Raw genomic sequence first — 56,158 nt, forward strand, 5'->3', positions numbered from 1 at the left:
GTCAAAGCCGAGCATTACTAATTGCCCGAACACTTTCTTTAGAAAGTTCATAATTTCAACTGTATGTACAGTCTGAATGGTGCTGAAAGTTGTAATTCAACATTCAACAATCAACATTACTTATACGTTTGCTTGTGTGCAAATACGTCATAACCCATTATCAGGTGGTTATTGCGGTGAGGTCCCACCTCTTCCCATTCCGAACAGAGAAGTTAAGCTCACTTGCGCCGATGGTACTGCAATGCAATGCGGCCGCGTAGGTAGCCGCCTCCTTTTATCAAGAGCCTCAGATTTCGAAAGATTTCTGAGGCTTTTTTGTTTTTCCCACAGATTTCACAGATGCTTACAGATTTTAGACCTGTTCGGTCTGGAATTTCGCAGATTTTTATTATCTTTGCAGCATGAATAGGAAAAGAATTAAAAAGAAGTTTGCTAATTTTGGTCAGCGTATGCTACGGATGCCTCGTACCCGAGGATTCGGAGTACAGTCACCTACAGCCTATTCTTTCCTGCGCAAGGTGGTTAACGAAAAGGAATTTCTCAGAAATTATCGCCAGACTCATGCTGGAATCTCCTCCTATCCCCTAGATGCACCCCGACAGAAACGTCTCCTCTTCCGAATCAGAACTGTTTATCCTAATGTAGTAGAACTCTCTGCTTCTTCCCTGCTAAAGGGAGAGGATTTTCAGCAGTTTCTCTGGAATGTGTCTGATGATACGGTTTTAGTAGTTACAGACATCAATCTCGATGCAGAATATAAAAAAGTATGGTTGCGTCTCGTAGCTGATAATTGTACCGTTTTGACCTTTGATTTGGTTGATTGTGGTATAGTTTTCTTCGATAAAACCAAATTTAAGCAGAATTTTAATGTAAATTATTGATTTATGCGCAAATTTGTGCCATAAATATTTGGAATTTAAAATAAAAGTATTACTTTTGCAGCCAAAATAATAGAAACGTTAAATTATAGAGCTATGTATTGGACACTTGAATTGGCTTCAAAGCTTGAAGATGCACCATGGCCTGCAACAAAAGAAGAGTTGATTGACTATGCAACTCGCTCTGGTGCGCCTCTAGAAGTTCTAGAGAATTTGCAGGAGATAGAAGACGAAGGCGATGTTTACGAAAGCATCGAAGACATCTGGCCTGATTATCCTTCAAAGGATGACTTCTTGTGGAATGATGACGAGTACTAATCTCGATGATAGGGCTGCTCTCTTATAAGAGGGTAGCCTTTTTCATCTTTTGTTTCTTGCTTATATATAATAATGTGTAAGAAATTCCGTTATCTTATTGTGTTGAAAAGATTTATCATTATATGGATTCTGCTAGTGGGGGTGCTCGAAGTGAGGGCACAGTATGATCCTTCCTATAGTCATTACTTTGACATGGAACCATCGTTCAATCCTGCTGCTGTGGGTAAGCAGTCGAAACTCAATGTTACGGCGGCCTACGCACTTGATATGGCTGGATTCGAACATAACCCCCGTACCTTTCAGGTGGCGGCTGACATGCCTTTCTTCCTGTTCAATCACAGGCATGGAGTAGGCTTATCGTTACAGAATGACCAGATAGGTCTTTTTACCCATCAGCTCCTGGCTTTACAGTATGCTTTGCAGAATAAACTCCTGGGTGGAACGCTGAGCGTGGGTGTACAAGGAGGTATGCTGAGTGAGAAGTTTGATGGTAGCAAGGTGGATTTGGGAGAAAGTGGTGACCCAGCCTTTTCTACTTCAGACGTAAATGGAAGCGGAATGGATTTGAGTCTGGGTCTGTATTATCAGCATAAGGCTTGGTATGTTGGACTTTCTGCCCAGCATCTTACATCGCCTACGATAAATCTAGGTGAGACCAATGAATTGAAAATAGATGCCACATATTATTTGACAGGTGGATACAATATTCGATTGAGAAATCCGTTCTTAACAATAAAGCCGTCTGTTCTTGTAACAACAGATGGTACCACATGGCGAGGCGACCTGACAGGAAGGTTAGTTTACCAATATGAGAAACGGATGTTGTATGGTGGAGTAACCTACAGTCCGGACAGATCGGTAACCGTGCTGGTAGGCGGTAGTTTCCATGGGGTAGTGCTTGGTTACAGTTACGAGGCATACACCTCCAAACTCAGTGCCGGAAATGGCAGTCATGAACTCTTTGTAGGGTATCAGACCGATATCAACCTGACCAAGAAAGGCAGAAACCGCCATCAGAGCGTCAGAATATTATAATGTAAATAGAAATAAAGAACATAGTAGAATCATAAAACAATGAAGAAAAGTATATTGCTCCTTAGTGCATTCGCTATATTGCTCACCTTGAGCGGCTGCTTCGGTGCCAAGCAAGCTTCTGTTGCAGGCAGAGGTGGCGAGGTGGTTGGCGTGAGCGGTAGAAGCTTTGTAGAGCCAGCCCCTTATGGTATGGTAAAGATAAACCGTGGCTTCCTGAAAATGGGAATGGAGACCCAAGACTCACTCTGGGGAATGAAAACACCACGCAAGGATGTGTCGGTGGATGGATTCTGGATGGATGATACCGAAATCACCAATTCAGAATATAAGCAGTTTGTGGCTTATGTGCGTGATTCTATCCTTCGTACACGTCTGGCTGATCCTGCTTATGGAGGCGACGAGACTTACATGATTACTGAAGATAAGAATGGCGATCCGGTTACGCCTCATGTAAACTGGAAGAAAGCGCTTCCTAAGAAACCTAATGAGGATGAGCAGAGAGCTTTTGAAAGTTTGTATGAAACCAACCCGGTTACAGGAGAAAAACTCATCGACTGGCGTCAGCTCAACTATAAATACGAAATCTATGATTATACAGCTGCGGCTCAGCGTAAGTTCCGCCTGAATCCACAGGAACGTACCCTTAACACCGATGTGAAGATAAATCTGGACGAGGTGGTGATGATTTCGAAAGATACCGCTTATTACGATGATGAGGGTAGAGTGGTGCGTGAGACTATCAACCGTCCGCTTTCAGGACCATGGGATTTCCTGAATACCTATATCGTGAATGTTTATCCTGACACTACCTGTTGGGTAAACGACTTCAGAAATGCAGAGAATGAAACCTATCTGAGAAGTTATTTCAGCAATCCTGCGTATAATGACTATCCGGTAGTAGGTGTTACCTGGGAACAGGCAAATGCCTTCTGCGCCTGGAGAACAGACTATCTTTTGAAGGGCTTAGGTCCTGAAGCAAGATTTGTGCAGCGTTACCGTCTGCCAACCGAGGCAGAATGGGAATATGCTGCAAGAGGCAAGAACCAGAATGAATTTCCTTGGGACAATGTGGATGTGAAGAACGGGGATGGTTGTTTTTACGCCAATTTCAAACCAGACAGGGGCAACTATACCAAAGACGGCAACCTGATAACCAGCAAGGTGGCTATCTATTCGCCAAATTCTAATGGACTTTACGATATGGCTGGTAATGTGGCAGAGTGGACAAGTACCGTTTATACAGAGGCGGGTGTTGACGCAATGAGCGATTTTAACCCAACTTTACAGTATAATGCTGCCATAGAAGATCCTTACCGTTTGAAGAAGAAGAGTGTAAGAGGTGGTTCCTGGAAAGACCCTGAGTCGTTTATCCGTTCGGCATGGCGCACTTTCGAGTACCAGAATCAGCCTCGCTCATACATCGGATTCCGTTGTGTGAGAAGTCTTGCTACTACGGCAAGCGGAAAACAGAAACCATTGAAGAATAAGAATAGGAGATAAATAATATGAGCTATTATAGCAAATTCAATATCGTATACCGCTTGCAGAAGTGGATGGATAGTGTGCCGGGTCAGACATTCCTTAACTATGCTTACAGTTGGGGTGCCTCTATTGTAATCGCTGGTACCCTCTTTAAGTTGACCCATCTTCCTGGTGCCAATTTCATGCTTTTCTTAGGTATGGGAACCGAGATTTTCGTGTTCTTCCTTTCTGCTTTCGACCGTCCTTTCGACAAGACTGCCGAAGGTAGAGACTTGCCTACCCATGCTACAGAGGAGTATCTGGAAGGAAAGGTGTCGGCAGAAGAAATGATGACTGCCAAGAATCGTTCTGAAACCATTCAACCTCAGGTTGCTTCTCCTGTCTCTCCTGTAATGACTGCTGCGCCAGAACTGACTCCACTTAATCCTGAGGTGGTGGAAGTTCAGAACAGCTACGTAGAACAGTTGAAGAGCCTGGTAGAAACCTTGAGTAAGGTAAACGAACAGAGTAGCCGACTGACTCGTGACAGCGAGGAGATGGAGAATCTGAACCGTACCTTGACAGGTATCAGCAGGGTATACGAGATGCAGCTGAAAAGTGCCAGCCAGCAGATTGGTACCATTGACCAGATCAATGAGCAGACCAAGATGATGGCAAAGCAGATAGAACAGTTGAACAAGATTTATACCCGTATGATTGATGCCATGACCATCAATATGCGTGTGGCGGCTCCTCATGTAACAAGTGAAGAGTAAAGACGAAGAAAATAAATAGAATCAAGCAAATTTATATCCATGGCAATCAAGAAAAGACCGGTTTCGCCTCGCCAGAAGATGATTAACCTGATGTATGTCATCCTGATGGCTATGTTGGCGCTGAATACTCCTACAGATGAGGAATTCGGTGTCAAAGGCAAGTCTATTGTCGAGAAAATCAAGAAAAGTCTTGCCGATGATGGGAAGAAATCGGATGAGGAGAAGAAAAATATAGATCTGGTAGAACTGAATGTGAATGAACTCGATGCATTCGTTATTCCAGAGAAAACAACCCTCTATGCCGGTGAACGTTTCAATTCGCATGTGGTGATGGCTGCAATAGACAGTACACAGCGCCCGGAAATCTATGTGAATGGTAGTAGGCTGAATGCCGAGAATGGCAGATACAGTTTTGTGGCAGGTGGCGTAGGTGAGCATCAGTTTGGCGGTTACATTCTGATGAGAGGCAAGAATGGCGAGATGATGCGACGCAATTTCGTTCAGAAATACACCGTATTGCCTGTTCCTAATACAGCTACCGTTGCTGCCGACCTGATGAATGTGCTCTATGCAGGCTATGCCAATCCTATCAGCATCAGCGTTCCTGGTGTTCCAGCAAATGCTATCTCTGCTTCCATGACAGGCGGTTCTTTCGTAGCTAAGGGCAATGGTCATTTCGTGGCTACACCTTCAGCGGTGGGTAAGGATGTTACCATCCATGTGACAGCCCGCGATAAGGGACAGGTGAGAAGTCTGCCTCCATTCGTATTCCATGTAAGAAAACTTCCTGACCCAACAGCTTATATTGCAATGGGTACAGATAGATTTAGAGGTGGTGCTCTATCGAAAGGTGCTCTGATGGGTGCTCCAGGCATTCATGCAGCCATAGATGACGGACTCCTTGATATTCCGTTTAAGGTGCTGGGCTTCGAAACCGTATTCTTCGATAATATGGGAAATGCCATACCTTTGGCTTCGGCGGGTTCCAATTTCTCAGAACGACAGCGCGAAGAGTTCAGAAAACTGTCAAGAAACCGACGCTTCTATATCTCGCATATCAAGGCTGTAGGTCCTGATGGAATTACCCGAAATCTGCCGGCAGCAATGGAAGTTATCGTCAGGTAAGTGAAGAGTTCAACGGCTTTACTTATCATAAAGTTCAAAGTTCAATGTTCAAAGTTCAATGTAATGAAAAAGATATTATTCATATTCATGCTTTTGGGAATGGTGCAGAGCATCATGGCACAGCCAGCGGCTCGCAGAAAGCAGGCTCAGCAAAAGGCACAACAGTCGAATGCTGATAATATGACCTTGCGTGCCAAACTTTATTTCCCTACAGCCATCCCGATGGATGAGGACGTGGTTTGGAGAAGAGACATCTATCGTGAACTCAATCTCACAGATGATGCCAATGCAGCCTTGTATTATCCTGTAGAGCCAACAGATGGTAAGATGAATCTCTTTACCTATATCTTTAAACTGATGTTTACGGGTAGAGTGCCTGTTTATCAGTATCGTATGGATGGTAATGAAGATTTTTCTGCCGCCAACCGTCTTACTCCGAAAGCATTCGTAGATAATTATCATATCTACTACGAGAAGACTGATAATGGAAAGGTGCATATTGATGACAGCGATATTCCATCAGCTGAAGTGAAGGCATACTATGTGAAGGAGACTTCTTATTATGACCAGAAAACAGCTTCTTTCCATACCAAGGTATTGGCTTTGTGCCCTATCATGACCCGTAATGATGATTTTGGAGATGTAGGAAACAAGTATCCGCTCTTCTGGGTGAAGTATGATGATCTGGCTCCTTTCCTGGCTAAGCAGCAGCTGATGACCAGTAATGTGAACAATGCTGCTGTGATGAGTGCAGAAGATTATTTTACCAAGAATCTGTATCACGGTAAAATCTACAAGACCAATAATATGCAGGGCAATACCCTGGCACAATACTGTCCTTCGGATACAGCCATGGCGAAGGAACAGAAACGTATAGAAACTGAGTTGGAAGCCTTTGAGAAGAATATCTGGGGTAATCAGGCTCGGAAGGATTCTCTTGACAGTATTGCCAAGGCAGAAAAGAATATGGATGCCAAGACTCTGAAGAAAAGCCGTAACAGAAGAAATGGTTCTGCATCTAAACCAGCTAAGACTTCTACTGTTAAAAAACGCAGATCAGGAGGAAGCAATGTTTCTTCTGGTGGCTCAGCTAGGGTAACGGTTCGTAGAGAGCGTCATTAATTTATATAAGAATTAAAGTAAATATAGAATGAAGAAAGTTTTATCAGTATTAATGGTTGTAGCAGCCATGATGTTTGCTACAAATGCTAATGCCCAGATTAAGTTTGGTTTGAAGGGCGGTTTGGATGTTACTAACATGTCTTTGAGTAACGATGTATTCGATGCATCTAACAAGACAGGTTTCTTTGTTGGTCCAATGGTAAAGGTTACTATCCCTATTGTTGGTTTGAGTTTTGATGCTGCTGCCTTGTACGATCAGAAGGAAGCTAAGGTATCTGTAAATGATGCAGAGACAACGATGACTCAGAAATCTCTTAATATCCCAGTAAACGTACGTTATGGTTTCGGTTTGAGCAGCTTGGCTAATGTTTTCGTTTTCGCTGGTCCACAGTGGGGTATCAACGTTGGTGACAAGAACTTCAAGTGGAATGATTCCAGCTGCTATTCTCTGAAGAAAACAAACTTCAGTGTAAACGTAGGTCTGGGTGTTACCCTGCTGAGCCATCTCCAGCTTTCTGCAAACTATAACATCGCTTGCGGTAAGACTGCAGATGTTACCTGGGAGGAAACAAGCGAAAAGATTGTGAATGGTAACAGTAAGAATAACAGTTGGCAGATTGCTTTAGGTTATTGGTTCTAATCTTGTAAAAGAACAGGACAGATTATGGGTGAGAACATCGTATGGTCTCGCCTAGTACATCTTAAAATATATAAAAGCAGGTATCCGATGATGGGTATCTGCTTTTTTTTTGCTAACTTTGCAAGTCGAAAGTCTGAATGGTGGATATTTCAAGGTTAAAGAATATTAGATATGAAGTATGTAGATGTGATATTACCCCTTCCGCTCGACGGAACCTTTACTTATTCTGTCCCTGATGGGATGGAAGGGAAAGTTGTGCCTGGGGTACGCTTACTGGTTCCTCTTGGTAAAAGTAAGAAATATATCGCAATGGCTATCCGGCTGCATGATGATAAGCCTGCATTCTCCTGCAAACCTGTCGAGGCGGTACTTGACAATACGCCTTCGCTGTTGCCTCAGCAGATGAGATTGTGGCAATGGATTGGCTATTATTATATGGCTCCGTTAGGCGATGTCTATAATGCTGCTATGCCTGGTGGACTGAAGTCTACAGAGAAATTCAAGCCCAAGATGGAACTCTATGTAGAACTTGCCAGTACGTACCGTAGTGAGCAGGCACTTCATGTAGCACTCAACCTGGTGCAGAGAGCCTTGAAGCAAGCCAAAACATTAACCACCTTTCTGAGTCTCTCGCATTGGGACAGTCTTGATGGAGATACGCCTAGAGAAGGCATAAAAAAAGTGACCAAGGAAGAACTGATGAACGAGAGCCATTGTACGGCTGCTGTTGTCAAGGCGCTTATCGACAGGGGAATTCTCTTTACTTATGAATTGGAAATAGGACGATTGAATACGAATGGAGAATCTCATCTTGACTTGATTAAACCTCTCTCCTTGGCTCAGCAAGATGCCTATAATGGAATCCTGATGCAAATGATGAAAAAGGATGTTGTATTGCTTCATGGTGTGACATCCAGCGGAAAGACGGAAATCTACATTCATCTTATCAGAAAAGCCATAGAGGAGCATAAGCAGGTGCTCTATCTTCTGCCGGAAATCGCTCTGACCGTACAAATCATGGAGCGCCTTCATAGAGTTTTCGGTGACCGGCTGGGCATCTACCATTCTAAATATAGTGATGCTGAGCGTGTAGAAATCTGGCAGAAACAACTCTCTGATCATCCCTATGATGTAATTCTGGGTGCAAGAAGTGCCGTCTTCCTGCCTTTTAAGAATTTGGGACTCGTCATCATAGACGAAGAGCACGAGACTTCCTTTAAACAACAGGATCCCGCTCCGCGCTACCATGCCAGAAGTGCTGCCATAGTGCTTGCCAAGATGTATGGGGCAAAGACTTTATTGGGTACGGCTACGCCTTCGATGGAGAGTTATTATAATGCGCAGCAAGGCAAGTATGGCCTGGTAGAACTGAAAACAAGATACAAAGGTATTCAGTTGCCGGAAATTCAGGTGGTAGATGTAAAAGACTTACGCCGCCGTAAGATGATGAGCGGTCCTTTCTCTCCACAGCTTTTGGCTGCAGTAAGAGAGGCTTTGAAGAATGGGCAACAGGCAATCCTCTTTCAGAATCGTCGTGGTTTTGCGCCGATGGTTGAATGTAAGGTATGTGGTTGGGTGCCGAAATGTAAGAACTGTGATGTCTCGCTTACGTTACACAAAAGCATTAACTTGCTGACTTGCCATTATTGTGGTTACACTTATCCGGTTCCTACGGAATGTCCTAACTGTGGCAGTACGGAAATCATGGGACGTGGTTTTGGTACCGAGAAGATAGAAGACCAGATAGCGGAAATCTTTCCGGAAGCCAAGATTGCCAGAATGGATTTGGATACAACACGTACACGAAATGCCTACGAACGTCTTATCGCAGACTTCTCTGAAGGCAGAACGAATCTTCTCATAGGCACGCAAATGGTTTCTAAGGGTCTCGATTTCGATAAGGTGAGTGTAGTAGGCATCCTGAATGCTGATTCAATGCTCAACTATCCCGATTTCCGCGCCTACGAGCATGCTTTCATGATGATGGCACAGGTGAGTGGTAGAGCTGGAAGAAAAGGTAAGCGTGGCTTGGTGATTCTACAGACCAAGAATCCTACCTTGCCTGTCATCGGACAGGTGGTGCATAATGATTATGCAGGCTTGTATCAGGGTATTCTGGAGGAGAGAAGAACTTTTCATTATCCACCTTTCTTCCACCTTATTAATGTGTATGTAAAACATAAATATGATAAGGTATGCGAACAGGCTAGCCATGAGCTCAGCAAAACGCTGAGAAGCTGGTTTGGCGAGCGTGTGTTGGGACCCGATAAACCTGCTGTGGCAAGGGTTAAGACGATGAACATTCGAAAGATTGTTATCAAACTGGAAAATGGTATTGACCAGCAGAAGGTAAGAGAATATCTGAAGTTTGCTCAACAGCAGATGGGAAAGGATCCGAGATATGGAGCTCTGCAGATTTATTATGATGTAGACCCGTTGTAGTCTCCTGCCCATCCTTTTCTCTGGCAGAATGGAAGAAAATAAGATTGGTAAATAAAATGAAAAAGGCTATCCGTTACTTGTTGCAAGAACGGGTAGCCTTTTAATTATGATATTTGTAGTTATGTTTAGAAGTTGATGTCAAGACCTACTGCGAATACGTTGTTGTTACGTGTGTAGTCTGAACTGTAGTTGATGCTCTTTTCAGCAGAAAGCTGAACCTTCTCAGAGGTCTTCTTGTGCTGATAGAAGGTGTGGAAGTAAGCCACGTTCAAGTCCATCTTCTTATTGATGTGATAAACACCACCGACTGCTACAGAGTTTGAACTGACAACGAATGATTTGTCGTCCATGTATTCATCGCTCAAGCCATAGTTGGTATTCTGCCAACCTGTACTCAAGGTAATCTTCTTGTTGACATCCACTTCAACACCTGCGTTGTACTCCAAGGTACCACGCTTTAACTTCTCCTGTCGGTTGTTGTAAGATGTAGCGTGCTTGTCATCGAACCAGTGGAAACCAACGTTTACTCTAACTGCATCAACAGGGCTATAGCCAACACCGAGTGCCAGATAAGCAGGAATATCACCCGCAATCTTCTTGCCATCTTCATATTCGCCGATAGCTTTTTCGAGCTTGGTGTCGAACTCGGTCTTCAACTGTCCCATGGCTCCCTGAATATCTGGGTTGCCGATGATGGCATTTGCAGCAGCCTCTGGTACACCACCTGCAATGTAGGCGTTGCGGAGGTTGTCTGGCAGGTTACCGATACTAGGTACCTGGTTTACTGACTTGTTCTTCAGGCGGATACGAGTCTTAAACTCATATTTGGCAGCGAAGTTCCACTTGCCAGTCTTGAAATCCACACCAATAATAGGAGTGAAGCCCACACCGCTCTGGTCACAGCTCAACTCAATGTTGGCAGCTGTTTCCTTGGTTGGGTCGAGCACCTTATAGAGAGGCATGTTGCCTACCTTGATATCTTCTACATATCCGTAGTAGTTAGTAGATGCATAGACACCTCGTACGCCTGCGAATGCGCTGAAGTTGTCGCTGAACTTATAGGCTGCACCCAGAGAGAGACCATAGTAGTACTGGCGGCCGTGCATATAGCTGTTGTAGCTATACTTGCCTTCTTTACCGAAATTCTTATCGCTAGTAAAAACAGCTGGTACGCCATACTTTGCTGCAACCTTATCCACAGCACCTGCCAAATCGCAAGCAGCCATTGCTGTCTCTGCTACGATCTTCTCGAAAGAGCCCAGACCATTATCGAAGGTACACTTGCCGCCGCCACCTGTGAGGGCGAAGCTAGCCTGGAGTGACCATCTACCTTTATTATAAGCATACTGGAATGAAGGGATGACAGGCGCAAAAGCCTCACCCTTGAAAGTACGAGGAGTAATAGGATTGTTCACATTGTTTGTGAACAATGCATAATCATTTTCAATGCTACGTGTCTGGTATGCCAACTGCCAGTTGATGGCGAGATGGTGACCTTCACCCATGAATACAACTCCGGCTGGATTATAATAAACACCGTCGATACCAATTGAAGCCTCACGGCTCATCATTCTGTTGAATGCTACATGTTGATTGGTGTTGGTGAGCAAACCGCCTGCAAAAGATGGGGTTGCACAAGCCATCGCAATGGCTAAACTAACTAATTTTAGTTTCTTCATCTTAATAATATTAAATAAAAACGTCCGCAAAGGTAATTATAATGTTCTATTTCGCTATTGGTTTTATTAAATATTTAAAGCATATTAACGCAAAAAGCCCTTTCTCTTGCACAGATTTTAAAAACTGTGCAAGAAAAAGGGCTATTATTGGTTATGTTTCACCTTTTTGTATATCAGTTTTTACGCTTTACGGCATAAGAACTTCACGAAGTGTATCTTTACTCTTGTTCTTTAGACTCCTGACTCGTCTTTTTGCCGGCATTCTGTCTTACGTTCAAGTGAGGATACGAAATACGGGTATGGTAAATAGCCTTGAGTCGTTCGATGAGTACCTGTTTAGCGAGAGCGATGTCTCGGAACGTGATAGGGCACTCCTTGAAGAAACCATCTGCCACCTGTCCGTCGATGAGTTTATTGACGAGGTTACTGATGCTTTCTTCTGTATATTCGTTCAGAGAGCGCGAAGCCGCTTCAACCGTATCTGCCATCATCAGGATGGCCTGTTCGCGGGTAAATGGGTTCGGACCAGGATATTGGAACTGCGACTTGTCAATCACCTCTGTAGGGTGAGCATTACAGTAATTAATATAGAAATACTTGGTGATGCCCGTTCCGTGATGAGTAGTGATGAAATCCTTTATGATGCCTGGCAGACCAACCTTCTCTGCCATCTTCAGACCTTCTGAAACATGGCTTATGATAATCTGTGCACTCTCAAGGTCGCTTAACTGGTCGTGAGGATTAACGCCCGCCTGATTCTCTGTGAAGAAAACAGGGTTAGTCATCTTACCGATATCATGATAGAGTGCTCCGGTACGTACCAGGAGACTGTTGGCTCTGATGCGGTTGGCAATCTCTGCTGCCAGGTTACCTACGGTGATAGAATGCTGGAAGGTGCCTGGAGCAATCTCACTCAGGTTCCGAAGTAATCCCTTGTTGGTATTTGACAACTCGAAAAGTGTAACATTAGATGTAAATCCAAACATCTTTTCTATAATGTACATGAGCGGATAAGAGAGTAGCAGGAAGATGCCGTTTACGGTAAAGTAGGTATACATGCTGGCATCTACGTTGAACACCTGGTTGTCCTGCATCAGCTGAAGGGCAAGATATACTACACTGCTGGCTATAGTTACCAACAGGGCTGTGATGAATATCTGCGAGCGCTTGCTGAGTTCACGCAAACTGTAAATAGCAACAAGACCAGCTACCAGCTGTACGATGATAAACTCGTACTGGTACTTTACCGCTGCTGCACAAATGAGAATCATCGTAACATGGCTGATAAAGGCTGTACGCGAGTCCATAAACACACGTACGAAGATAGGCGCCATGGCAAATGGGATGATATAGACACTGAAGAAATTGTGTTTCATCATGAGTGACACAAAGATAGGGAACAGCGTAATCATCGCATAAAGCATGGTAATGCTGCGCGGCTTATCAAAATAGTCTTTTCTGAAAAGTGAGAGATAAGAGGTAAACAGCATGACAAGAATGAAGATAAACAGTACCTGTCCGATGATAGTGGTTGTCAGCTCTTCCTGGGTAGAACTGCGGCGCTTCATCTCCTTATCGAATGAATTGAGCACCCGATAGGTGTTGTTCGTAATCACTTCACCACGATCCACAATCTTCTGACCGCTCATCACCATTCCGCTTGCCAGTGGAATGCTGCTCATCATGTCGGCTTTCTCTGCCTCGCTTCTTCCCTTATCGTATATGACGTTGGCTTCAACATAATTATTGAGGTTGCAACGGGATAAAAGCTGACGCTGGGTTGCCAGTTTCTCATCGTAGAAGATGCGTTCGTAAGCGGCAATAGTAGAGTAGAACGAACCGATAGGTACGCTCTTCACATTCTTTCCGTTGATAATTCGTATCATACTGGTAGAATCTTTGTAGATACGATTATATTCCGTGGTAGCGATGATGCCGGTCAGATAAAGGCGCTGAAGCTGGTGGGCTATGAGTCCCACATATTCTTTTGGCAAACCTGGTACACCTTGGCTGAAGTCGTGCAGGAAACGGCTCACCTGTTCGCTGCCGATGGATTCATTGACAGAATAATAAGGTTGGAATTGCTTCATCAGCGAATCCTGTTCACGCTTGATGGCTTCATCGGTCTTATAGATCGGAAAGTCAAATTTTGCGATGACGGAACCATACATCCATGGCTTTCCAACATCGTACCGGAACATCCTTCCTTCGTTGCGAGGAAGGAACCGAACAATGATAGCAACGGTAATTAATATCAAAACCGTTTTTGTGGCGAAATTGCGCCAATAGTTCTCTTCTGGGTTGTTAAATATGCTCATTTTCCTACTTTTTTCTTACTTATTTCGTTTTACAGTGCGAAAATACGAAAAAAAACGGCTAAAATCGCAAAAAAAGATGTAAATTTGCAGAAAAATTTGAAAATAGCTATAAAAAGACATGGCAGATAGAAAAGTAAGGGTGCGTTTTGCCCCTAGTCCAACGGGTGCATTGCACATTGGCGGTGTTCGTACCGCTCTGTATAATTATTTGTTTGCTCGCCAACATGGAGGTGAGCTGGTGTTCCGTATTGAGGATACAGATTCTCATCGTTTCGTGCCTGGAGCCGAAGAATATATCCTGGAATCTTTCAAGTGGCTGGGTATCCAGTTTGACGAGGGTGTAAGTTTCGGTGGAGAGCATGGACCTTATCGCCAGAGTGAACGTCGTGATATCTATAAGCAGTATGTTCAGCAGCTCTTGGATAATGATAAGGCGTATATTGCTTTTGATACTCCTGAGGAGTTGGAAGCGAAACGTGCCGAAATCCAGAATTTCCAGTATGATGCTCATACTCGTATGCAGATGCGCAACTCTCTGACTCTTTCTAAGGAAGAGGTTGATAAACTGATTGCTGACGGAAAGCAGTATACTGTACGTTTCAAGATTGAACCGGGACAGGAAATTCACGTGAACGATATGATTCGTGGTGACGTGAAGGTAATGAGTGATATCCTGGATGATAAGGTACTTTATAAAAGTGCTGATGAATTGCCAACTTATCACCTGGCAAATATCGTAGACGACCACCTGATGGAAATCTCTCATGTAATCCGTGGTGAGGAGTGGTTGCCTAGTGCGCCTTTGCACGTACTTCTTTATAAGGCTTTCGGTTGGGAAGATACCATGCCTCGTTTTGCGCATCTTCCTTTGCTTCTTAAGCCTGAAGGTAAAGGTAAGCTGAGTAAGCGTGATGGCGACCGCCTCGGTTTCCCTGTATTCCCGCTGGAATGGCATGATCCTAAGACTGGCGAGGTTTCTTCCGGTTATCGTGAGAGTGGCTACTTCCCAGAGGCTGTAGTCAACTTCCTGGCGCTCCTCGGCTGGAATCCTGGTACAGAACAGGAAATCTTCTCTCTTGATGAACTGGTGAAGGCATTTGATATTTCACGTTGCTCTAAGGCTGGTGCCAAGTTCGACTTCAAGAAGGGTATCTGGTTCAACCACGAATACATTCTGATGAAGAGCGATGATGAAATAGCTAACCTCTTTGCCCCTATTGTTGCCAACAATGGTGTAGAGGAAACTCTGGACCGCGTAAAGCAGGTGGTACACATGATGAAGGATCGTGTGAACTTTGTCTATGAACTGTGGCCATTGTGTTCTTTCTTCTTCATTGCTCCTACAGAGTATGATGCTAAGACAGCCAAGAAGCGATGGAAGGAATATTCTGCACAGCAGATGACAGAACTTGCAGATGTGCTTGAAGGTATTGAGGATTTCTCTATCGAAGGTCAGGAACCTGTCGTGATGAAATGGGTAGAGGATAAGGGCTACAAACTCGGTGATGTGATGAACGCATTCCGTCTGACTCTCGTAGGTGAGGGTAAGGGCCCAGGAATGTTCGATATCTCAGCCTTCCTTGGCAAGGAGGAAACTCTGCGCCGTCTTCGCAAGGCAATCGAAGTTTTGGGTTAATTCACAATAATTTCTCTCTGAATGGCTTTCTGCAGCATATTGCTGAAGGCTATTCAGAGAGTTCACGTATTTATAGATAGTAACCAATATAAAGAAATATCATGATCTATAATATCGTAATATATTTCGTCCTTTGGGGCATAGCCATTGCAAGTCTGTTTAATGAAAAGGTGCGCAAGATGTGGCGTGGTGAGCGTGAGGCTTTCAAAATATTGAAGCAGAAGGTGGATCCTAACGCTAAGTACATTTGGTTTCATGCTGCATCGCTCGGTGAGTTTGAACAGGGACGACCTTTGATGGAACGTATCCGCAAGGACTATCCTCAGTATAAGATTTTGCTTACCTTCTATTCTCCTTCAGGTTATGAGGTGCGCAAGAACTATGAGGGAGCTGACATCATCTGTTATATGCCGGTGGATACTAGGTTGAACGCCATCCGTTTCCTTAGACTGGTACGTCCTGTGATGGCTTTCTTCATCAAGTATGAGTTCTGGTCTAATTTCCTTCATATCCTGAAGCATCGCAACATTCCTACTTATAGCGTGAGCAGTATCTTCCGCGAGGATCAGGTATTCTTCAAATGGTATGGCAGAAACTATGCTGGAGTGCTGAAGTGCTTTACCCGTTTCTTCGTACAGAACGAAGAGAGTAAGCGATTGCTCGAAGGTATCGGCATCACGGCTGTGGATGTGGTAGGAGATACCCGTTTCGACCGTGTTCTCCAGATAAAGGAGGCTGCCAAGCAATTGCCGATTTGCGAGGCTTTCAGAACAGGAGTAGCTTCATCTCAGTCTGCGGATGTACCTCATCATGATTTCAAGGTATTTGTTGCCGGTAGCTCTTGGCCACCAGATGAGAATATCTTTATACCTTTCTTTAATGAGCATAAGGATTGGCGCCTGCTGATTGCTCCTCATGTCATCGCTGAAGAGCATCTGAAGTTGATTCTTTCTCTGATAAAGGGCAAGAAGGTGGTGCGCTATACGCAAACTACTCCTGAAGAAGCTGCGGAGGCTGATGTCTTGATTATCGATTGTTTCGGATTGTTGAGCAGTATGTACAACTATGGTGATGTGGCTTATATCGGTGGTGGCTTTGGTGTTGGCATTCATAACACCTTGGAGGCTGCCGTATGGAATATGCCGGTTATCTTTGGTCCGAACAATAAAAAGTTTCAGGAGGCTCAGGGCTTGCTGAAATCGGGTGGAGGTTTTGAAATCAATACCTATGAGGATTTCTCAGGTTTGATGAGTTCTCTGATGAATGATGAGACCTTCCTGAAACAGGCTGGCGATATGGCTGGTGCCTTCGTGGCTCATTTGGCTGGCGCTACTGATAAGGTCTTGGCAAGTGTTAAGTTGTAATAGCTTCATTATATACATATACAAGAAAAGGTCTCATGAATGTTTTTCTTCATGAGACCTTTTCTTGTATATGTATGTGCCGTAAACCAGGCATCCTGCCTTTATTTGATAATGCGGTAGTAATCCTCTTTTCTTGGTTTTACGGTATGAGGATGCGCAGAAGCATAACCCAAGGCTAAGGCTCCTACTCCCATCAAACCTTCTGGAAGATTCCAGTCCTTCATCAGCTTCTTGCCTTCTTCTGATGCAAACATGCCGTCTTCACGGTTAATCCAGCAAGATGCAAGGCCGATAGAGTGGGCAGCAAGCATCATATTGCCTAAGATAAGGCTGCCATCTTTCACACCGTTAACGTTGCTTTCTGGTGCCAGAACGATAACGATGGTTGGCGCTCCATAGTAAGGATCGCTTTCTACACCCATGATTTCTGCGTTCATCTTGCGAAGCTGGGCGCAAATCTCAGGATTCTGAACGGCAATGATGAAAGGCTCCTGGGTCCCATGACCTGTTGCTGCCCATGTGCCGGCTTCCAATACCGTCTTCAACTCTTCGTCGGTAATCTGATCTGCCTTGAAGCGACGAATACTTCTTCTCTCCTTAATGGCTTTCAAAACTTCATTTTCCATCTTATCTTGTTTTAAACATTTTATTTAGAAATCTTTTCTCTTTCTTCGCTCTTTTATGCAGGGCATCCGCTTAAATCCTCTTCATCCATATACTGGCTGAGAACCCGAGCAATGCGGATCAGACCCTGCATCAGGGTTTTGCGAGGACAGGCGATGTTGAGGCGCAGGTAGCCCTGGCCAGCCTTTCTGCCATACATCGTACCACTGTTGACGAATACCTTGCCATCGTTCATCAGCTTTTCATAAGCCTCGTCGCTTGACAGTTCGAATGGCAGGATATCGAGCCATACCAGGTAGGTGCCTTCAAGGCGGGTAACGCGAACTTGTGGCAATTCGGTATTGAAGAATTCCTTTACTGCCTGATAGTTCTCGTAGAGATATTGGTTCAATTCATCCAACCATTCTTCTCCCTCATTGTAAGCTGCCTGTAGGGCGATGACGCCGAATGGGTTTACGTCACAAACCTCGTTGATGTTGATGGCACGGTTGATGCGACGGCGCAATGTTGCATCCGGACAGATAATGTTGGCTATCTGAAGTCCTGCAATATTGAATGACTTTGATGGAGAATTCAATACTACGCAGTTGTCACGGCAAGCTTCGCTGATGCTGGCAAATGGAGTATACTGATAGCCTGGCATGATGAGCTCGCAATGAATTTCATCTGCGATGACCTTTACCCCGTGCTTGAGACAGATGTCGTTCATTCGCTCAAGTTCCTCTTTCTTCCATACTCTTCCGGCTGGATTGTGAGGATTGCAGAGAATGAAGGCGGTAGTCTTCTCATCGGCACATTTACGCTCGAAGTCTTCGAAATCTATCTCATAAGTGCAGTTGCCCACACGTTTCAGTTCGTTTTCTACTACTTCGCAGCCGCTGTTTGTAATGCAGGAGAAGAAGCAGTTGTAGACAGGTGTCTGTACCAATACCTTTTCGCCAGGCATGCAGATGGCTTTCAGACAGCAGGAAATGGCTGGTACAACGCCTGAAGTATAGAGAATCCAGTCTTTCTCTATCTTCCACTGGTGGCGGCGGGAGAACCAGCTGATGATTGCCTCGTAATAAGAATCAGGTACGAGGGTATAGCCGAAGATGCCATGAGCTACGCGTTTCTGCAGGGCTTCGATGATGCAGGGAGCTGTCTGGAAATCCATATCTGCTACCCACATCGGAATAACGCCGTCTTCCTTCACCAAATCCCATTTGTATGAGTTGGTTCCACGACGTTCGATGATTTCATCAAAATTGTATTTCATATTTGTTTTCTATCTATGTTGTTTCTTCTATCTATATAGGATAAATCTCTTATTTATATAGGATGATTCTCTTTTTCTCCTAATTGAAATCTTCGTTCATAGACTTTGAATCTCCGTTCAAAGACATTGAACGTACATTCAAAGCTTTTGAACGGCCGTTCAATGTCTATGAACGGAGATTTCAGTTAAGTGTAAGAATAATTAGTTATGGGAACAATAAGTAATTTACTTGATTGTTGTCATTTCTGTAATTACCTCTTAAACTATTTCGATTTATCTGTGATTTCACATGCACCCTTTGGCGCTTTGGCAAACTCAGTATATGTTACGCTTCCCACTTCGTCTGCCTCGATTCTTCCGGAGATAGGGTTCTTGATATTGGTGATACTTCCCTTGATCTGTGCATCGATGTTGGTGCAATCCTCGAAGGCACGGTCGCATTCCTTATCAAAGGTGCAATCCTCCAGAGTTACATGGTCCATGTAGCAGAGAGGCTGCTCGCCGCTGATGTGGCAACGTACGAACTTGATGTTCTTGCTGTGCCAGGCCAGATACTCACCATTCAGTTCCGAATCATAGACGGTTACATTCTCGCATTCCCAGAAACTGTCCTTGGTTGTAATCTTTGCGTTGTGAATCTCCACATTTCTGCAGTATTGGAATACATATTTAGAATCGCTCTCAAGTCCGTCTACATAGATATTCTTGGAGAACATGAATGGATAAGTTCCATCGTGGAGCTTTACGTTCTTCAGTTTCAGGCCATCTACCTTCCAGAATGTCTCATCAGCATCTGTGATGTTTACGTTCTCCAAATCCAGATTCTTCATTTCGCGGAAGAACTTAGGTCCATCGATGGTGCAGTCTTTCATCACCATATTATCACTATACCAGATGGCCGAACGGCTTTCTGGGGCGAAGTAGCAGTCTGTGATAAGGGAACCGTCCACATGCCACCAAGGGTATTTGCCATAAAACTTGGAATGGTGGCATTCTATGTTTTGGCAGCACTTGATGCCCGATTCGCCATCTGTAATCGTAATATCTTCTAAACGCACATCGTGAGCACCGAAAAGAGGGCGCTCGCCCCCGAATGATTTGTTCTTTATCAATTCCATAATTTTCTATTATCCTTTTTTATTTGTTATTTCTGTGTGCAAAATTACAAAAATAATGCCAAATTCGTATAACCTGATTTACAGAAAAATGTAACGATATGGCGTATTTGGGGATAAATGGTCGCTGTAGGGGAAAGATAAATGAAAAAAGGCTGAATCATGAAGCATTTTCACGATTCAGCCCTTATCGAGTTAACTTCTAAAAATCCGAAGCGGAGAATTACAAGTTAGGGTTCATCTCTTTCCACTCAGCTACTGGAGGAACGATGCCGAGCTCTACGATCTCATCGCGCATCTTGCAAAGGTGCTCGTAAGATTTAGCGAGGCTAGCGAGCTCTTCCTCAGTACCTGTAGGCTCTGTGAAGTGAACACCAGTCTTGTCGATAGTAGTAGGCATAGCCATCATTACGTTCTTGAAACCGCACTTGTCGCAGTTTACATAGCAACCTGCTGGCAATGTGAACTTCTCGCCACCCATAGCAGCCTCGATCATCTTAACTGCATTGTAAGCTGGGCTCTGGAATGAAGAACGGCCACGGAGCTTGATGATGTTAGAACCACCCTGTACTGTGTGGTGCTTGATCTCTTCCCAACGCTCGTCAGAAAGACCCATCTCTGCCAATGGCTTGCCGTCAACCTTAACCTGAGAAGCAAATACAGCCATCTGCTCGCCGTGACCACCATAAGTGTGAGCGCCAGTAACCTTATCCTGCTGTACACCGAACTCGAGGGCCAAAGCCTGCTGCAGACGAGTAGAATCGAGAGCTGCGAGTGATGTCAACTGGTTTGGCTTCAAACCTGAGTGGATAAGTGCTGTAAGAGCTGTAACGTCAGCAGGGTTGAAGATAACAACTACGTGCTCAACCTCTGGGCAGTACTTCTTGATGTTGTCACCAAATTCTGCAGCAATCTTGCAGTTGCCCTTAAGAAGATCCTCACGAGTCATACCCTCCTTACGAGGAGCACCACCAGAAGAAATGATATATTTAGCACCAGTGAAAGCCTCCTCTGGGTTAACAGTATAAGTTACGTTAACACCTGGGAATGCGCACTGCTGAATTTCATCGAAAACACCATGTACACCTGGCTCGAAGATATCATAAAGACAGATGTTTGGAGTAAGACCGAGCATCAAAGCGCTCTGTACCATGTTAGAACCAATCATACCGCCTGCACCGACGATAACGAGTTTGTCATTTGTTAAAAAATTCATAACTACAATTCTTATTAAAATGTTTATAATCTTTTTCTCCTGAAAAATAGCGGAATGTATCTGGAATAAAGTTTGTAAAACTCCTTCTTTTTACTTTCCGACCGCAAAATTAATAAAAAGTAATGTAAATCGTGCATATTTTTGCGCTTAAATTTGTTGTTAATTCTTAAAAATGTTATCTTTGTAATCTCTAATTAGCAAAATGCATTATTTGGAGTTAAGTTAAACATTAAATTGCATAACAATTATGAATGAAATCGAATTACGTTTAGCTAGATTGAGGGAGTTGATGAAGCGTGAACATCTTTCTGCTTTCATCTTCCCTAGTACAGATGCTCATCAGAGCGAGTATGTTGCCGACCATTGGCGAGGAAGAGAGTGGATCTCTGGTTTTAACGGGTCGGCTGGTACTGCTGTCGTTACAATGAAATCGGCTGCTTTATGGACTGATTCCCGCTACTTCCTGGCTGCGGAAGAACAGTTGGAAGGTACTGAATATCAGCTGATGAGGCTGAAAATGGAAGGTACGCCTACTATCGCAGAATGGTTGGGAAAAGAATTGCAGGATGTACAATCTCCTGAGGTTGGACTTGATGGCATGGTCAACTCTTATAATTATGTTAAAGATTTAAGCTATTCTCTCCGTAAACTCGGTGGAATTACGCTTAGGACTAATTTGGACCCTTTGGAACAGATTTGGGAGAATCGTCCTTCGCTTCCTGCAAATCCTGTAGAAATTCAACCATTGGAATATGCTGGAGAGACGCTAGCCTCTAAAGTGGCCCGTATCCGTAAGTCTTTGAGAGAACTTCATGCAGATGGTATGCTCGTTTCTGCTTTGGATGATATTGCTTGGACTTTGAATCTTCGAGGTACAGATGTTCATTGCAATCCTGTATTTGTAAGTTATTTGTTGATTGAGAGCGATAAAGTTTCTCTTTTCGTGGATGATAATAAATTATCTCCTGAAGTAAAACAGTATCTTCAAGACAATCAGGTTTCTCTCTATAATTATAATAAGGTGGAAAAATGCCTTGAATCATATTCGGAATATAATATCCTGTTAGATGGAGATGAAACGAGCTATTATCTGTGGAAAACTGTAAAATGCCAGGAAATTGTTGCTGCAGCTTCTCCTATTCCGGCTATGAAGGCTGTGAAAAATGAAGCAGAAATAGAGGGCTACCGTAGTGCGATGCTTAAAGATGGTGTTGCTATGGTTAAGTTCTTGAAGTGGCTGAAACCTGCTGTTGAGGCTGGCGGACAAACAGAAATTTCCATTGATGAGAAATTAACATCGCTACGTGCCGAACAGAAACTGTTCAGAGATATTTCTTTTGATACGATTGCCGGTTATGCGCAGCATGGAGCAATTGTCCATTATGAGGCAACTCCTGAAACAGATGTCGTTCTGAAACCGGAAGGTTTGATTCTGATAGACTCTGGAGCTCAATACCAGGATGGTACTACAGATATTACCCGTACCATAGCCTTGGGGGCCGTATCTGAAGAGATGAAGCATATTTATACCTTGGTTCTGAAAGCGCATATTCAGTTGGAATTGGTTAAATTCCCCGATGGTGCATCAGGAACACAGTTGGATGCTGTAGGAAGAGAGTGTATGTGGCGTGAAGGATATAATTTCTTGCATGGTACAGGCCATGGAGTAGGTTCGTATCTCTGTGTGCACGAAGGCCCTCATCAAATAAGAATGGAGTGGATGCCTACACCTTTGAGAGCTGGAATGACCTTGACGGATGAGCCTGGTTTGTATCTGGCAGGTAAGTTCGGCGTAAGAATAGAAAATACGGTGCTGATTTCAGACTACATGTCTACTGAGTTCGGTAAATTCCTGCAGATAGAGCCTCTTACTCTTTGTCCTATAGATACCACTCCTATAGATGTTGATATGTTGTTGCCTGAAGAGATTGACTGGCTCAATGCTTATCATCATTCAGTTTATGAAAAATTGTCTCCTTTCCTTGATGAAGAGGAGAAAAAATGGCTTGAAAATGCTACAAAACCCATAAAATGAACCTTTTAGAGTAAAAAGTTGAAGAAAAACTTGGTAGTTTGATAAAATAGATGTAATTTTGCACCCGCAAATTGTGGCATTGCCATATTTCGCATTGAATAACATAAGTTTAACATAATAAATTAAAAGCAAAAAAAATGATTATTGTACCAGTTAAAGACGGTGAGAACATCGAGAGAGCTCTCAAGAAGTTTAAGAGAAAATTCGAAAAGACAGGTGTTGTTAAGGAGCTTCGTGCTCGTCAGCAGTATGACAAGCCTTCTGTTTTGAAGCGTCTCAAGATGGAACACGCCATCTACGTACAGCAGTTGCGTGCAAACGAGGAATAAAAGTAAAAAATCCTCAAAAAATTTGGTAGTTTAAAATAATTTTCGTAACTTCGTTGCCGAAATGAAAAAGGTACGACGTTATGTTGAGTATAGATAAGTTCTTGGAATATTTGCGCTCTGAACAGAACAGGTCGCAGAGGACGGTAGAAAACTATCGCGAAGATTTGAAACTCTTTGAGCAGTATGCTAGGAACTTATCTGAATCCTTCACTTGGGAATCTGTTGATTCTGATATGATTCGCAACTGGATGGAGCATATGATAGATGCAGGAAATAAGGCAACCTCGGTTAATCGCCGGTTGAGTGCTTTGAAAATGTTCTATCGGTTTGCTTTAGTCAGACATTATGTGGAGTCGGATCCCGCTCATAGCCTCAAAGGACCTAAGGAAAGTAAACCGCTACCTCAATTCTTGAAAGAAAATGAGATGGATGAGTTGCTTGACAGGAAAATGTGGGGCGATGATTATAATAATGTACGCGCACGTACTATTATAATATTGTTCTATGAGACGGGGATGCGATTGTCAGAGTTGATAGGACTTGATGTTGACGATGTGAACTTTATCAAAAAAGAGATAAAGATTACGGGTAAGGGAAACAAACAACGTATAGTTCCTTTTGGTGACGAGCTTAAAAATGCTCTTTCGGAATATTTGGCTCTAAGAGCACAAAGAGTGATGGTTAGGTCTGGAGCTCTTTTGCTTGCGGATAAGGGCGGACGGATGAGTCCGGTTCAAGTCAGAGAAATCGTGAAGGAGAACCTCGCAAGGGTTTGCTCGTTGAAAAAGAAAAGCCCGCACGTGTTGAGGCATACGTTTGCTACTGCAATGTTGAATCATGGTGCTGGAATAGAAAGTTTGAAAAGACTGTTAGGGCATGCGAAACTCTCGACGACCGAGATTTATACGCATACAACGTTTGAACAGTTGAAACGAGTTTATATTGAAGCCCATCCTCGGGCGTAACCTTTAAAAAATGGAGGTAACTATGGAAATTAAGATTCAGTCGATTCACTTCGACGCTACCGAGAAGTTACAGGCGTTTATCGAAAAGAAAGTCGCCAAGTTAGAAAAAACTTTTGAAGATATACAGAAAGTAGAGGTGCAATTAAAGGTCGTGAAGCCTGCTACTGCCTTGAATAAGGAAGTTCATCTGGAAGTTGCTGTCCCTGGAACCAAGTTGTTCGTAGAAAAGACATGTGACACTTTTGAGGAAGGAATTGACCAGGCAGTGGACTCAATGAAGGTTCAATTGACCAAATTTAAAGAAAAATCAAGGAATCGATAAAAAAAACTCGAAAAAATTTTGTTGATTCAAAAAATAGTTGTATCTTTGCAGCCGTTTTCCGATAGATGGAAATTTAGCCGTATTGCGGCTGCAAAGATTGCCTCTTTAGCTCAGTTGGCCAGAGCACGTGATTTGTAATCTCGGGGTCGTTGGTTCGAATCCGACAAGAGGCTCAGAAAAAAGAAAAGTTTGGGTAGTTACCAGAGTGGCCAAATGGGGCAGACTGTAAATCTGCTGGCTATGCCTTCGGTGGTTCGAATCCATCACTACCCACTTTCTTTGATAAGCGGAAATAGCTCAGTTGATAGAGCACTAGCCTTCCAAGCTGGGGGTCGCGGGTTTGAGCCCCGTTTTCCGCTCAATATATTAACTTGCTGTAATAGCTCAGTGGTAGAGCACTTCCTTGGTAAGGAAGAGGTCCTGAGTTCAACTCTCAGTTACAGCTCTATCGTTCTAGATGTTTAGGATGGTAGAGGAACAGATTATTCATTTATATAAATAAAAAGAAAAGCTATGGCTAAAGAAGAATTCGTGCGTACCAAACCGCATGTTAACATTGGTACAATTGGTCATGTTGACCATGGTAAGACTACTCTGACCGCTGCTATCTCTAAGGTATTGAACGAGAAGCTCGGTACATCTGAGGCAGTTAAGTCATTCGATCAGATTGATAATGCTCCTGAGGAGAAAGAGCGTGGTATCACTATCAACTCAGCTCACATTGAGTATGAAACAGAAAAGCGTCACTATGCACACGTTGACTGTCCTGGACACGCTGACTATGTAAAGAACATGGTTACTGGTGCTGCTCAGATGGATGGTGCTATCTTGGTTTGTGCTGCTACAGATGGTCCTATGCCACAGACACGTGAGCACGTACTTCTTGCACGTCAGGTAAACGTACCTCGTTTGGTTGTTTTCTTGAACAAGTGCGATATGGTTGACGATGAGGAGATGCTTGAGCTCGTTGAGATGGAGCTTCGTGAGATCCTCGAGCAGTATGGTTACGAGGAGGATACTCCAATTGTACGTGGTTCTGCTCTCGGTGCTTTGAATGGTGTTGAGAAGTGGGTTAAGTCTGTTGAGGCTTTGATGGATACAGTTGATGAGTGGATTCAGGAGCCAGAGCGCGAGATTGATAAGCCATTCTTGATGCCTATCGAGGATGTATTCTCAATTACAGGTCGTGGTACTGTTGCTACAGGTCGTATTGAGACAGGTCGTTGCAAGGTAGGTGACGAAGTTCAGTTGCTCGGTCTTGGTGAGGACAAGAAGTCAGTTATTACTGGTGTTGAGATGTTCCGTAAGATTCTTGCTGAGGGTGAAGCTGGTGATAACGTAGGTTTGCTTCTCCGTGGTATCGATAAGGCTGAGGTTAAGCGTGGTATGGTAGTTGTACACCCAGGTGCTATTACTCCTCACGATCACTTCAAGGCTTCTATCTATGTATTGAAGAAGGAAGAGGGTGGCCGTCACACTCCATTCGGTAACAAGTATCGTCCTCAGTTCTATCTCCGTACTATGGACTGTACAGGTGAGATCAAGCTTCCAGAGGGAGTTGAGATGGTAATGCCTGGTGATAACGTAGAGATTGAGGTAGAGTTGATCTACAAGGTTGCTTTGAACGAGGGTCTTCGTTTCGCTATCCGTGAGGGTGGTCGTACAGTAGGTTCTGGTCAGATTACAACAATTCTCGACGATATCAAGTAATTTAGATTTATCTAATTTGCTATATATAACAGACTCCCCTCCTACGGGAGAGGGAGTCTATCTACGGGTTTAGCTCAGTTGGTAGAGCACTGGTCTCCAAAACCAGGTGTCGAGGGTTCGAGCCCTTCAACCCGTGCTAAATAGAAGATAATATGAATAAAATAGTAAATTATTGCAAGGCATGTTACGATGAACTTGCGCATAAGACTACTTGGCCATCACGTGCCGAACTTACTCATAGTGCAATGGTTGTATTATCTGCTTCCCTAGTCATTGCACTTGTTGTGTTCGCGATGGATTCTATTTTCAAAGCCTTTATGGGTGTAGTTTATCCAGGTTAATTTTTTAAGGAAATGGCAGACGCAGGAAATAAATGGTATGTGCTTAAAGCCGTTAGTGGTAAAGAAGCTAAGGTGAAAGAATACATCGAAGCTGAAATGAAGCACAATGATTTACTAGCAGCAAATGTTTCTCAGGTGTTGATTCCAGTTGAGAAGCATGCAACTGTGCGTAATGGAAAGAGAGTCGTTAAAGAAAAGGTCTCTCTTCCAGGTTATGTTTTTGTGGAGGCCAAACTGAAGGGTGATGTAGCGCATACGTTGCGTTTCCTCCCTAATGTTTTGGGTTTCCTTGGAGGTTTGGATGAACCAACACCAGTTCCACAGCGCGATATCAATCGTATGCTGGGTTCTGCAGAGGAGACTGAGTTTGAGGAGAGTCTTGATTGTCCTTACTTGGTTAATGATACCGTTAAGGTTATGGAAGGTCCATTCAGTGGTTTCAGCGGAATCGTTGAAGAGGTTAATGCTGAAAAGCATAAGCTGAAAGTTACGGTTAAGATTTTCGGACGTAAAACTCCGTTGGAATTAGGTTTTATGCAAGTAGAAAAGGAATAGGATTCTGTTACGAGATTGTTATTCCTTATAAGTTTCAATTTTAAATATTAACAAAGAAATGGCTAAAGAAGTTGCTGGATTAATCAAATTACAGATTAAAGGTGGCGCTGCGAATCCTTCACCTCCAGTAGGACCTGCATTGGGTTCTAAGGGTATTAATATTATGGGATTCTGCAAGGAATTCAACGCCCGTACCCAGGACAAAGCAGGTAAAGTGTTGCCAGTAGTTATTACTTATTATACTGACAAGTCTTTTGATTTTATTATCAAGACTCCACCTGCTGCAGTTCAATTGAAAGAGGCTGCCAAAATCAAGTCAGGTTCTGCTCAGCCTAATCGTCAGAAGGTTGCTTCTCTTACTTGGGATCAGGTAAAGGTAATCGCTGAGGATAAGATGAAGGACTTGAACTGCTTTACTGTAGAATCAGCTATGAAGCTCATCGCTGGTACTGCAAGAAGTATGGGTATTACTGTAAAAGGGGACTTCCCTGGTAAATAATTTAAAACTTCAATTAGAAAAATGAGTAAACTGACAAAAAATCAAAAATCAGTAGCTGATAAGGTTGAAGCAGGGAAGGCATACACATTGAAGGAGGCTTCAGAGTTGGTAAAGGAAATTACCACTACCAAGTTTGATGCATCTCTTGATATTGATGTACGCTTAGGTGTTGATCCACGTAAGGCTAACCAGATGGTTCGTGGCGTTGTTTCATTGCCAAACGGAACAGGTAAGGTTACTCGTGTGCTCGCACTCTGTACTCCTGATCAGGAAGCTGCTGCTAAGGAAGCAGGCGCTGATTATGTAGGTCTTGACGAATACGTTGAGAAGATTAAGGGTGGTTGGACAGATATTGATGTCATCATCACAATGCCTTCTTGTATGGGTAAGATTGGTCCTTTGGGTCGTGTACTCGGTCCTCGTGGTTTGATGCCTAACCCAAAGAGTGGCACTGTAACTATGGATGTTGCTAAGGCAGTAAAGGAAGTTAAGCAAGGTAAGATTGACTTTAAGGTTGATAAGGCTGGTATTATCCATACTTCAATCGGTAAGGTTAGCATGACTCCTGAGCAGATCTATGGAAATGCTAAGGAATTCATCAACACAGTTATCAAGCTGAAGCCTGCTGCTGCTAAAGGTACATATATCAAGAGTATCTTTATTTCTAGCACTATGAGTAAGGGTATCAAGATTGATCCTAAATCAGTTGAATAACTCTAAAAGTTTTGTAAAATGAAGAAAGAAGTTAAAGATACTATTATCGCTGAACTTGGACAGAAGTTGCAGGAGTTTCCTCATTTCTATCTTGTAGATGTTACAGGATTGAATGCTGAGAAGACAAGCGCACTCCGTCGTAAGTGCTTCCAGAGCGAGATTAAGATGGTTGTTGTTAAGAATTCCTTGCTTCACAAGGCGTTCGAGGCTTCAGATATCGATTTCTCTGAGCTCTATGGCTGCTTGAAGGGTACTACTGCTGTAATGTTTGCCAATACAGCTAATGTACCAGCTAAGTTGTTGAAGGAATATGACAAGGAAGGTGTTCCAACACTGAAGGCTGCTTATGCAGAGGAAAGCTTCTACGTTGGCGCAGACAAACTTGCAGAACTTTCAGCTCTCAAGAGCAAGAACGAAGTTATCGCAGAGATTGTTGCTTTGCTCCAGTCACCTGCAAAGAACGTTGTTTCAGCTCTTCAATCAGGAAGCAACACTATTCATGGTGTGCTTAAGACATTGGGCGAGCGTCCTGAGTAATCAATCACAATGTTATCATTAATTATAGTATAAACAAAAATAAAATTTAGAATAAAATGGCAGATATCAAAGCTATTGCAGAAGAGTTAGTAAATCTTACTGTTAAGGAAGTTAATGAGTTGGCAACAGTCCTCAAGGACGAGTATGGTATTGAGCCTGCTGCTGCAGCTGTAGCTGTAGCTGCTGGTCCTGCTGCTGGTGGTGCAGCTGCAGCTGAGGAGAAGTCTACATTCGACGTAGTCCTCGCTGAGGTTGGTGGCGCTAAGCTCCAGGTTGTAAAGGCTGTTAAGGAGGCTTGTGGTCTCGGTTTGAAAGAGGCTAAGGATCTCGTAGACGGTGCTCCTTCTACAATCAAGGAAGGTGTAGCTAAGGACGAGGCTGAGAACCTTAAGAAGGCTATCGAAGAGGCCGGTGCTAAGGTAGAGCTCAAGTAATTAGAGTAATACATTTTTTATATAAATGGTTAGGATTCTCCAAGTAGGTGAGTCCTAACCTTTTTGTGTCTTTTATTATATTATTAATAAAACCCATTTAATAACTTCTAATGGCTACAAAAATTGTTGATAACAGAGTAAATTTTGCCAGCGTGCATAATCCGTATCCATATCCGGATTTCCTCGATGTGCAGTTAAAGTCTTTCAAGGACTTCTTACAGTTGGATACTCCGCCTGAGGAACGCAAGAATGACGGTTTGTATAAGGTGTTCTCTGAGAACTTCCCTATTACCGATACACGTAACAATTTCGTTCTTGAGTTCTTGGATTACTATATCGACCCTCCTCGCTATTCTATTGATGAGTGTTTGGAGCGTGGTCTTACATATAGTGTACCTTTGAAGGCTAAGATGAAACTGTATTGTACTGATCCTGATCATGAGGATTTCGGTACATTTATTCAGGATGTGTTCCTTGGTACTATCCCATATATGACCGATAATGGTACTTTCGTGATTAATGGTGCTGAGCGTGTTGTTGTTTCTCAGCTTCATCGCTCTCCTGGTGTGTTCTTTAGCCAGGGTGTTCATGCAAATGGTACCATGCTTTATTCTGCTCGTATCATTCCTTTCAAGGGAAGCTGGATTGAATTTGCAACTGACATTAACAATGTAATGTATGCATATATCGATCGTAAGAAGAAATTGCCTGTAACCACATTGTTGCGTGCTATTGGTTACGAACAGGATAAGGATATTCTTCAGATTTTTGATCTCGCCGAGGAGGTGAAGGTTAACAAGAAGAATATGAAGGCTGCTATTGGTCGTAAGCTTGCTGCTCGTGTTTTGAAGAGTTGGAATGAGGACTTCGTTGATGAGGATACTGGTGAAGTAGTATCTATCGAGCGTAATGAAGTAATCATGGAGCGTGAGACTGAACTTACTGCTGATAATATTGAGGAGATTGTTGAGAGTGGAGCTCAGACTGTTCTGCTTCATAAGGATGAGGAAGCTGCCAACAAGTTTACTATTATCTTCAATACTTTGGCAAAGGATCCAAGTAACTCTGAGAAGGAAGCTGTTAACTATATCTATCGTCAGTTGCGTAATGCTGATCCTGCAGATGACGCAAGTGCACGTGAGGTTTTCCAAAACCTGTTCTTCTCGGATAAGCGTTATGATCTGGGTGAGGTAGGTCGTTATCGTATCAATAAGAAATTGAATCTTGATACTGACATTGATGTTCGTGTCTTGACTAAGGAAGATATTATTGAGATCATTAAATATCTTATTCAGCTGATCAACTCTAGTGCAACAGTTGACGATATCGACCACTTGTCTAATCGTCGTGTTCGTACTGTAGGTGAGCAGTTGGCTAACCAGTTCTCTATTGGTTTGGCACGTATGACCCGTACTATCCGTGAACGTATGAATGTTCGCGACAATGAGGTGTTTACTCCAACAGATTTGATTAATGCTAAGACAATTTCTAGTGTTATCAATTCTTTCTTTGGAACTAATCCATTGTCACAGTTCATGGACCAGACTAACCCTCTGGCTGAGGTAACTCATAAGCGTCGTCTTTCTGCCTTAGGTCCTGGTGGTTTGTCTCGTGAGCGTGCCGGTTTCGAGGTTCGTGACGTACATTATACACACTATGGTCGTCTTTGTCCTATTGAGAGTCCTGAAGGTCCAAACATCGGTTTGATTTCTTCTCTCTGTATGTATGCAAAGATTAATGATCTTGGTTTTATTGTTACTCCTTACCGTAAGGTGAATGATAGCAAGGTCGATATGGCTAATGAGGATGTTGTATACTTGACTGCTGAGGATGAAGAGTCTAAGATTATCGGTCAGGGTAATGCGCCTTTGACTGTTGATGGTTCTTTCATTCGTGATGTAGTAAAGTGTCGTCAGGATGCTGATTATCCTGTTGTAGGTCCGGATCAAGTTGATTATGTTGACGTCTCTCCACAGCAGATTGCTTCTGTATCCGCAGGTTTGATTCCATTCTTGGAGCATGATGATGGTCACCGTGCGTTGATGGGATGTAACATGATGCGTCAGGCTGTACCATTGCTTCATAATGATGCACCAATAGTTGGTACTGGTCTTGAGAAGCAAGTTTGTGAGGATTCACGTACTATGGTTACTGCAGAAGGTGAGGGCGTTATCGAATATGTTGATGCTACAACTATCCGTATCCTTTACGATCGCACAGAAGACGATGAGTTTGTAAGCTTCGAACCAGCTTTGAAGGAGTATCGTATTCCTAAGTTCCGTCGTACCAACCAGAATATGACCATCGACTTGCGTCCTATCTGTAATAAGGGACAGCGTGTAAAGAAGGGTGATATCCTGACTGAGGGTTATGCGACAGAAAACGGTGAGTTGGCTTTGGGCCGTAATTTGCTTGTAGCTTATATTCCTTGGAAGGGTTACAACTATGAGGATGCTGTTGTTATTTCTGAACGTATGGTTCGTGATGACGTATTGACATCTGTACATGTTGACGAATACTCTCTTGATGTCCGTGAAACTAAGCGTGGAGTAGAGGAATTCACATCTGATATCCCTAATGTCAGCGAGGAAGCTACAAAGGATCTTGATGATAATGGTATCGTGCGTGTTGGTGCAAGAATTGAACCAGGTGATATCATGATTGGTAAGATTTCGCCTAAGGGTGAAAGTGATCCTTCACCAGAAGAGAAGTTGCTTCGCGCTATCTTTGGTGATAAGGCTGGTGATGTGAAGGATTCTTCATTGAAGGCAAATCCATCATTGAGCGGTGTTGTTATTGACAAGAAGTTGTTCTCTCGTGCTATCAAGACCCGTGAGTCAAAGAAGCAGGATAAGATTATTCTTGCTAAGATTGATGAGGAGTATGAGGCAAAGGGTGATGACTTGAAGGATATCCTCGTAGACAAGTTACTTACGCTTACAGAAGGTATGACTTCTGAGGGTGTTAAGGATTATACAGGTGCTGAGATTATCACCAAGGGCAGTACCTTTACTGCTACAGCCTTGAAGAATTTGGAGTATGATGGTGTTCAGTCTAATAAGTGGACTAAGGATGAGCATACCAATGGCTTGATTCAGAGACTTATTATGAACTATATCCGCAAGTATAAGCAACTTGATGCTGAATTAAAGCGTCGTAAGTTTGCTATCACTATTGGTGATGAACTTCCATCAGGTATTCTTCAGATGGCTAAGGTATATATTGCTAAGAAGCGTAAGATCCAGGTTGGTGATAAACTTGCCGGTCGTCATGGTAATAAGGGTATTGTGTCTAAGGTAGTTCGTTTGGAGGATATGCCATTTATGGCTGACGGTCGTCCTGTTGATATGGTATTGAATCCATTGGGTGTGCCTTCACGTATGAACCTTGGTCAGATATTCGAGTGTATCTTGGGTGCTGCAGGTAAAAAGTTGGGTGTAAAGTTTGCTACTCCTATCTTTGATGGTGCTAAATTGGATGATCTCTCTGAATGGACAGATAAGGCAGGCTTGCCACGTTTCTGCTCAACTTATCTTTATGATGGTGAGACAGGAGAGCAGTTTGACCAGCCAGCTACTGTTGGTATGACTTACTTCTTGAAGTTAGGTCATATGGTTGAGGATAAGATGCACGCTCGTTCTATCGGTCCATACTCTTTGATTACACAACAGCCACTTGGTGGTAAAGCACAGTTTGGTGGTCAGCGATTCGGAGAGATGGAGGTCTGGGCTATCGAGGCATTCGGTGCAAGCCACGTTTTGCAGGAGATCCTGACTGTTAAGTCAGATGATGTTGTAGGACGTAGCAAGGCATACGAAGCAATCGTAAAGGGCGATCCAATGCCAACTCCTGGTATTCCTGAGTCACTTAACGTATTGCTCCATGAGCTTCGTGGCCTTGGTTTGAGCATCAAACTTGATTAATTTTGAGAACCCCTAATTTATATATAGAAACATGGCTTTCAAAAAAGATACAAAGGTAAAGAATAATTTTACGAAGATTACCATCGGTCTCGCTTCGCCAGAGGAGATCTTGGAAAATTCGTATGGTGAGGTTACTAAACCGGAAACCATTAATTATCGTACATATAAGCCGGAGCGTGATGGCTTGTTCTGCGAGCGTATTTTTGGTCCTACTAAGGACTATGAATGCGCCTGCGGCAAGTACAAGCGTATCCGTTATAAGGGAATTGTCTGCGACCGATGCGGTGTAGAGGTTACAGAGAAGAAAGTTCGTCGTGAACGCTCTGGTCACATTGAGCTTGTCGTACCTGTTGCTCATATTTGGTATTTCCGTTCTCTTCCAAATAAGATTGGTTACCTTTTAGGTATGCCGACCAAGAAACTTGATGCTGTCATTTACTACGAGAAGTATGTAGTTATCCAGCCTGGTATTCTTGAGGGAAAGACTGATGCTGATGGTCTTGAATTGAACGGTTCTCACAAACTTGATCTCTTGTCAGAAGATGAATATATGGCTCTTCTTGACCAGTATGATCCTAATGGTGACAATGAACTTTTGGACGATACGGACTCTAATAAGTTTATCGCAAAAATGGGTGCTGAAGCAATTTATCAGTTGCTCCAGAATGTAGACCTTGACTCTTTGTCATACGAACTCCGCGATCGCGCAAATAACGATTCAAGTCAGCAGCGTAAAACTGAGGCTCTGAAGCGTCTGCAAGTTGTAGAAGGTTTCCGTGCTAGTAAAGGTATTAATAAGCCAGAATGGATGATCATGAAGATTATTCCTGTTACTCCACCTGAGCTTCGTCCGTTGGTACCATTGGATGGTGGTCGTTTTGCAACATCAGACTTGAATGACCTCTATCGTCGTGTGATTATCCGTAACAACCGTTTGAAGAGATTGGTTGAGATCAAGGCTCCTGAGGTTATTCTCCGTAACGAGAAGCGTATGTTGCAGGAGGCTGTTGACAGCTTGTTCGACAACTCACGCAAGAGTTCTGCTGTTAAGAGTGAGAGCAATCGTCCTTTGAAGTCACTCTCTGACTCTTTAAAGGGTAAGCAGGGTCGTTTCCGTCAGAACTTGCTGGGTAAGCGTGTTGACTATTCTGCCCGTTCTGTAATCGTTGTAGGTCCAGAGTTGAAGATGGGTGAGTGTGGTCTTCCAAAACTGATGGCTGCAGAGCTTTACAAACCATTTATCATCCGTAAGTTGATAGAGCGTGGTATCGTAAAGACTGTAAAAAGTGCCAAGAAGATTGTTGATCGTCGCGAGCCAGTTATCTGGGATATTCTTGAGAATGTAATGAAGGGTCATCCGGTTATGTTGAACCGTGCCCCTACGCTTCACCGACTCGGTATCCAGGCATTCCAGCCTAAGATGATTGAGGGTAAGGCTATTCAGTTGCATCCATTGGCATGTACAGCGTTCAACGCCGACTTCGATGGTGACCAGATGGCTGTTCACCTTCCATTGAGCAATGAGGCTGTTTTGGAGGCTCAAATCCTGATGCTCCAGAGTCATAACATTCTCAACCCAGCTAATGGTGCGCCTATCACCGTTCCTTCTCAGGATATGGTGCTTGGTCTTTACTATATTACTAAGATTCGTCCAGGTGCAAAGGGTGAGGGCTTGACATTCTATGGTCCTGAAGAGGCATTGATTGCTCGTAACGAGGGCCGATGTGATCTTCATGCTTTGATTAAGGTTGTAGTTGATGACTTGGTTGATGGTACAATCCAGAAACGAATGGTAGAAACTTCTGTTGGACGTGTTATCGTTAATGGTATCATTCCTGATGAAGTTGGCTTCTTCAATGATGTGATTTCCAAGAAAACCCTCCGTGGTTTGATTTCTAATGTTATCAAGGCTGTTGGTATGGCTAAGGCTTGTGAATTCCTTGATGGAATCAAGAACTTAGGTTATCGTATGGCTTATGTCGCAGGATTGTCATTCAACCTTGGTGATATTATTATTCCACCAGAGAAGGAAGCTATTGTTGAGCGCGGTCGCAAGGAGGTTGAGGAAATTACCAATAACTATAATATGGGTTTCATCACCAACAAGGAACGATACAACCAGGTTATTGATGCGTGGACTCACGTAAATACAGATTTGGGTAATATCTTGATGAAGGAGATGACCGAAGCTGACCAGGGATTCAACGCCGTATACATGATGCTTGATTCCGGAGCCCGTGGTTCTAAGGATCAGATTAAGCAGTTGTCTGGTATGCGTGGTTTGATGGCTAAACCTCAGAAGGCTGGTGCAGAGGGCGCGCAGATCATCGAGAACCCTATCCTTTCTAACTTTAAGGAGGGTATGTCTGTATTGGAGTACTTTATCGCTTCTCACGGTGCCCGTAAGGGTCTTGCTGATACAGCTATGAAGACTGCCGATGCTGGTTATTTGACTCGTCGTCTTGTAGACGTTTCTCACGATGTTATTATCACCGAAGAGGATTGTGGTACATTGCGTGGCTTGGTTTGTACAGCTTTAAAGAATGGTGATGAGATTATTTCATCTCTTTATGAGCGTATTTTGGGTCGTGTTTCTGTGCATGATGTTATTCATCCAACAACTGGTGAACTGATTGTCAAATCTGGTGAAGAAATCACCGAGGCTAAGGCAAAGGCTATTGATGAATCTCCTATCGAGAGTGTTGAAATTCGTTCGGTTCTCACCTGTGAGAGCAAAAAGGGTGTCTGCATGAAGTGCTATGGCCGTAACTTGGCAACGGCCCGTATGGTACAGTTGGGTGAAGCCGTTGGTGTCATCGCTGCTCAAGCTATTGGTGAGCCTGGTACACAGTTGACTCTCCGTACATTCCACGCCGGTGGTATTGCATCTAATGCTGCTGCCAATGCTAAGATTGCTGCGAAGAATAAGTCTCGTATCGAGTTTGATGAGTTGAGTACAGTACCATTCGTAGAGGAAGATGAGGAAGGAAACGATATCAAATGCGAAAAGGTAGTAAGCCACTTGGCTGAAATTCGTTTCGTGGATCCTAATACAAACATCGTTCTTGCAACTTTGAATGTTCCTTATGGTTCTTCATTGTATCACAAGGAGGGTGAAATCGTAGAGAAGGATACCGTTATCGCCCGTTGGGATCCATTCAACGCCGTTATCGTCAGCCAGTATGCCGGTACATTGAAGTTCAATGACGTTCAGAAGGATCAGACTTATCGTGCTGAGGTCGATGAGACTACAGGTTTGGAGGAGAAAATTATCACCGATTCCAAGAATAAGGCAATGGTTCCATCTTGTGATGTTATCGATGCTAATGGTGAAATCCTTGGTACATACAACTTCCCTGTAGGTGGTCACTTGGCTGTTGAGGATGGACAGACAATTAATACCGGTGAGGTTTTGGTTAAGATTCCTCGTGCTGTAGGTGGTGCAGGTGATATCACTGGTGGTCTCCCTCGTGTAACTGAGCTTCTTGAGGCTCGCAACCCTTCTAACCCTGCTGTTGTATCTGAAATCGATGGTGAGGTAACTATGGGTAAGGTAAAGCGTGGTAACCGTGAGATCATCGTAACATCTAAGACTGGCGATCAGAAGAAGTATCTTGTATCTCTTTCTAAGCAGATCTTGGTACAGGAACATGATGCTGTACGTGCTGGTACTCCTCTTTCTGATGGTAGTGTAACTCCTGGCGATATTCTCGCCATCATGGGTCCTACCGCTGTTCAGGAGTATATTGTTAACCAGATCCAGGACGTTTACCGTCTTCAGGGTGTGGCTATTAATGATAAGCATTTTGAGGTTGTGGTACGTCAGATGATGCGTAAGGTTCGTATTGACGATCCAGGTGATACTACCTTCTTGGAGCAAGAGTTGGTTGATAAACTTGACTTTGCAGAAGAGAATGATCGTATCTGGGGTAAGAAGGTTGTTACTGACGGTGGTGATAGTGAAAGTCTCAAACCTGGTCAGATCATAACGGCTCGTAGATTGCGTGATGAGAATTCAGCATTGAAGCGTCGCGACTTGAAACTTGTACAGGTTCGTGATGCCGTATCTGCAACTTCTACACAGATCCTTCAGGGTATTACTCGTGCTGCTCTTGGTACTAAGAGCTTTATGAGTGCTGCATCATTCCAGGAAACTACTAAGGTTTTGAATGAGGCTGCTATCCGTGGTAAGGTTGATTACCTTGAGGGTATGAAGGAGAATGTAATCTGTGGTCACTTGATTCCTGCAGGTACTGGTCTTCGTCAGTGGGATAAGCTCATCGTAGGCTCTAAAGAAGAATATGAGCGTATGCAGGCTAATAAGAAAAATGTGCTCGACTATGCTGATTCTCCAATAGGAGAATAATCGTAGAATAGAGTACTATATATAAATAGGTATAATGAGGGTGCGTCATAAGTCTATGGCGCACCCTTTTGTTATCTGCAACTGATGAAAAAAAGCAAAGAATCAGGATTCCATCTTCTGTTGTCTTATGATGTTTTTTTAAAATAAGTGGCAGATTATTCGTTTTTTTCAGATATTATGTGTAAATTTGCACTATCATTTAAAGTTTAATCCTATTAACTTAGTAAAATTATGGAAGAAAATAAGAATAATCAACAGCAGCAGAATCAGTTCCAGATGGGCATCAGCCCTGAAGTTGCAGAGGGTACATACTCTAACTTGGCACTGATTACACATTCTAGTTCAGACTTCATCTTGGATTTCGCATGTGCACTTCCTGGCATGCCTGCACCTCAGATCAAGAGTCGTGTTATCATGGCACCTGAGCATGCTAAGCGATTGCTCCAGGCATTGCAGAGTAATATTTATAACTACGAGCAGTCCTTCGGTAAAATTGAGTTGCCTGATGAGCAAGAACGTACAATCGCTCCATTCGGCACACCAAAAGGTGAGGCATAATGTACTACAGCATACATACTAAGACTAAATTCTCTGCTAAATTCCGCTTTTTCTTTATAATATTCGTTTTTAATAGTTATATAAAGTTAAAACCAACCCTCCTTTTTTAAAAGTCTCCTTAATATTTAGGTAGTTTGCCGAAAAAATCGTACCTTTGCACCCCGAAAAGGCTCTATAAAGTAGTGGCTTACATCGAAATAAGACAATAAATAAAAATAAATATATAAATTAAAAAGTAAAATTATGCCTACTATTTCACAGTTAGTAAGAAAAGGCAGACGAGTTCTTGTAGACAAGAGCAAGTCACCAGCTTTGGATTCTTGTCCTCAGCGTCGTGGTGTTTGTGTTCGTGTTTATACAACAACTCCTAAGAAGCCTAATTCAGCAATGCGTAAAGTTGCACGTGTACGTTTGACAAACTCAAAGGAAGTAAACTCTTATATTCCAGGAGAGGGTCACAACTTGCAGGAGCACTCAATTGTTTTGGTTCGCGGTGGTCGTGTAAAGGATCTTCCTGGTGTACGTTATCACATTGTCCGTGGTACACTTGATACTGCAGGTGTTGCGAATCGTACACAGCGTCGTTCTAAGTACGGAGCTAAGCGTCCTAAGGCAAAGAAGTAATATAGCTTCTTAAATTTTAGACAAAACCGCAGACTCACGGTCGGAGAAGGTCGGGAGTTGGGGGTAAAATATTTAATATAAGTTTTGCTGGAGAAGTAATCAGGTTGAGTAAATGCTCGGGTGCGAGCGTTGAAGAACATTATACAGCCCCATGCAGAATTGAAAAAAAAGTTTTATTTAAAATGAGAAAAGCAAAACCAAAGAAGAGAGTGATCCTTCCAGATCCTGTCTTCAATGACCAGAAGGTCTCAAAGTTCGTAAATCATTTGATGTATGATGGAAAGAAGAATACATCTTATGAGATTTTCTACAATGCACTTGACATTGTAAAGGCTAAGATGTCTAACGAGGAAAAGTCTGCTCTTGAAATCTGGAAGCAGGCACTTGATAATATTACTCCTCAGGTAGAGGTTAAGAGCCGTCGTATCGGTGGTGCAACCTTCCAGGTTCCTACAGAGATTCGCCCTGATCGTAAGGAGAGTATTTCTATGAAGAATCTTATTCTTTTTGCACGTAAGCGCGGTGGTAAGACTATGGCTGATAAGCTTGCTGCAGAGATTATGGATGCTTTTAATAATCAGGGTGGTGCTTTTAAGCGTAAGGAGGATATGCATCGTATGGCTGAGGCTAACCGTGCGTTCGCTCACTTTAGATTCTAATTTAATATATAATATAGTTAAAAGAAAATGGCAAATCGCGATTTACATTTGACTCGTAACATCGGTATCATGGCGCATATCGATGCTGGTAAGACTACAACTTCTGAGCGTATTTTGTTCTATACAGGTAAGACTCATAAGATTGGTGAGGTACACGATGGTGCTGCTACAATGGACTGGATGGCCCAGGAGCAGGAGCGTGGTATTACTATCACTTCTGCGGCTACAACTTGCAACTGGAACTATCTCGGTAAGTCTTATAAGATCAACTTGATCGATACTCCGGGACACGTAGACTTCACTGCTGAGGTTGAGCGTTCTCTCCGTGTACTTGATGGTGCTGTTGCTACATATTCTGCAGCTGATGGTGTTCAGCCACAGTCTGAGACAGTATGGCGTCAGGCTGATAAGTATAATGTACCTCGTATCGGTTATGTAAACAAGATGGACCGTTCTGGTGCTAACTTCTTCGAGACAGTTCAGCAGATGAAGGATATCTTGGGTGCTAATCCAATTGCTATTCAGATTCCTATTGGTGCAGAGGAGAACTTCAAAGGTGTAGTTGACCTCATCAAGATGAAGGCTATCCTTTGGCACGATGAAACTATGGGTGCTGAGTATGATGTAGAGGATATCCCTGTAGACTTGGCTGACGAGGCTGCTGAGTGGCGTGATAAGCTTCTTGAGGGTGCTGCAAACTTCGATGATGAGGTTATGGAACTTTATCTCGATGGTAAGGATATTCCAGAAGAAAAGCTTCTTGCTGCAATCCGTAAGGGTTGCTGTGCTATGGAGTGCTGCCCAATGTTGCTCGGTTCTTCATACAAGAACAAGGGTGTTCAGCCATTGCTCGACTATGTATGTGCATTCTTGCCTTCACCAATGGATACTCCAAATATCATCGGTACTAACCCTGATACAGAGGAGGAAGAGGATCGCAAACCATCTGAGGATGAACCAACATCTGCTCTCGCATTTAAGATTGCTACTGACCCATTCATGGGCCGCTTGGTATTCTTCCGCGTTTACTCAGGTAAGGTCGTTGCTGGTTCTTATGTTTACAACCCACGTTCTGGCAAGCGCGAGCGTATCAGCCGTCTGTTCCAGATGAACTCTAAGCAGGAAATCCCAATGGAGTCTATCGATGCTGGTGATATCGGTGCAGGTGTAGGTTTCAAGGATATCCGTACAGGTGATACACTCTGTGACGAGGAACACCCAATCGTATTGGAGTCTATGACATTCCCTGATACTGTGATTTCTATCGCAGTAGAGCCAAAGAGCCAGGCAGACATCGCTAAGATGGATAATGGTCTCGCTAAGTTGGCTGAGGAGGATCCAACCTTCACAGTTCGTACAGACGAGCAGAGCGGTCAGACAATTATCTCTGGTATGGGTGAGCTCCACTTGGATATCATCATCGACCGTTTGAAGCGTGAGTTCAAGGTTGAGTGTAATCAGGGTAAGCCTCAGGTTAACTACAAGGAGGCTATCACTAAGACTGCTCAGAGCCGTGAAACTTATAAGAAGCAGTCTGGTGGTCGTGGTAAGTTCGCTTGTATCGATGTAACCATCGGTCCTAAGGACGAGGATTACAAGGAAGGCGACTTGCAGTTCATCAACGAGGTTAAGGGTGGTAACGTTCCTAAGGAATTCATCCCATCTGTACAGAAGGGCTTCGCTGATTGCTTGTCAAATGGTGTACTCGGTGGCTTCCCAATGACAGGTTTGAAGGTTACTTTGACCGATGGTAGCTTCCACCCAGTTGACTCTGACCAGTTGTCATTCGAGTTGGTAGCACATCAGGCATTCAAGGTACTTTGCCCTAAGGCTGGTCCAGTTTTGATGGAGCCTATCATGAAGGTAGAGGTTGTTACTCCAGAAGAGAACATGGGTGACGTAATCGGTGACTTGAACAAGCGCCGTGGTCTCGTTCAGGGTATGGAAGAAGGTCGTAGCGGTGCTCGCATCGTAAAGGCAATGGTTCCATTGGCTGAGATGTTCGGTTATGTAACAGCTTTGCGTACTATCACTTCTGGTCGTGCAACAAGTTCTATGGAGTACGATCATCATGCACCTCTTTCTTCAACAATTGCTAAGGCTGTGTTGGAGGAGGTTAAGGGTCACGCAGAACTTCTTTAATAACAAAGAATAACGGTAAGATGAGGCGCTGCTTAGCGAATGACTCTTAAGCAGCGTACCTCTTCTTCCATTAGACTAAATAATTCATATAATAATAACTTAATTTTAAAATGAGTCAGAAAATCAGAATTAAGCTGAAGTCTTACGACCACCAGTTGGTTGACAAGTCAGCTGAGAAGATTGTGAAGGCTGTAAAGGCAACAGGCGCTATCGTTAGTGGTCCTATTCCATTGCCAACACACAAGCGTATTTTTACTGTAAACCGCAGTACTTTCGTTAACAAGAAGTCTCGCGAGCAGTTCCAGCTCTCAGATTTCAAGCGTCTCATTGACATCTACAGCTCAACAGCTAAGACAGTTGATGCCTTGATGAAGCTTGAATTGCCAAGTGGTGTAGAAGTAGAAATCAAAGTCTAATTATTTAAATTAAATTGAAATGCCAGGATTAATTGGAAAGAAAATCGGAATGACATCCGTTTTCAGTGCCGACGGTAAGAATATTCCGTGCACTGTTATCGAAGTAGGTCCTTGTGTTGTAACCCAGGTGAAAACTGTAGAAAAGGATGGTTACAAGGCTTATCAGTTAGGTTTCGAAGAGGCAAAGGAGAAGCGTACTTCTCAGCCTATGATGGGAATCTTCAAGAAGGCAGGCACAACACCTAAGAAGCACTTGGCCGAGTTCAAGTTTGATGAGGAGTACAACCTCGGTGACACAATTACAGTTGAAATCTTCAACGATTGCAAGTTCGTTGATGTAATTGGTACATCAAAGGGTAAAGGCTTCCAGGGCGTTGTTAAGCGTCACGGATTCGGTGGTGTAGGTCAGTCTACTCACGGTCAGGATGACCGCGCTCGTAAGCCGGGATCTATTGGTGCTTGTTCTTACCCTGCAAAGGTATTCAAGGGTATGCGCATGGGCGGCCAAATGGGAGGTGACAGAGTTACGACTCAGAACCTTCAGGTGTTAAAGGTAATTCCAGAGCAGAATCTTCTTATTGTTAAGGGTTCTTTCGCTGGATGCAAAGGTTCAACTGTTTTAATTGAGAAATAATGGAAGTTAGCGTATTAGATATCAAAGGTCAGGAGACCGGCCGCAAGGTAGCTCTTAATGATGCAGTCTTCGGCATTGAGCCTAACGATCACGTTCTCTATCTTGACGTAAAGCAGTATCTCGCTAACCAGCGTCAGGGTACAGCTAAGTCTAAGGAGAGAAGCGAGATGAGCGGTTCTACTCGTAAGCTTGGTCGTCAGAAGGGCGGCGGCGGTGCTCGCCGTGGTGATATTAACTCACCTGTACTCGTAGGTGGTGCTCGCGTTTTTGGTCCTAAACCACGTGATTACCGCTTCAAGCTCAACAAAAAAGTAAAGATTCTTGCTCGTAAGTCTGCTCTGTCTTATAAGGCACAGGAAAGCGCAATTGTAATGTTGGAAGACTTTACATTTGAGGCTCCAAAGACTAAAGAATTCTTAAGTATTATTAAGAATCTTAAAATTGAGGGCAAAAAAGTGCTCTTTGTTTTGCCAGAATCAAATAAAAATGTATATTTGTCTGCTCGTAACTTGCAGCGTGCTGAAGTTATCCTCGCATCAAACGTCAATTCGTATAAAGTTTTGAATGCTGATGTTGTAGTGATTACAGAAAAGTCGCTCGAGACTATCGACCAAATCTTAACAAAGTAAAAAGGAGATATTAGAATATGGCATTTATTATCAAACCATTGGTTACTGAGAAGATGACCAAGATTACAGACAAGCAGCCTAACCGCTATGGCTTCGTTGTTCGTCCTGAGGCTAATAAGCTCGAGATTAAGAAGGAAGTTGAGAGTCTGTATAATGTTACAGTAGTTGACGTGAACACTATTCGTTACGCTGGCAAGCGCTCTGCCCGTTATACAAAGGCTGGTCTTGTTAAGGGTCAGAAGAATGCGTTCAAGAAGGCAATCGTTACTCTTAAGGAGGGCGATACAATTGATTTTTACAGCAATATTTAAAATAAAAAATGGCAGTACGTAAATTAAAACCGGTTACTCCGGGTCAAAGACACAAAGTTATTGGCACGTTCGAGGATATTACTGCATCCGTGCCAGAGAAGTCTCTCGTTTACGGTAAACGTTCTACCGGCGGTCGAAACAACACCGGTAAGATGACCGTTCGCTACATTGGCGGTGGTCACAAGCAGAAGTATCGTTTAATCGACTTCAAACGTGAGAAAGATGGTGTTCCAGCAGTTGTTAAGACAATCGAGTACGATCCAAACCGTTCGGCTCGTATCGCATTGCTTTACTATGCTGATGGTGAAAAACGTTACATTATTGCTCCTAACGGACTTCAGGTAGGCGCTACTTTGATGTCAGGTGCAGATGCTGCTCCTGAGATAGGTAACTGTCTTCCTTTGGCAAACATCCCTGTAGGTACAGTGATCCACAACATCGAGTTGCGTCCTGGTCAGGGTGCTTTGTTGGTTCGTTCGGCTGGTAATTTTGCTCAGTTGACTTCTCGTGAGGGCAGTTATTGTGTAATTAAGCTCCCTTCTGGTGAAACACGCCAGATTTTGAGTGCTTGTAAAGCTACAGTTGGTAGTGTTGGTAACTCTGACCACGCTCTTGAACAGTCTGGTAAGGCTGGACGTTCTCGCTGGTTAGGCCGTCGTCCACACAACCGTGGTGTTGTTATGAACCCTGTTGATCACCCAATGGGTGGTGGTGAAGGTCGCCAGAGTGGTGGTCACCCACGTTCACGTAAGGGCTTGTACGCTAAGGGTCTTAAGACTCGCGCACCTAAGAAGCTTTCTAACAAGTATATTATCGAAAGAGCTAACAAAAAATAAAGAGTAAATTATGAGTCGTTCACTTAAAAAAGGTCCATACATCAACGTTTCTCTCGAGAAGAAGATTCTCGCTATGAACGAGAGTGGCAAGAAGAATGTTGTTAAGACATGGGCTAGAGCTTCAATGATATCTCCTGATTTCGTAGGACATACTGTTGCAGTTCATAACGGTAACAAATTTATCCCTGTTTATGTTACAGAGAATATGGTTGGCCACAAGCTTGGAGAGTTTGCTCCAACACGTCGCTTTGGCGGTCACTCTGGTAACAGAAAGTAAGCTAAGGGTTAAACCATTTAAAATTTAAGTAAATAATGGGAGCAAGAAAACATATTGCGGCTGAGAAATTGAAAGAAGCCCGTAAAAACTTGTACTTCGCAAAGTTGGTAGGCGTTCCTTCTTCTCCACGTAAGATGCGCTATGTAGTAGACATGATTCGTGGTATGGAGGTTAACCGTGCACTCGGAGTACTTCGCTTCTCTAAGAAGCAGGCATCAGCTGATGTAGAGAAATTACTTCGTTCAGCTATCGCTAACTGGGAAGCTAAGAATAATCGCAAGGCTGAAGACGGTGAGCTTTATATCAGTAAGGTCTTCGTTGACGAAGGCGTTACAATGAAACGTATGAGACCTGCACCACAGGGTCGTGGTTATAGAATTCGTAAGCGTTCTAACCATGTAACTCTTTTTGTTGATGCAAAAACTAATGACGAAAAATAATTAAGTAGAATGGGACAGAAAGTTAATCCGATTAGTAACCGACTTGGTGTTATCCGTGGTTGGGATTCAAATTGGTTCGGTGGTAAGAACTTCGGTGATAACCTCGTTGAGGATCAGAAAATCCGTAAGTATCTTAACGAGCGTCTTGCTAAAGCAAGCATTTCTCGTATTATTATCGAACGTACATTGAAACTTGTTACCATTACTATTTGTACAGCCCGTCCAGGTATTGTCATTGGTAAAGGTGGTCAGGATGTAGATAAGTTGAAGGAAGAGTTGAAGAAGCTTTATAAGAAAGATATTCAGATCAACATCTTCGAGGTTAAAAAGCCTGAACTTGATGCTACAATCGTTGGTAAGAATATTGCGACTCAGATTGAGCACATGATTGCTTATCGTCGCGCTATCAAGATGGCAGTTGCTAACACTATGCGTGCTGGCGCTGAGGGTATCAAGGTACAGATTACAGGTCGTCTGAATGGTGCTGAAATGGCACGTAAAGAAATGTACAAAGAGGGTCGTACTCCTCTTCATACATTCCGCGCAGACATCGACTACTGCCAGTGCGAGGCACTTACAAAGGTAGGTTTGCTTGGTATTAAGGTTTGGATTTGCCGTGGTGAGGTTTATGGTAAGGCTGATCTTACTCCAAACTTCTCACAGGACAATAAGAGCAACAACCGTGGTAACGGTCGCTCTAACAACCGTGGTGGTAATCGTAAAAGAAACAATAACCGTTAAATTTTAGAAAGCTATCATGTTACAGCCAAAAAGAGTTAAATATAGAAGACCTCAAGATGGTCGTGGCAACAAAGGCAACGCTCACAGAGGTACACAATTGGCTTTCGGTTCTTTTGGTATCAAAACTCTTGAATCAAAGTGGATCGATAGTCGTCAGATTGAGGCAGCTCGTGTAGCATTGAACCGCTATATGAACCGTCAAGGTCAGGTCTGGATTAGAATTTTCCCTGATAAGCCAATCACTCGCAAGCCTGCTGATGTCCGTATGGGTAAAGGTAAGGGTGATCCAGCAGGATGGGTTGCACCTGTTACACCAGGTAGAATTCTCTTCGAAGTTGAAGGAGTTAGTTTCGATATTGCAAAAGAAGGTCTTCGCCTTTGCGCTCAGAAACTTCCTGTTAAGACTAAGTTTATTGTTAGACGTGATTACGATAAAAACGCTTAATTATGAAGATTGCAGAAATTAAAAATATCGAGACCAAAGAATTGGTTGAGAAGTTGGAGGCAGCTGTTGATGCTTTGAACAAGAAGAAGATCAATCATAATGTAACTCCACTTGAGAATCCATCAGAGATTAAGGTTGCTCGTCGTGATATTGCACGTATGAAAACTGAACTTCGTCAGAGAGAACTTAACAAATAATAATGGTCCAGATGGAAACAAGAAATTTAAGAAAAGTAAGACAGGGTGTTGTTATTAGCAACAAGATGGATAAAACCATTGTTATTGCAGCTAAGTTCAAGGAGATGCACCCTATTTATGGTAAATTTGTCCAGAAGACAAAGAAGTACCATGCACATGACGAGAATAATGAGGCTAACGTAGGTGATACAGTTATGATCATGGAGACTCGTCCTCTGTCTAAGACAAAGAGATGGAGATTAGTACAAATTGTTGAAAAAGCTAAGTAATTATGATACAGACTGAATCAAGACTTACAGTATGTGATAACAGCGGTGCTCGTGAGGCTCTTTGCATTCGAGTTCTCGGTGGTACAGGCCGTCGTTACGCTAGCGTTGGTGACGTTATTGTTGTTGCAGTCAAGAACGTTATCCCATCAAGTGATTTGAAGAAGGGTGCAGTATCAAAGGCTTTGATTGTTCGCACAAAGAAGGAAATTCGTCGTGCAGATGGTTCTTACATCCGTTTCGATGACAACGCTTGTGTATTGCTTAACAATGCAGGTGAGCTTCGTGGTAGCCGTATCTTCGGTCCTGTTGCTCGTGAGCTTCGTGCAGTAAATATGAAAGTCGTTTCTTTAGCACCTGAGGTTCTTTAATATTTAAAAAGTAAGAAGTAATGAGTAAGTTACATATTAAGAAAGACGATACCGTTATCGTTATTGCCGGTGCAGATAAGGGCAAGACTGGTAAGGTGCTTAAGGTCCTCGTTGAGGAGAACCGTGCTATCGTAGAAGGTGTGCACATGGTTTCTAAGAGCACTAAGCCATCTGCTAAGAATCCTCAGGGAGGTATTGTTAAGCAGGAGGCTCCTATTCATATCTCAAATTTGAGTTTGATTGATCCTAAGAGTGGCAAGGCTACTCGTGTTGCTATCAAGCATGAGGGTAAAAACGTTGTTCGCATCGCTAAAAAGTCAGGGGAGGAAATCAAGTAATGGATACAGCACAGTTAAAGAAAGTATATAAGGAGACAATCGCTCCTGCTCTTCAGAAGCAGTTCAACTACTCTTCAGCTATGGAGATTCCAGTATTGAAGAAGATTGTCATCAATCAGGGTCTTGGTGATGCTACTCAGGACAAGAAAATTGTTGATGTAGCAATCAATGAGATTACTGCTATCACCGGTCAGAAGGCTGTTGCTACATATTCTAAAAAGGATATTGCAAACTTCAAGCTTCGTAAGAAGATGCCTATCGGTGTTATGGTAACATTGCGTCGTGAGCGTATGTACGAGTTCTTGGAGAAGCTCGTTCGTGTTTCTCTTCCTCGTATTCGCGACTTCAAGGGTATTGAGAGCAAGTTTGATGGTCGTGGTAACTATACATTAGGTATCACAGAGCAGATTATCTTCCCTGAGATTAATATCGATGAGATTGATCGTATTCAGGGTATGAATATTACCTTCGTAACAACAGCTAAGACTGATGAAGAAGGTTTTGCTCTTTTGAAGGCCTTTGGCCTTCCATTCAAGAACGCAAATAAAGATTAAGAGATATGGCAAAAGAATCAATGAAAGCTCGCGAGGTTAAGCGTGCAAAGCTTGTAGCTCGTTACGCTGAAAAGCGCGAAGCACTGAAAAAGATTATTGCAACTTCTAATGATCCAGCCGAAGCATACGAGGCAGCTCGTAAGCTTCAGGCTATCCCTAAGAATGCAAACCCAATCCGTCTTCACAATCGTTGCAAGATTACTGGTCGTCCAAAGGGTTATATCCGTCAGTTCGGTATTTCTCGTATCCAGTTCCGTGAGATGGCTTCTGCTGGTTTGATTCCAGGTGTAAAGAAGGCTAGCTGGTAATCCTTTCAAAGGTAAGAATATTTTTTTATTTAATATTGTCGGGGTAGTCCCGATTAATTAAACATTTATATTTTATGACAGATCCAATAGCAGATTATCTGACAAGACTCAGAAATGCAATCATGGCTCATCACCGTGTTGTAGAAGTTCCTGCGTCTAACTTGAAGAAAGAGATCACTAAGATCCTCTTCGAGAAAGGTTACATCCTCAATTACAAGTTTGTAGAGGATGGTCCTCAGGGCTCAATTAAGGTTGCCTTGAAGTACAACCCAACTACAAAGCAAAACGCTATCAAGTGTTTGAAGCGCGTGTCAACTCCAGGTTTGCGTAAGTATACCGGTTACAAGGACATGCCAAGAGTTATTAACGGATTAGGTATTGCAATCTTATCTACATCCAAAGGTGTAATGACAGACAAAGAAGCTTCTGATCTTAAGATCGGTGGTGAGGTTCTTTGCTATATTTATTAATTGGAGGCTTTTATATGTCTAGAATAGGAAAATTGCCAATTAGTATCCCTGCAGGTGTTACTGTAAATTATGATGAGGCTTCTCATGTTTGTACAGTAAAGGGCCCTAAGGGTGAACTTTCTCAGTGGATTGATCCATCTATCAAGTTTAATAATGCAGATGGTCAGATTAGCTTTGAAATCGATGAAAATAGTCCTGTAAATATTAAGCAGAAGCAGGCTTTCCACGGTTTGTATCGCTCTCTCGTTAACAACATGGTTGTTGGTGTAAGCGCTGGTTATACAAAGGTTTTGGAATTGGTAGGTGTTGGTTATCGTGTTTCTAACCAGGGTAATATCATTGAGTTTGCTTTGGGTTACACTCACCCTATTTTCATCCAGTTGCCTAAGGAGATTAAGGTTGAGACTAAGTCTGAAAGAAACCAGAACCCAATCTTGACATTGGAGTCTTGCGACAAGCAGTTGTTGGGACTCGTTTGTGCAAAAATTCGTTCTTTCCGCAAGCCTGAGCCTTATAAAGGTAAGGGTATTCTCTTTAAGGGTGAAGTTATTCGCAGAAAGTCTGGTAAGAGTGCTTCAGCTAAGTAATTTTAATTATTTACGATTATGACAACAAAGAAAGTAGAAAGACGAATTAAGATAAAGTTCCGCATTCGTAAGAGTGTGAACGGTACAGCTGAGCGTCCACGTCTTAGTGTATTCCGCTCTAACAAGCAGATTTACGCTCAGGTTATTAACGATTTGACAGGCACTACACTTGCATCAGCTTCTTCACTCGGTTTGGAGAAGATGCCTAAGCAGGAGCAGGCAACTAAGGTTGGCGAGCTCATTGCTGAGAAGGCTAAGGCTGCTGGCGTTGAGGCAGTAGTTTTCGACCGTAATGGTTACCTTTACCATGGTCGTGTAAAGCAGTTGGCTGAAGGTGCTCGTAATGGTGGTCTTAAATTTTAAACGATTATGGCAATGGATAAAGTAAAAGTAAATAACGAAGAAGTACTTAAGGATCGCTTGGTTGCTATCAACCGTGTAACTAAGGTTACAAAGGGTGGTCGTACTTTCACATTCGCTGCTATCGTCGTTGTAGGTGACGGTAATGGCGTAATCGGCTACGGTCTTGGTAAGGCAGGTGAGGTTACTGCTGCTATCGCAAAGGGTACTGAAGCTGCTAAGAAGAACTTGGTAAAGGTTCCTGTACTCAAGGGTACTGTTCCTCATGAGGTTGAAACTTCATTTGGTGGTGCTAAGGTTCTTATTAAGCCAGCTGCAGCCGGTACTGGTTTGAAGGCCGGTGGTGCTATGCGTGCAGTACTTGAGAGCGTAGGTATCAAGGATGTCATCGCTAAGTCTAAGGGTTCTTCAAATGCCCATAACCTTGTGAAGGCTACTATCGCTGCTCTTGCAGAGATGCGTGATGCTTATACTGTAGCAGGTGAGCGTGGTATCAGTATGGATAAAGTATTTAACGGTTAATTAGGAAAAATCGAATATGGCAACAATTAAAATCAAGCAGATTAAGAGTAAAATCGGTGCTCCAGTAGATCAGAAGCGTACTCTCGCTTGTCTTGGTCTCCACAAGATTTCTCAGGTTGTTGAGGTAGAGGATACTCCTAGCAACCGTGGTATGATCCGTAAGGTTCATCACCTCGTAAGTGTAGTTGATTAATTAATCTTTTTAAATTAGGAACGATTATGAAATTAAATAATTTGAAACCTGCTGCAGGTTCTACCCATTCACGTCGTCGTATTGGTCGTGGTCCAGGTTCTGGTCTCGGTGGTACTTCTACACGTGGTCATAAGGGTGCCAAGGCTCGTTCTGGTTATAAGAGAAAGATTGGTTTCGAAGGTGGTCAGATGCCATTGCAGCGTCGTGTTCCAAAGGCTGGTTTTAAGAATATCAACCATAAGGAGTACTTCGCAGTAAACCTTTCAACTCTTCAGGCTCTTGCTGAAGCAAAGAACCTTACTAAAATCGGTATTGAGGAACTTAAAGCTGCTGGCCTCACAAACGGCAAGGAACTTGTAAAGGTTCTCGGTAACGGTGAACTTAAAGCAAAATTGGAAGTTGAAGCTAATGCTTTCTCAAAGACTGCCGAAGAAGCAATCAAGGCAGTAGGTGGTAACGCAACTATAATCTAAGTAAATGAAAAAGTTTATTGAGACACTAAAGAACTGTTGGAAGATAGAGGATCTCCGTCAGAGACTCCTCATTACTCTTCTGTTTACGGCTATTTACCGTTTTGGCTCGTTTGTGGTACTTCCAGGTATCAATCCGGGCATGTTGGAAAAACTTCAGTCGCAGACCTCTGGCGGTCTTATGTCGCTATTGGACATGTTCTCTGGTGGTGCATTTTCCAATGCATCTATCTTTGCACTCGGAATTATGCCTTATATCTCAGCTTCAATCGTTATGCAGCTTCTTGCTATTGCTGTACCTTATTTCCAGAAGATGCAGCGCGAGGGCGAGAGCGGCCGCAAAAAAATACAATGGTATACTAGAGTCCTGACTGTGGCCATTTTGGTCTTTCAGGCTCCTAGTTACCTTTTGAATTTGAAAATGCAGGCTGCCAATGCTCTAGCCACAGGTATTAGTTGGACGGTATTCATGATACCGGCAACAATTATCTTGGCTGCAGGAAGTATGTTTATCCTTTGGCTAGGTGAGCGTATCACTGACAAGGGAGTAGGTAATGGTATATCTCTTATTATTATGATTGGTATTATCGCCCGTTTGCCACAGGCTTTCGTTCAGGAGGTAACTTCTCGTTTGCAGGCAATTTCTGGTGGTGGTCTTATTATGTTTATTGTAGAGATTCTTATCCTTTATGCTGTAGTTTGTGCTTCAATACTTTTGGTACAGGGTACACGTAAGATTCCTGTTCAGTATGCTAAACGCTTGGTTGGAAATAAGCAATATGGTGGTGCACGTCAGTACATTCCTTTGAAGCTTTTTGCAGCTAACGTAATGCCTATCATCTTTGCACAGGCTTTAATGTTTATTCCATTGGCGATAGTTCGCTATCAGTCTGAAAATGCTAGCAGTGTTGTTCAGCAGTTGATGGATAATCGTAGCTTACTATATAATGTTGTTTATGTAATCTTGGTTATTGCATTTACTTATTTCTATACAGCTATTACATTGAATCCTACTCAGATGGCTGAGGATATGAAACGTAACAATGGTTTCATTCCTGGCGTAAAACCAGGAAAGGATACAGCTGAGTACATTGATACCGTAATGTCTCGTATTACTTTACCAGGTTCGTTATTTATTGCGTTTATTGCAATCATGCCTGCATTAGCAGGACTTCTCGATGTACAGCAAGCTTTCTCTCAATTCTTTGGAGGTACATCTCTATTGATTTTGGTTGGTGTTGTCATTGACACATTACAACAAGTCGAGAGTCATTTGCTTATGCGCCACTATGATGGTCTTTTGAATTCAGGCCATACGCGTCAGGGTGGTGTTGCTGCATATTAATCTTTTTCTTTTGAAATGAGAAATTTCTGAAGACAGAAGATGAAATTATTCAGAGTGCAGTTTTACTTCATCTTAAAGTAAAGCTGACTTGAATTTACTATATTATGTGAGACGACTCTCCATTTGGATAGGTAATTCCTCATCCACTTGGAGAGCCTTTCCCGCTAATATGTCATCTAATTATGATTTTTATCTGATAGTGATGGCACAAAGTTGCTCGAAAAGATAAAGCACAATTTTATCTTCATTCGTAGAAGTTTAACATTTAAGAAGGACAAATATTTATATTATGGCAAAACAAGCCGCTATTGAGCAAGATGGAACAATTGTAGAAGCATTGTCAAATGCGATGTTCCGAGTAGAATTAGAGAATGGAGTTGACATCACAGCTCATATCTCTGGTAAGATGAGAATGCATTACATCAAGATTTTACCTGGTGATAAGGTAAAGGTGGAGATGAGTCCATATGACCTTACCAAAGGTAGAATTGTTTTTAGATACAAATAATAATCATATATAAGGTTATGAAGACAAGAGCATCATTAAAGAAGCGTTCAGCTGACTGTAAGATCGTTCGTCGTAAAGGTCGTCTGTTCGTTATCAACAAGAAGAACCCTAAGATGAAATTACGTCAGGGTTAATGTTAAAGTATTGTAAAAGTGCCGTTATTTCAAAAAATAGTTGTACTTTTGCACCGCTTTAAACGAAAGGTATTAATTTTTTAATTATTTATTTAAACAATGGCAATAAGAATTGTTGGAGTAGATTTGCCCCAGAATAAGCGTGGCGAAATCGCATTGACCTATATCTATGGTATTGGTCGAAGTAGTTCAGCAAAGATATTGGATAAGGCCGGTGTAAACCGTGACCTGAAGGTTAGCGAGTGGTCTGATGACCAGGCAGCTAAGATCCGTGAAATTATCGGCGCTGAGTTCAAAGTTGAAGGTGATCTCCGTTCAGAGATCCAGATGAACATTAAGCGACTGATGGATATTGGTTGCTATCGTGGAGTTAGACATCGTAATGGTCTTCCAGTTCGCGGTCAGAGCACAAAGAATAATGCTCGTACACGTAAGGGTAAGAAGAAGACTGTTGCTAATAAGAAGAAGGCTACTAAGTAATTCTGAAGGAGGAAATTAATTATGGCAAAGCAAAAAGCAACATCTAAGAAGAGAAATGTACGCGTTGACGCTATCGGTCAGCTTCACGTTCATAGCTCATTCAATAACATTATTGTATCTCTTGCTAATAATGAGGGTCAGATCATTTCTTGGTCTTCTGCTGGTAAGATGGGTTTCCGTGGTTCTAAGAAGAATACTCCTTATGCTGCTCAGATGGCAGCAGAGGATTGTGCAAAGGTCGCTTTTGATCTTGGTCTTCGTAAGGTTAAGGCTTATGTTAAGGGTCCAGGTAATGGTCGTGAGTCTGCTATCCGTGCTATTCACGGTGCAGGTATCGAGGTTACTGAAATCGTTGACGTAACTCCATTACCACACAATGGTTGCCGTCCTCCAAAGCGTCGTCGTGTATAACGCTTGAGGTTAGCATTATTAATTAAGATACAAACAATATAGCATTTATATAATATTATGGCTAGATATATAGGTCCGAAATCTAAAATTGCGCGTCGTTTTGGTGAGCCAATCTTCGGCGCTGACAAAGTTTTGTCCAAGAGAAACTTCCCTCCTGGACAGCATGGCAACAACCGTCGTCGTAAGATGTCTGAGTACGGTGTCATGTTGGCAGAGAAGCAGAAAGCTAAGTACACTTATGGTGTATTAGAGCGTCAGTTCCGTAATATGTTTGATAAGGCTGCTAAGGCTGATGGTATTACTGGTGAGGTTCTTCTTCAGAATCTCGAGTGCCGTCTTGATAACGTTGTATTCCGTCTTGGTATCGCTCCAACACGTGCTGCTGCGCGTCAGTTGGTTGGTCACAAGCACATCGTTGTTGATGGTAAGGTAGTTAATATCCCTTCATTCGCAGTTAAGCCTGGTATGGTTGTTGGTGTTCGTGAGAAATCTAAGTCTCTCGAGGTTATCGAAGCAGCTCTTGCAGGTTTCAATCATAGCAAGTACCCATGGATTGAGTGGGACGATAATTCAAAGAGCGGTAAGTTCTTACACAAGCCAGAGCGTGCCGACATCCCAGAGAATATTAAGGAGCAGTTAATCGTTGAGTTGTACTCTAAATAAATCATTACATTAATGGCGATATTAGCATTTCAAAAACCTGATAAAGTAGTAATGTTAGAGGCTGATAACCAGTTCGGAAAGTTTGAATTCCGTCCTTTGGAGCCTGGCTTCGGTGTTACCATTGGTAACGCCTTGCGCCGCATTCTCCTTTCATCATTGGAGGGTTATGCTGTTAACACTATCCGCATTGCGGGTGTTGAGCATGAGTTCTCTTCAGTTCCTGGTGTAAAGGAAGATGTTACTAACATTATCTTGAATCTCAAACAAGTTCGATTCAAGCAAGTAGTAGAAGAATTCGAGAATGAGAAAGTTAGTATCACCGTTGAGAATTCTACAGAATTCAAAGCAGGTGATATCGGTAAGTATCTGACTGGATTTGAAGTGTTAAACCCTGATTTGGTGATTTGTCATTTAGATGCCAAAGCTTCGATGCAGATCGATTTGACTATTAATAAGGGACGCGGTTATGTTCCTGCTGATGAGAATCGTCAATTCTGCACTGACGTTAACGTTCTCCCAATCGATTCCATCTACACCCCTATTCGTAACGTAAAGTACGCTGTTGAACCATATCGTGTTGAGCAAAAGACCGACTATGATAAGCTCGTACTTGAAGTTACAACTGATGGTTCCATTAGTCCAAAGGATGCACTGAAAGAGGCTGCGAAGATTCTTATTTATCACTTCATGCTCTTCTCTGATGAGAAGATTACTCTTGAGACACAGGATCAGGAGAGTAATCAGGAGTTTGATGAAGAGGTTCTTCATATGCGTCAGTTGCTTAAAACTCGTCTCGTAGACATGAATCTTAGTGTTCGTGCCCTCAACTGCTTGAAGGCAGCTGATGTTGAGACTCTTGGTGATTTGGTTCAGTTTAACAAGACTGACCTCTTGAAGTTCCGCAACTTTGGTAAGAAATCGCTCTCAGAGCTTGATGATTTGCTCGAGAGTCTGAATCTGTCTTTTGGAACTGATATTTCAAAGTATAAATTAGACAAGGAATCTTAAAGGTTCGTAGTCCAAAAAGCAAAAACAAAAAATGAGACATAATAAGAAATTCAACCATTTAGGTCGTACTGCTTCTCATCGTAACGCGATGTTGGCTAACATGGCTTCATCACTTATCTTGAGCGAGCACAAAAGAATCACTACGACCCTCGCAAAGGCAAAGGCTCTTAAGAAGTATGTTGAGCCATTGATTACTCGTTCTAAGAACGATACAACAACTTCACGTCGTGTAGTTTTCCGTTATCTTCAGAATAAGTATGCTGTTAAGGCTCTCTTCGGTGAGGTAGCTGAGAAGGTAGCTAACCGTCCAGGTGGTTACACTCGCGTAATCAAGTTGGGTACCCGTCAGGGTGATGCAGCTGAGATTGCTTTCATCGAGCTCGTTGACTTTGATGAGAATATGGCTAAGACTCAGAAGGCTGCTGCTAAGAAGACTCGTCGTAGTCGTAAGGCAACAAAGGCTGAAGAGGCTCCTGTAGCTGAGACTGAGGCTCCTGCAACTGAGGAGGCTCCAAAGGCTGAAT

General features: G+C 43.0%; 62 protein-coding genes, 5 tRNA genes, 1 rRNA gene and 1 pseudogene (1 of these 69 cut by a window edge). 63 read left to right on the forward strand and 6 right to left on the reverse strand.

From position 1 onward, the window contains the following. Positions 1-160 precede the first annotated feature (160 nt). The 10 genes and pseudogenes from rrf (at position 161) to priA (ending at position 9,797) form a co-directional block, all read left to right on the forward strand. Positions 161-273, forward strand: a 5S ribosomal RNA gene (gene rrf, locus DWV53_RS07605). A 128-nt stretch (positions 274-401) separates the two neighbouring features. Continuing rightward, complete coding sequence (locus tag DWV53_RS07610) at positions 402-881, forward strand: hypothetical protein (RefSeq protein ID WP_147468754.1); 480 nt, start codon at positions 402-404, stop codon at positions 879-881. Positions 882-974: 93 nt separating this feature from the next. Continuing rightward, positions 975-1,196, forward strand: a complete 222-nt coding sequence (locus DWV53_RS07615) for a DUF2795 domain-containing protein (protein ID WP_006848869.1) — start codon at positions 975-977, stop codon at positions 1,194-1,196. A gap of 72 nt (positions 1,197-1,268) precedes the next feature. After that, positions 1,269-2,231, forward strand: coding sequence for a PorP/SprF family type IX secretion system membrane protein (locus DWV53_RS07620; RefSeq protein ID WP_181992447.1), 963 nt, complete (start codon positions 1,269-1,271; stop codon positions 2,229-2,231). A 39-nt stretch (positions 2,232-2,270) separates the two neighbouring features. Beyond that, positions 2,271-3,731, forward strand: coding sequence for an SUMF1/EgtB/PvdO family nonheme iron enzyme (locus DWV53_RS07625; RefSeq protein ID WP_118152764.1), 1,461 nt, complete (start codon positions 2,271-2,273; stop codon positions 3,729-3,731). 5 nt (positions 3,732-3,736) lie between these two features. Further along, complete coding sequence (gene gldL, locus DWV53_RS07630; RefSeq protein ID WP_022120530.1) at positions 3,737-4,468, forward strand: gliding motility protein GldL; 732 nt, start codon at positions 3,737-3,739, stop codon at positions 4,466-4,468. A 228-nt stretch (positions 4,469-4,696) separates the two neighbouring features. After that, positions 4,697-5,593 (forward strand): annotated as a pseudogene (gene gldM, locus DWV53_RS07635) (gliding motility protein GldM); the annotation flags it as partial. A 63-nt stretch (positions 5,594-5,656) separates the two neighbouring features. Further along, positions 5,657-6,715, forward strand: a complete 1,059-nt coding sequence (gene gldN / locus DWV53_RS07640; protein WP_118152765.1) for a gliding motility protein GldN — start codon at positions 5,657-5,659, stop codon at positions 6,713-6,715. A 28-nt stretch (positions 6,716-6,743) separates the two neighbouring features. Further along, entirely contained in the window at positions 6,744-7,355 is a 612-nt protein-coding gene (locus DWV53_RS07645) for a porin family protein (protein ID WP_118152767.1), read from the forward strand. Positions 7,356-7,526: 171 nt separating this feature from the next. Then, positions 7,527-9,797: a replication restart helicase PriA gene (gene priA / locus DWV53_RS07650; protein ID WP_118152769.1), complete on the forward strand. Its 2,271-nt coding sequence runs from the start codon at positions 7,527-7,529 to the stop codon at positions 9,795-9,797. A 125-nt stretch (positions 9,798-9,922) separates the two neighbouring features. On the opposite strand, the gene DWV53_RS07655 is transcribed toward priA, so the two are convergent. Both DWV53_RS07655 and DWV53_RS07660 read right to left on the reverse strand, forming a co-directional pair. Beyond that, the gene (locus DWV53_RS07655) at positions 9,923-11,476 is read right to left on the reverse strand and encodes an OmpP1/FadL family transporter (protein WP_118152771.1); all 1,554 of its coding nucleotides are present in this window, start codon (positions 11,474-11,476) and stop codon (positions 9,923-9,925) included. Between the two features lie 218 nt (positions 11,477-11,694). Continuing rightward, on the reverse strand, positions 11,695-13,794 hold the full coding sequence (locus DWV53_RS07660) for an HD family phosphohydrolase (protein WP_118152773.1): 2,100 nt from the start codon (positions 13,792-13,794) through the stop codon (positions 11,695-11,697). Positions 13,795-13,912: 118 nt separating this feature from the next. Here DWV53_RS07660 and gltX point away from each other — a divergent pair, with 118 nt between their 5' ends. Both gltX and DWV53_RS07670 read left to right on the forward strand, forming a co-directional pair. Continuing rightward, entirely contained in the window at positions 13,913-15,430 is a 1,518-nt protein-coding gene (gene gltX / locus DWV53_RS07665) for a glutamate--tRNA ligase (RefSeq protein ID WP_022122130.1), read from the forward strand. Between the two features lie 104 nt (positions 15,431-15,534). Next, entirely contained in the window at positions 15,535-16,794 is a 1,260-nt protein-coding gene (locus DWV53_RS07670) for a 3-deoxy-D-manno-octulosonic acid transferase (protein ID WP_118152807.1), read from the forward strand. A 101-nt stretch (positions 16,795-16,895) separates the two neighbouring features. On the opposite strand, the gene DWV53_RS07675 is transcribed toward DWV53_RS07670, so the two are convergent. From DWV53_RS07675 to DWV53_RS07690, 4 genes are all read right to left on the reverse strand, one after another. After that, a complete protein-coding gene (locus tag DWV53_RS07675; protein ID WP_117586702.1) occupies positions 16,896-17,420 on the reverse strand; it encodes a nitroreductase family protein in 525 nt (174 codons plus the stop codon). 53 nt (positions 17,421-17,473) lie between these two features. After that, positions 17,474-18,676 (reverse strand): MalY/PatB family protein, encoded by a 1,203-nt coding sequence (locus DWV53_RS07680; protein WP_022122133.1) that lies wholly within the window; start codon positions 18,674-18,676, stop codon positions 17,474-17,476. A gap of 263 nt (positions 18,677-18,939) precedes the next feature. Continuing rightward, positions 18,940-19,794, reverse strand: a complete 855-nt coding sequence (locus tag DWV53_RS07685; protein WP_118152775.1) for a DUF3737 family protein — start codon at positions 19,792-19,794, stop codon at positions 18,940-18,942. 220 nt (positions 19,795-20,014) lie between these two features. After that, positions 20,015-21,007 (reverse strand): malate dehydrogenase, encoded by a 993-nt coding sequence (locus DWV53_RS07690; RefSeq protein WP_117586705.1) that lies wholly within the window; start codon positions 21,005-21,007, stop codon positions 20,015-20,017. Between the two features lie 247 nt (positions 21,008-21,254). Between DWV53_RS07690 and DWV53_RS07695 the strand changes: the two genes are divergently transcribed. From DWV53_RS07695 to rplQ, 51 genes are all read left to right on the forward strand, one after another. After that, complete coding sequence (locus tag DWV53_RS07695) at positions 21,255-23,042, forward strand: aminopeptidase P family protein (protein ID WP_181992448.1); 1,788 nt, start codon at positions 21,255-21,257, stop codon at positions 23,040-23,042. A gap of 137 nt (positions 23,043-23,179) precedes the next feature. Continuing rightward, positions 23,180-23,371 (forward strand): 30S ribosomal protein S21, encoded by a 192-nt coding sequence (gene rpsU / locus DWV53_RS07700; RefSeq protein WP_006848852.1) that lies wholly within the window; start codon positions 23,180-23,182, stop codon positions 23,369-23,371. Positions 23,372-23,451: 80 nt separating this feature from the next. Next, positions 23,452-24,336, forward strand: coding sequence for a site-specific tyrosine recombinase/integron integrase (gene xerA / locus DWV53_RS07705; protein ID WP_181992449.1), 885 nt, complete (start codon positions 23,452-23,454; stop codon positions 24,334-24,336). Positions 24,337-24,358: 22 nt separating this feature from the next. Next, on the forward strand, positions 24,359-24,658 hold the full coding sequence (gene hpf, locus DWV53_RS07710) for a ribosome hibernation-promoting factor, HPF/YfiA family (RefSeq protein ID WP_022122138.1): 300 nt from the start codon (positions 24,359-24,361) through the stop codon (positions 24,656-24,658). A 99-nt stretch (positions 24,659-24,757) separates the two neighbouring features. Next, positions 24,758-24,831, forward strand: a tRNA-Thr gene (locus tag DWV53_RS07715). Between the two features lie 18 nt (positions 24,832-24,849). Beyond that, a tRNA-Tyr gene (locus DWV53_RS07720) sits at positions 24,850-24,931 on the forward strand. Positions 24,932-24,944: 13 nt separating this feature from the next. Further along, positions 24,945-25,017 (forward strand) — tRNA-Gly (locus tag DWV53_RS07725). A gap of 14 nt (positions 25,018-25,031) precedes the next feature. Then, positions 25,032-25,103: transfer RNA gene (locus tag DWV53_RS07730), tRNA-Thr, on the forward strand. Positions 25,104-25,171: 68 nt separating this feature from the next. Continuing rightward, positions 25,172-26,368, forward strand: a complete 1,197-nt coding sequence (gene tuf / locus DWV53_RS07735) for an elongation factor Tu (protein WP_117586707.1) — start codon at positions 25,172-25,174, stop codon at positions 26,366-26,368. A 63-nt stretch (positions 26,369-26,431) separates the two neighbouring features. Further along, positions 26,432-26,504 (forward strand) — tRNA-Trp (locus DWV53_RS07740). Between the two features lie 16 nt (positions 26,505-26,520). After that, entirely contained in the window at positions 26,521-26,709 is a 189-nt protein-coding gene (gene secE, locus DWV53_RS07745) for a preprotein translocase subunit SecE (protein ID WP_006848848.1), read from the forward strand. Between the two features lie 12 nt (positions 26,710-26,721). After that, complete coding sequence (nusG, locus tag DWV53_RS07750; protein ID WP_118152781.1) at positions 26,722-27,264, forward strand: transcription termination/antitermination protein NusG; 543 nt, start codon at positions 26,722-26,724, stop codon at positions 27,262-27,264. 58 nt (positions 27,265-27,322) lie between these two features. After that, the gene (gene rplK / locus DWV53_RS07755; RefSeq protein WP_006848846.1) at positions 27,323-27,763 is read left to right on the forward strand and encodes a 50S ribosomal protein L11; all 441 of its coding nucleotides are present in this window, start codon (positions 27,323-27,325) and stop codon (positions 27,761-27,763) included. Positions 27,764-27,784: 21 nt separating this feature from the next. Beyond that, complete coding sequence (rplA, locus tag DWV53_RS07760; RefSeq protein WP_117586709.1) at positions 27,785-28,477, forward strand: 50S ribosomal protein L1; 693 nt, start codon at positions 27,785-27,787, stop codon at positions 28,475-28,477. 18 nt (positions 28,478-28,495) lie between these two features. Next, the gene (rplJ, locus tag DWV53_RS07765; protein ID WP_117586710.1) at positions 28,496-29,014 is read left to right on the forward strand and encodes a 50S ribosomal protein L10; all 519 of its coding nucleotides are present in this window, start codon (positions 28,496-28,498) and stop codon (positions 29,012-29,014) included. Positions 29,015-29,070: 56 nt separating this feature from the next. Then, positions 29,071-29,448 carry a 50S ribosomal protein L7/L12 gene (gene rplL / locus DWV53_RS07770; RefSeq protein ID WP_006848843.1) on the forward strand — a complete coding sequence of 126 codons (378 nt, stop codon included), beginning with the start codon at positions 29,071-29,073 and terminating at the stop codon, positions 29,446-29,448. 110 nt (positions 29,449-29,558) lie between these two features. Further along, positions 29,559-33,371, forward strand: coding sequence for a DNA-directed RNA polymerase subunit beta (gene rpoB / locus DWV53_RS07775; RefSeq protein ID WP_022122142.1), 3,813 nt, complete (start codon positions 29,559-29,561; stop codon positions 33,369-33,371). A 31-nt stretch (positions 33,372-33,402) separates the two neighbouring features. Then, positions 33,403-37,737: a DNA-directed RNA polymerase subunit beta' gene (gene rpoC / locus DWV53_RS07780; RefSeq protein ID WP_118152783.1), complete on the forward strand. Its 4,335-nt coding sequence runs from the start codon at positions 33,403-33,405 to the stop codon at positions 37,735-37,737. A gap of 231 nt (positions 37,738-37,968) precedes the next feature. Beyond that, a complete protein-coding gene (locus DWV53_RS07785) occupies positions 37,969-38,295 on the forward strand; it encodes a DUF3467 domain-containing protein (protein ID WP_118152785.1) in 327 nt (108 codons plus the stop codon). Positions 38,296-38,538: 243 nt separating this feature from the next. Further along, positions 38,539-38,919: a 30S ribosomal protein S12 gene (gene rpsL, locus DWV53_RS07790; protein WP_006848839.1), complete on the forward strand. Its 381-nt coding sequence runs from the start codon at positions 38,539-38,541 to the stop codon at positions 38,917-38,919. A 182-nt stretch (positions 38,920-39,101) separates the two neighbouring features. Continuing rightward, on the forward strand, positions 39,102-39,578 hold the full coding sequence (rpsG, locus tag DWV53_RS07795; RefSeq protein ID WP_006848838.1) for a 30S ribosomal protein S7: 477 nt from the start codon (positions 39,102-39,104) through the stop codon (positions 39,576-39,578). A gap of 27 nt (positions 39,579-39,605) precedes the next feature. Next, positions 39,606-41,720, forward strand: coding sequence for an elongation factor G (gene fusA, locus DWV53_RS07800; protein WP_118152787.1), 2,115 nt, complete (start codon positions 39,606-39,608; stop codon positions 41,718-41,720). 110 nt (positions 41,721-41,830) lie between these two features. Beyond that, positions 41,831-42,136, forward strand: coding sequence for a 30S ribosomal protein S10 (rpsJ, locus tag DWV53_RS07805; protein ID WP_006283658.1), 306 nt, complete (start codon positions 41,831-41,833; stop codon positions 42,134-42,136). 19 nt (positions 42,137-42,155) lie between these two features. Further along, positions 42,156-42,770 carry a 50S ribosomal protein L3 gene (rplC, locus tag DWV53_RS07810; protein ID WP_022122145.1) on the forward strand — a complete coding sequence of 205 codons (615 nt, stop codon included), beginning with the start codon at positions 42,156-42,158 and terminating at the stop codon, positions 42,768-42,770. Continuing rightward, positions 42,770-43,399: a 50S ribosomal protein L4 gene (gene rplD, locus DWV53_RS07815; RefSeq protein ID WP_022122146.1), complete on the forward strand. Its 630-nt coding sequence runs from the start codon at positions 42,770-42,772 to the stop codon at positions 43,397-43,399. The genes rplC and rplD overlap by 1 nt, the downstream gene beginning before the upstream one ends. 17 nt (positions 43,400-43,416) lie before the next feature. After that, a complete protein-coding gene (gene rplW, locus DWV53_RS07820) occupies positions 43,417-43,710 on the forward strand; it encodes a 50S ribosomal protein L23 (RefSeq protein WP_006848834.1) in 294 nt (97 codons plus the stop codon). A gap of 8 nt (positions 43,711-43,718) precedes the next feature. Further along, the gene (gene rplB / locus DWV53_RS07825) at positions 43,719-44,546 is read left to right on the forward strand and encodes a 50S ribosomal protein L2 (RefSeq protein ID WP_006848833.1); all 828 of its coding nucleotides are present in this window, start codon (positions 43,719-43,721) and stop codon (positions 44,544-44,546) included. A gap of 10 nt (positions 44,547-44,556) precedes the next feature. Next, positions 44,557-44,823: a 30S ribosomal protein S19 gene (gene rpsS / locus DWV53_RS07830; protein WP_006848832.1), complete on the forward strand. Its 267-nt coding sequence runs from the start codon at positions 44,557-44,559 to the stop codon at positions 44,821-44,823. Positions 44,824-44,858: 35 nt separating this feature from the next. Beyond that, the gene (gene rplV, locus DWV53_RS07835) at positions 44,859-45,263 is read left to right on the forward strand and encodes a 50S ribosomal protein L22 (RefSeq protein WP_006848831.1); all 405 of its coding nucleotides are present in this window, start codon (positions 44,859-44,861) and stop codon (positions 45,261-45,263) included. Between the two features lie 9 nt (positions 45,264-45,272). Then, complete coding sequence (gene rpsC, locus DWV53_RS07840; RefSeq protein ID WP_006848830.1) at positions 45,273-46,004, forward strand: 30S ribosomal protein S3; 732 nt, start codon at positions 45,273-45,275, stop codon at positions 46,002-46,004. 16 nt (positions 46,005-46,020) lie between these two features. Next, positions 46,021-46,449, forward strand: a complete 429-nt coding sequence (rplP, locus tag DWV53_RS07845) for a 50S ribosomal protein L16 (RefSeq protein ID WP_006848829.1) — start codon at positions 46,021-46,023, stop codon at positions 46,447-46,449. A gap of 2 nt (positions 46,450-46,451) precedes the next feature. Further along, a complete protein-coding gene (gene rpmC, locus DWV53_RS07850) occupies positions 46,452-46,646 on the forward strand; it encodes a 50S ribosomal protein L29 (protein ID WP_006848828.1) in 195 nt (64 codons plus the stop codon). Between the two features lie 2 nt (positions 46,647-46,648). Further along, positions 46,649-46,915, forward strand: coding sequence for a 30S ribosomal protein S17 (gene rpsQ / locus DWV53_RS07855; RefSeq protein WP_006848827.1), 267 nt, complete (start codon positions 46,649-46,651; stop codon positions 46,913-46,915). Positions 46,916-46,917: 2 nt separating this feature from the next. Continuing rightward, positions 46,918-47,283 carry a 50S ribosomal protein L14 gene (rplN, locus tag DWV53_RS07860; RefSeq protein WP_006848826.1) on the forward strand — a complete coding sequence of 122 codons (366 nt, stop codon included), beginning with the start codon at positions 46,918-46,920 and terminating at the stop codon, positions 47,281-47,283. Positions 47,284-47,303: 20 nt separating this feature from the next. Continuing rightward, the gene (rplX, locus tag DWV53_RS07865; RefSeq protein WP_006848825.1) at positions 47,304-47,621 is read left to right on the forward strand and encodes a 50S ribosomal protein L24; all 318 of its coding nucleotides are present in this window, start codon (positions 47,304-47,306) and stop codon (positions 47,619-47,621) included. Further along, positions 47,621-48,175 (forward strand): 50S ribosomal protein L5, encoded by a 555-nt coding sequence (gene rplE / locus DWV53_RS07870; protein ID WP_022122149.1) that lies wholly within the window; start codon positions 47,621-47,623, stop codon positions 48,173-48,175. The genes rplX and rplE overlap by 1 nt, the downstream gene beginning before the upstream one ends. Positions 48,176-48,180: 5 nt before the next feature. After that, positions 48,181-48,483, forward strand: a complete 303-nt coding sequence (rpsN, locus tag DWV53_RS07875) for a 30S ribosomal protein S14 (RefSeq protein WP_006848823.1) — start codon at positions 48,181-48,183, stop codon at positions 48,481-48,483. Between the two features lie 74 nt (positions 48,484-48,557). Then, positions 48,558-48,953 carry a 30S ribosomal protein S8 gene (gene rpsH / locus DWV53_RS07880; protein WP_006848822.1) on the forward strand — a complete coding sequence of 132 codons (396 nt, stop codon included), beginning with the start codon at positions 48,558-48,560 and terminating at the stop codon, positions 48,951-48,953. Between the two features lie 14 nt (positions 48,954-48,967). Continuing rightward, complete coding sequence (gene rplF, locus DWV53_RS07885) at positions 48,968-49,540, forward strand: 50S ribosomal protein L6 (protein ID WP_118152789.1); 573 nt, start codon at positions 48,968-48,970, stop codon at positions 49,538-49,540. Positions 49,541-49,558: 18 nt separating this feature from the next. After that, on the forward strand, positions 49,559-49,903 hold the full coding sequence (gene rplR, locus DWV53_RS07890) for a 50S ribosomal protein L18 (RefSeq protein ID WP_022122151.1): 345 nt from the start codon (positions 49,559-49,561) through the stop codon (positions 49,901-49,903). Positions 49,904-49,909: 6 nt separating this feature from the next. After that, complete coding sequence (gene rpsE, locus DWV53_RS07895) at positions 49,910-50,422, forward strand: 30S ribosomal protein S5 (protein WP_006848819.1); 513 nt, start codon at positions 49,910-49,912, stop codon at positions 50,420-50,422. A gap of 16 nt (positions 50,423-50,438) precedes the next feature. Further along, entirely contained in the window at positions 50,439-50,615 is a 177-nt protein-coding gene (gene rpmD / locus DWV53_RS07900) for a 50S ribosomal protein L30 (protein ID WP_006848818.1), read from the forward strand. A gap of 26 nt (positions 50,616-50,641) precedes the next feature. After that, positions 50,642-51,088 (forward strand): 50S ribosomal protein L15, encoded by a 447-nt coding sequence (rplO, locus tag DWV53_RS07905; RefSeq protein WP_006848817.1) that lies wholly within the window; start codon positions 50,642-50,644, stop codon positions 51,086-51,088. 4 nt (positions 51,089-51,092) lie between these two features. Beyond that, positions 51,093-52,430 (forward strand): preprotein translocase subunit SecY, encoded by a 1,338-nt coding sequence (secY, locus tag DWV53_RS07910; protein ID WP_118152791.1) that lies wholly within the window; start codon positions 51,093-51,095, stop codon positions 52,428-52,430. A gap of 289 nt (positions 52,431-52,719) precedes the next feature. Next, positions 52,720-52,938, forward strand: a complete 219-nt coding sequence (infA, locus tag DWV53_RS07915; protein ID WP_006848815.1) for a translation initiation factor IF-1 — start codon at positions 52,720-52,722, stop codon at positions 52,936-52,938. A gap of 17 nt (positions 52,939-52,955) precedes the next feature. Continuing rightward, positions 52,956-53,072, forward strand: a complete 117-nt coding sequence (gene rpmJ, locus DWV53_RS07920) for a 50S ribosomal protein L36 (RefSeq protein ID WP_006848814.1) — start codon at positions 52,956-52,958, stop codon at positions 53,070-53,072. 99 nt (positions 53,073-53,171) lie between these two features. Then, positions 53,172-53,552, forward strand: a complete 381-nt coding sequence (gene rpsM, locus DWV53_RS07925; protein ID WP_006848813.1) for a 30S ribosomal protein S13 — start codon at positions 53,172-53,174, stop codon at positions 53,550-53,552. Between the two features lie 21 nt (positions 53,553-53,573). Continuing rightward, positions 53,574-53,963: a 30S ribosomal protein S11 gene (gene rpsK / locus DWV53_RS07930; RefSeq protein WP_022122153.1), complete on the forward strand. Its 390-nt coding sequence runs from the start codon at positions 53,574-53,576 to the stop codon at positions 53,961-53,963. Positions 53,964-54,020: 57 nt separating this feature from the next. Further along, positions 54,021-54,626 carry a 30S ribosomal protein S4 gene (gene rpsD / locus DWV53_RS07935; protein WP_006848811.1) on the forward strand — a complete coding sequence of 202 codons (606 nt, stop codon included), beginning with the start codon at positions 54,021-54,023 and terminating at the stop codon, positions 54,624-54,626. Between the two features lie 12 nt (positions 54,627-54,638). Then, positions 54,639-55,634, forward strand: coding sequence for a DNA-directed RNA polymerase subunit alpha (locus DWV53_RS07940; protein WP_118152793.1), 996 nt, complete (start codon positions 54,639-54,641; stop codon positions 55,632-55,634). Positions 55,635-55,665: 31 nt separating this feature from the next. Then, a protein-coding gene (gene rplQ, locus DWV53_RS07945) for a 50S ribosomal protein L17 (RefSeq protein WP_022122155.1) crosses the window boundary here: on the forward strand, positions 55,666-56,158 show its 5' portion. The gene runs 2 nt beyond the window's last position; 493 of the gene's 495 nt are visible here — the first part of the coding sequence; it begins with the start codon at positions 55,666-55,668; only part of the stop codon is in view: it crosses the right edge, with 1 base visible at position 56,158.

The sequence above is a fragment of the Segatella copri genome (assembly GCF_003465495.1).
GTDB lineage: Bacteria > Bacteroidota > Bacteroidia > Bacteroidales > Bacteroidaceae > Prevotella > Prevotella copri_G.

Bases quoted from the DNA above. Each gene is read 5' to 3' on its own strand.
- rplX (WP_006848825.1), top strand. From the start codon at position 47,304: ATGAGTAAGTTACATATTAAGAAAGACGATACCGTTATCGTTATTGCC.
- nusG (WP_118152781.1), top strand. From the start codon at position 26,722: ATGGCAGACGCAGGAAATAAATGGTATGTGCTTAAAGCCGTTAGTGGT.
- DWV53_RS07785 (WP_118152785.1), top strand. From the start codon at position 37,969: ATGGAAGAAAATAAGAATAATCAACAGCAGCAGAATCAGTTCCAGATG.
- rplR (WP_022122151.1), top strand. From the start codon at position 49,559: ATGACAACAAAGAAAGTAGAAAGACGAATTAAGATAAAGTTCCGCATT.
- rpsS (WP_006848832.1), top strand. From the start codon at position 44,557: ATGAGTCGTTCACTTAAAAAAGGTCCATACATCAACGTTTCTCTCGAG.
- rpsQ (WP_006848827.1), top strand. From the start codon at position 46,649: ATGGTCCAGATGGAAACAAGAAATTTAAGAAAAGTAAGACAGGGTGTT.
- rpoB (WP_022122142.1), top strand. From the start codon at position 29,559: ATGGCTACAAAAATTGTTGATAACAGAGTAAATTTTGCCAGCGTGCAT.
- rplK (WP_006848846.1), top strand. From the start codon at position 27,323: ATGGCTAAAGAAGTTGCTGGATTAATCAAATTACAGATTAAAGGTGGC.
- rplA (WP_117586709.1), top strand. From the start codon at position 27,785: ATGAGTAAACTGACAAAAAATCAAAAATCAGTAGCTGATAAGGTTGAA.
- hpf (WP_022122138.1), top strand. From the start codon at position 24,359: ATGGAAATTAAGATTCAGTCGATTCACTTCGACGCTACCGAGAAGTTA.
- rpmD (WP_006848818.1), top strand. From the start codon at position 50,439: ATGGCAACAATTAAAATCAAGCAGATTAAGAGTAAAATCGGTGCTCCA.
- rplE (WP_022122149.1), top strand. From the start codon at position 47,621: ATGGATACAGCACAGTTAAAGAAAGTATATAAGGAGACAATCGCTCCT.
- DWV53_RS07620 (WP_181992447.1), top strand. From the start codon at position 1,269: ATGTGTAAGAAATTCCGTTATCTTATTGTGTTGAAAAGATTTATCATT.
- rpsG (WP_006848838.1), top strand. From the start codon at position 39,102: ATGAGAAAAGCAAAACCAAAGAAGAGAGTGATCCTTCCAGATCCTGTC.
- rplC (WP_022122145.1), top strand. From the start codon at position 42,156: ATGCCAGGATTAATTGGAAAGAAAATCGGAATGACATCCGTTTTCAGT.
- secE (WP_006848848.1), top strand. From the start codon at position 26,521: ATGAATAAAATAGTAAATTATTGCAAGGCATGTTACGATGAACTTGCG.
- DWV53_RS07610 (WP_147468754.1), top strand. From the start codon at position 402: ATGAATAGGAAAAGAATTAAAAAGAAGTTTGCTAATTTTGGTCAGCGT.
- gldL (WP_022120530.1), top strand. From the start codon at position 3,737: ATGAGCTATTATAGCAAATTCAATATCGTATACCGCTTGCAGAAGTGG.
- rpsM (WP_006848813.1), top strand. From the start codon at position 53,172: ATGGCAATAAGAATTGTTGGAGTAGATTTGCCCCAGAATAAGCGTGGC.
- DWV53_RS07645 (WP_118152767.1), top strand. From the start codon at position 6,744: ATGAAGAAAGTTTTATCAGTATTAATGGTTGTAGCAGCCATGATGTTT.
- rpsE (WP_006848819.1), top strand. From the start codon at position 49,910: ATGGCAATGGATAAAGTAAAAGTAAATAACGAAGAAGTACTTAAGGAT.
- rplD (WP_022122146.1), top strand. From the start codon at position 42,770: ATGGAAGTTAGCGTATTAGATATCAAAGGTCAGGAGACCGGCCGCAAG.
- rplN (WP_006848826.1), top strand. From the start codon at position 46,918: ATGATACAGACTGAATCAAGACTTACAGTATGTGATAACAGCGGTGCT.
- rpsN (WP_006848823.1), top strand. From the start codon at position 48,181: ATGGCAAAAGAATCAATGAAAGCTCGCGAGGTTAAGCGTGCAAAGCTT.
- infA (WP_006848815.1), top strand. From the start codon at position 52,720: ATGGCAAAACAAGCCGCTATTGAGCAAGATGGAACAATTGTAGAAGCA.
- gltX (WP_022122130.1), top strand. From the start codon at position 13,913: ATGGCAGATAGAAAAGTAAGGGTGCGTTTTGCCCCTAGTCCAACGGGT.
- gldN (WP_118152765.1), top strand. From the start codon at position 5,657: ATGAAAAAGATATTATTCATATTCATGCTTTTGGGAATGGTGCAGAGC.
- DWV53_RS07695 (WP_181992448.1), top strand. From the start codon at position 21,255: ATGAATGAAATCGAATTACGTTTAGCTAGATTGAGGGAGTTGATGAAG.
- rpmJ (WP_006848814.1), top strand. From the start codon at position 52,956: ATGAAGACAAGAGCATCATTAAAGAAGCGTTCAGCTGACTGTAAGATC.
- rplF (WP_118152789.1), top strand. From the start codon at position 48,968: ATGTCTAGAATAGGAAAATTGCCAATTAGTATCCCTGCAGGTGTTACT.
- rpsC (WP_006848830.1), top strand. From the start codon at position 45,273: ATGGGACAGAAAGTTAATCCGATTAGTAACCGACTTGGTGTTATCCGT.
- rpsH (WP_006848822.1), top strand. From the start codon at position 48,558: ATGACAGATCCAATAGCAGATTATCTGACAAGACTCAGAAATGCAATC.
- rpsU (WP_006848852.1), top strand. From the start codon at position 23,180: ATGATTATTGTACCAGTTAAAGACGGTGAGAACATCGAGAGAGCTCTC.
- rpsK (WP_022122153.1), top strand. From the start codon at position 53,574: ATGGCAAAGCAAAAAGCAACATCTAAGAAGAGAAATGTACGCGTTGAC.
- rplJ (WP_117586710.1), top strand. From the start codon at position 28,496: ATGAAGAAAGAAGTTAAAGATACTATTATCGCTGAACTTGGACAGAAG.
- rplB (WP_006848833.1), top strand. From the start codon at position 43,719: ATGGCAGTACGTAAATTAAAACCGGTTACTCCGGGTCAAAGACACAAA.
- rplP (WP_006848829.1), top strand. From the start codon at position 46,021: ATGTTACAGCCAAAAAGAGTTAAATATAGAAGACCTCAAGATGGTCGT.
- rpmC (WP_006848828.1), top strand. From the start codon at position 46,452: ATGAAGATTGCAGAAATTAAAAATATCGAGACCAAAGAATTGGTTGAG.
- secY (WP_118152791.1), top strand. From the start codon at position 51,093: ATGAAAAAGTTTATTGAGACACTAAAGAACTGTTGGAAGATAGAGGAT.
- rpsD (WP_006848811.1), top strand. From the start codon at position 54,021: ATGGCTAGATATATAGGTCCGAAATCTAAAATTGCGCGTCGTTTTGGT.
- rplL (WP_006848843.1), top strand. From the start codon at position 29,071: ATGGCAGATATCAAAGCTATTGCAGAAGAGTTAGTAAATCTTACTGTT.
- DWV53_RS07685 (WP_118152775.1), bottom strand. From the start codon at position 19,794: ATGGAATTGATAAAGAACAAATCATTCGGGGGCGAGCGCCCTCTTTTC.
- DWV53_RS07625 (WP_118152764.1), top strand. From the start codon at position 2,271: ATGAAGAAAAGTATATTGCTCCTTAGTGCATTCGCTATATTGCTCACC.
- rplW (WP_006848834.1), top strand. From the start codon at position 43,417: ATGGCATTTATTATCAAACCATTGGTTACTGAGAAGATGACCAAGATT.
- DWV53_RS07615 (WP_006848869.1), top strand. From the start codon at position 975: ATGTATTGGACACTTGAATTGGCTTCAAAGCTTGAAGATGCACCATGG.
- DWV53_RS07655 (WP_118152771.1), bottom strand. From the start codon at position 11,476: ATGAAGAAACTAAAATTAGTTAGTTTAGCCATTGCGATGGCTTGTGCA.
- DWV53_RS07675 (WP_117586702.1), bottom strand. From the start codon at position 17,420: ATGGAAAATGAAGTTTTGAAAGCCATTAAGGAGAGAAGAAGTATTCGT.
- rpsJ (WP_006283658.1), top strand. From the start codon at position 41,831: ATGAGTCAGAAAATCAGAATTAAGCTGAAGTCTTACGACCACCAGTTG.
- DWV53_RS07940 (WP_118152793.1), top strand. From the start codon at position 54,639: ATGGCGATATTAGCATTTCAAAAACCTGATAAAGTAGTAATGTTAGAG.
- fusA (WP_118152787.1), top strand. From the start codon at position 39,606: ATGGCAAATCGCGATTTACATTTGACTCGTAACATCGGTATCATGGCG.
- DWV53_RS07690 (WP_117586705.1), bottom strand. From the start codon at position 21,007: ATGAATTTTTTAACAAATGACAAACTCGTTATCGTCGGTGCAGGCGGT.
- rpsL (WP_006848839.1), top strand. From the start codon at position 38,539: ATGCCTACTATTTCACAGTTAGTAAGAAAAGGCAGACGAGTTCTTGTA.
- xerA (WP_181992449.1), top strand. From the start codon at position 23,452: ATGTTGAGTATAGATAAGTTCTTGGAATATTTGCGCTCTGAACAGAAC.
- rplO (WP_006848817.1), top strand. From the start codon at position 50,642: ATGAAATTAAATAATTTGAAACCTGCTGCAGGTTCTACCCATTCACGT.
- rplV (WP_006848831.1), top strand. From the start codon at position 44,859: ATGGGAGCAAGAAAACATATTGCGGCTGAGAAATTGAAAGAAGCCCGT.
- rpoC (WP_118152783.1), top strand. From the start codon at position 33,403: ATGGCTTTCAAAAAAGATACAAAGGTAAAGAATAATTTTACGAAGATT.
- DWV53_RS07680 (WP_022122133.1), bottom strand. From the start codon at position 18,676: ATGAAATACAATTTTGATGAAATCATCGAACGTCGTGGAACCAACTCA.
- DWV53_RS07660 (WP_118152773.1), bottom strand. From the start codon at position 13,794: ATGAGCATATTTAACAACCCAGAAGAGAACTATTGGCGCAATTTCGCC.
- tuf (WP_117586707.1), top strand. From the start codon at position 25,172: ATGGCTAAAGAAGAATTCGTGCGTACCAAACCGCATGTTAACATTGGT.
- priA (WP_118152769.1), top strand. From the start codon at position 7,527: ATGAAGTATGTAGATGTGATATTACCCCTTCCGCTCGACGGAACCTTT.